The 57671-nt window shown below is 73.9% G+C and carries 13 protein-coding genes and 1 pseudogene (1 of these 14 running past the window's edge); 6 read left to right on the top strand and 8 right to left on the bottom strand.

The window, feature by feature from the left end; translation table 11 throughout:
- The 4 genes and pseudogenes from ACSNOG_RS04640 to ACSNOG_RS04625 form a co-directional block, all read right to left on the bottom strand.
- Window positions 1–8949: part of a type I polyketide synthase coding region (locus ACSNOG_RS04640; protein ID WP_436751219.1), annotated on the bottom strand (this coding region is incomplete at its 3' end). 7462 nt of the annotated region lie to the left of the window's left edge; the window shows 8949 of its 16411 annotated nt.
- 35 nt (window positions 8950–8984) lie between these two features.
- A pseudogene (locus ACSNOG_RS04635) lies at window positions 8985–14504 on the bottom strand (SDR family NAD(P)-dependent oxidoreductase); the annotation flags it as partial.
- A gap of 60 nt (window positions 14505–14564) precedes the next feature.
- Window positions 14565–25484, bottom strand: a complete 10920-nt coding sequence (locus tag ACSNOG_RS04630) for an SDR family NAD(P)-dependent oxidoreductase (protein WP_436751218.1) — start codon at window positions 25482–25484, stop codon at window positions 14565–14567.
- Between the two features lie 78 nt (window positions 25485–25562).
- On the bottom strand, window positions 25563–48974 hold the full coding sequence (locus tag ACSNOG_RS04625) for a type I polyketide synthase (protein ID WP_436751217.1): 23412 nt from the start codon (window positions 48972–48974) through the stop codon (window positions 25563–25565).
- 394 nt (window positions 48975–49368) lie between these two features.
- Here ACSNOG_RS04625 and ACSNOG_RS04620 point away from each other — a divergent pair, with 394 nt between their 5' ends.
- From ACSNOG_RS04620 to ACSNOG_RS04610, 3 genes are all read left to right on the top strand, one after another.
- Window positions 49369–50469 carry a cytochrome P450 gene (locus tag ACSNOG_RS04620; RefSeq protein ID WP_436751216.1) on the top strand — a complete coding sequence of 367 codons (1101 nt, stop codon included), beginning with the start codon at window positions 49369–49371 and terminating at the stop codon, window positions 50467–50469.
- 13 nt (window positions 50470–50482) lie between these two features.
- Window positions 50483–50674 (top strand): ferredoxin, encoded by a 192-nt coding sequence (locus ACSNOG_RS04615; RefSeq protein ID WP_436751215.1) that lies wholly within the window; start codon window positions 50483–50485, stop codon window positions 50672–50674.
- 124 nt (window positions 50675–50798) lie between these two features.
- Window positions 50799–51326 (top strand): hypothetical protein, encoded by a 528-nt coding sequence (locus ACSNOG_RS04610; RefSeq protein WP_436751214.1) that lies wholly within the window; start codon window positions 50799–50801, stop codon window positions 51324–51326.
- A 27-nt stretch (window positions 51327–51353) separates the two neighbouring features.
- On the opposite strand, the gene ACSNOG_RS04605 is transcribed toward ACSNOG_RS04610, so the two are convergent.
- From ACSNOG_RS04605 to ACSNOG_RS04595, 3 genes are all read right to left on the bottom strand, one after another.
- Window positions 51354–52637, bottom strand: a complete 1284-nt coding sequence (locus ACSNOG_RS04605) for an NAD(P)/FAD-dependent oxidoreductase (protein ID WP_436751213.1) — start codon at window positions 52635–52637, stop codon at window positions 51354–51356.
- A gap of 43 nt (window positions 52638–52680) precedes the next feature.
- Window positions 52681–53988 (bottom strand): xylan 1,4-beta-xylosidase, encoded by a 1308-nt coding sequence (locus ACSNOG_RS04600; RefSeq protein ID WP_436751212.1) that lies wholly within the window; start codon window positions 53986–53988, stop codon window positions 52681–52683.
- Window positions 53989–54105: 117 nt separating this feature from the next.
- Window positions 54106–54825: a TetR/AcrR family transcriptional regulator gene (locus tag ACSNOG_RS04595; RefSeq protein WP_436751211.1), complete on the bottom strand. Its 720-nt coding sequence runs from the start codon at window positions 54823–54825 to the stop codon at window positions 54106–54108.
- Window positions 54826–54883: 58 nt separating this feature from the next.
- On the opposite strand from ACSNOG_RS04595, the gene ACSNOG_RS04590 reads away from it, so the two are divergent.
- Both ACSNOG_RS04590 and ACSNOG_RS04585 read left to right on the top strand, forming a co-directional pair.
- Window positions 54884–55747 carry an SDR family NAD(P)-dependent oxidoreductase gene (locus tag ACSNOG_RS04590; protein ID WP_436751210.1) on the top strand — a complete coding sequence of 288 codons (864 nt, stop codon included), beginning with the start codon at window positions 54884–54886 and terminating at the stop codon, window positions 55745–55747.
- Between the two features lie 229 nt (window positions 55748–55976).
- Complete coding sequence (locus ACSNOG_RS04585; RefSeq protein ID WP_436751209.1) at window positions 55977–56447, top strand: hemerythrin domain-containing protein; 471 nt, start codon at window positions 55977–55979, stop codon at window positions 56445–56447.
- Between the two features lie 53 nt (window positions 56448–56500).
- Here the strand turns inward: ACSNOG_RS04585 and ACSNOG_RS04580 are convergent, their stop codons facing one another.
- Window positions 56501–56872: a DoxX family protein gene (locus tag ACSNOG_RS04580; RefSeq protein ID WP_436751208.1), complete on the bottom strand. Its 372-nt coding sequence runs from the start codon at window positions 56870–56872 to the stop codon at window positions 56501–56503.
- A 6-nt stretch (window positions 56873–56878) separates the two neighbouring features.
- On the opposite strand from ACSNOG_RS04580, the gene ACSNOG_RS04575 reads away from it, so the two are divergent.
- On the top strand, window positions 56879–57671 hold a 793-nt coding region (locus tag ACSNOG_RS04575), incomplete at its 3' end, for a helix-turn-helix domain-containing protein (protein WP_436751207.1).

Genomic DNA, 57671 nt, shown 5'->3' with positions numbered 1-57671 from the left:
GCCGTCGTGGCCGAGCACGGCGGCCGCGTGCGTGCGGACGAGGTCCACCAGCGTACGGTCCTGCTCGCCGGCCGGCAGTCCGGCCAGCTTCGCCGCGAGCGCGTTGCCGGCCTCGGCACCGCCGGAGGCCGGGGCCTCCAGGGCGCGGCGTGCCTCGGGCACGTCGGAGAGCAGCGCGCTGGGGCGGGCGACGGTGAACGGGCCGATGAACCGCTCCCACTCGAAGTCCGCGACGGTCAGGGTGGTCTCACCGTCCGCGAGCGCCTGCTGGAGCGCGGAGATCGCGAGGGCGGGCCGCATGGGCGGCAGTCCGCGACGGCGCAGCATCTCCTCTCCGTCGCCGACGCCGGCCATGCCGCCCTCGGCCCAGCCGCCCCAGGAGACGGCAAGCGCGGTGCGTCCGCGGGCCCGGCGGTGCTCGGCGAGGGCGTCCAGGTAGGCGTTGGCCGCCGCGTAGGCGCCCTGCCCGGCGCCGCCCCAGATGCCGGCGCCCGAGGAGAACAGGATGAACGCGTCGAGCTCCTGACCGGCCAGCAGGTCGTCCAGGTGTGCGGCACCCGCCGCCTTGGCCGCCAGCGTGCCGGCGAAGGCGGCCGGCCCGGAGTCCTCGATCATGGCGTGGTCGCCCACGCCGGCGGCGTGGACGACGGCGTTGACGGGGTGCTCGGCCAGCAGCGCCCGCAGGGCGTCGCGGTCGGCCGCGTCACAGGCGACGACGGTCGCGGTCGCGCCGAGTTCCTCCAGTTCCGCGACGAGTTCGGCGGCGCCGGGCGCCGCGGGGCCGCGCCGGCCGGTCAGCACCAGGTGCTCGGCGCCCGCGCCGGCGAGCCAGCGGGCGACGTGGCCGCCCAGCGCACCGGTACCACCGGTGATCAGCACCGTGCCGCGCGGCGACCACCCCTGGGCGGCCTCGGTGGCGCGGCCGGCCCGGACGAGCCGGCGGCCGAAGACGCCCGAGGCGCGGACCGCCACCTGGTCCTCGGCCGCCTGGCCGAGGACGGAGGCCATACGGGCCGCGGTGCGGGCGTCCAGCAGCTCGGGGAGGTCGAGCAGGCCTCCCCAGCGCTGCGGGTACTCCAGCGCCGCCGCCCGGCCGAAGCCCCACACCTGCGACTGCAGCGGCCGGTCCACGCGGTCGGAGCGGCCGGTGGCCACCGCGCCGCGCGTGGCGCACCACAGCGGCGCGTCGATGCCCGCGTCGCCGAGCGCCTGCACCAGGCACAGCGTCGCGGCGAGACCGTGCGACAGGCCGGGGTGCGCGGCCGAGTCGTTCTCGTCCTCGGCGAGCAGCGACAGCACGCCGGCCACCGGACCGGCTGCGGCCAGCTCGCGGGCCAGGGCCACGCGATCGGTGCCGGGCCCGGCGACGAGCGTCACCGGCTCCGGGCCGCGCTCGGCGAGCGCAGTACGGACCGAGGCGGTCCACTCGCTGTCCCCGGCCGTGACGAGCAGCCAAGCGCCGGATGCGGTCGGCTCCGGGAGCGTGCCGAGCGGCTTCCAGGTGACGCGGTAGCGCCAGCCGTCGACCACGGACTGCTCGCGGCGCTGACGGCGCCACGCGGACAGCCGGGGCAGGATCGCGCTCAGCGAGGCGTCCGCGCCGACGCCCAGGGCCGTGGCGAGGGACTCGGCGTCCTCCCGCTCCACGGTGTCCCAGAATCCGGAGTCCGCCGCCTCGTCGGCCGGGTGGCCGGTGGCAGCGGCCGGGTCCGCCTCGTCCCCCTCCAGCCAGAAGCGCTCGCGCTGGAAGGCGTAGGTGGGCAGCGGGACGCGGTGAGCACCGGGGAAGAGCGCCTGCCAGTTTGGGGAGACGCCGTGCACGTGCAGTTCCGCGAGGGCGGCGGTGACGGCCTGCTGCTCGGGGCGGTCGGCGCGCAGGACGGGCACGGCGGCCACGTCGTCCGCGCAGGACTGCGCCAGGGCGCTCAGGACGCCGCCGGGGCCGATCTCGACGAAGGTCGTCACACCCAGGTCGCCGAGGGTGCGGATGCCGTCGGCGAAGCGGACGGCCTCGCGGACGTGCCGGACCCAGTACTCCGGGGTGTACGGCTCGGCGAGACGGCCGGTCAGGTTGGAGACCACGGGGAGCTGCGGCTCGTTGAACGTCAGGCCGCGGACGACCTGCGCGAACTCCTCCAGCATCGGGTCCATCAGCGGCGAGTGGAAGGCATGGCTGACCTTCAAGCGGGACGTCTTACGGCCCTGCTGCTCGAACACCTCGGCGATCGCCGTGACCGCGTCCTCCACGCCGGAGATCACCACGGACCGCGGGCCGTTGACCGCCGCGATGCCGACCCCGTCGGCCAGGTGCGGCAGCACCTCGTCCTCGGTCGCCTGGACCGCCACCATCGCACCGCCGCCGGGCAGCGCCTGCATCAGCGCCGCACGCGCCGACACCAGCTTCGCCGCGTCGTCGAGCGACAGCACACCCGCCACGTGCGCGGCCGCGATCTCGCCCACGGAGTGACCGGCCACGTAGTCGGGACGGATCCCCCAGGACGCGAGGAGGCGGAACAGCGCCACCTCGACGGCGAAGAGCGCGGGCTGCGTCGACCCGGTCCGGTGCAGTTCCTCCGTGTCGACGTCGACGGGCGCGTCCAGGCGCGCGCACACCTCGTCGTACGCATCGGCGAAGACGGGGAACGCCGCGTACAGCTCCCGCCCCATGCCGAGACGCTGCGAGCCCTGACCCGAGAACAGGAATCCGAGCTTGCCCTCGGACCGGGCGCGCCCCAGCGTCACGTTCGCCGCCGGCTCACCGGCCGCGAGCGCGGCGAGTGCCTGCCGGAACTCGTCCGGGCCCTGCGCCAGGAGCACCGCACGGTCCTCGAACGTCTCGCGGGAGGCCAGGGAGAGGCCGACGTCCGAGGCCGTCCAGCCGTCCGTCGCGTCGAGGTGGGCGGCCAGGCGGGCCGCTTGGGCGCGCAGCGCCGCCTCGCCCTTGCCGGAGAGCACCCACGGCACGACGGCGCCGGAGTCGGGGGTAGGGGCCGGCTCGGCTACTGCGGGGGCTTGTTCGATGATGGTGTGGGCGTTGGTGCCGCTGACGCCGAACGACGAGATCGCGGCGCGGCGCGGACGGTCCGACTCCGGCCAGTCGACGGCCTCGGTCAGCAGCCGCACCTCACCCGCGGACCAGTCCACGTGCGGCGTCGGCTCGTCCGCGTGCAGCGTCCGCGGCAGCACACCGTGCCGCATCGCCATGACCATCTTGATGATGCCGGCCACGCCCGCGGCGGCCTGCGTGTGGCCGATGTTGGACTTCAGCGAGCCCAGCCACAGCGGCCGGTCCCCCGCGCGGTCCTGACCGTACGTCGCGAGCAGCGCCTGCGCCTCGATCGGGTCGCCCAGCGTCGTGCCCGTGCCGTGCGCCTCCACCGCGTCGACGTCGGCCGGCGCGAGGCCGGCCGAGGTCAGCGCCTGCCGGATCACGCGCTGCTGCGCCGGGCCGTTCGGGGCGGTCAGACCGTTGGACGCACCGTCCTGGTTGACGGCGCTGCCGCGCACCACCGCGAGGACCTGGTGGCCGTTGCGTACGGCGTCGGACAGGCGCTCGACGAGCACCACGCCCACGCCCTCTGACCAGCCGGTGCCGTCCGCGTCCGCGCCGAACGCCCTGCAGCGGCCGTCGGGCGACAGGCCGCGCTGGCGGCTGAACTCCACGAAGACGTTGGGGCTGGCCATGACCGTCACACCGCCGGCCAGGGCCATGGTGCACTCGCCGCTGCGCAGCGACTGGACGGCCAGGTGGAGGGCGACGAGCGACGACGAGCAGGCCGTGTCGATGGTGACGGCCGGTCCTTCGAGGCCGAAGGTGTAGGCCACCCGGCCGGAGACGACGCTGGAGGCGCCGCCGACGAGCCGGTGTCCTTCCACGCCTTCCGGCGTCCGGCGCACATCGGCTCCGTAGCCCTGGTAGGCCATGCCGACGAAGACGCCGGTCCGGCTGCCGCGCAGCTGGGCGGGGGTGATCCCGGCCCGTTCGAAGGCCTCCCACGAGGTTTCCAGCAGCAGCCGCTGCTGCGGGTCCATGGCCAGCGCCTCGCGCGGCGAGATCCCGAAGAAGCCGGCGTCGAATGCGGTGGCGTCGTAGAGGAAGCCGCCGTCGCGGGCGTAGGTGGTGCCGGGCCGGTCGGGGTCGGGGTCGTAGAGGGCGTCGACGTCCCAGCCGCGGTCGGCCGGGAATTCCGAGATGGCGTCGCCGCCGGACGCCACGAGGTCCCACAGGGCCTCGGGCGAGTCGACGCCGCCGGGCAGGTGGCAGCTCATCGCCACGATCGCGATGGGCTCGTCGTCGGCGGCGGGCGCGTGCTGCTGCTCGTGCGGCGCGTCGGCCCGGGAGCCGAGCAGCTCGTCCTGGAGGAAGCGGGCGAGGGCCCTGGAGTTGGGGTGGTCGAAGACGAGGGTGGGAGGCAGGGCGAGGCCGGTCGCCGCGTTGACCTTGTTGCGGAGTTCGACGGCGGTCAGGGAGTCGAAGCCGAGGTCCTTGAACGCCCGGTCGGGCTCGACCTCTGCGGCCGAGGAGTGGCCCAGGACGGCCGCGACGTGGGCGCGGACGAGGTCGATCAGGGTCTCCGTGCGCCGGGCCTCGGGGAGTGCGGCGAGCCGGGCGGCCAGGGGTGCGGCGCCCGTGGCGGCGTCGGCCGCCGGTGCGGCCGTCCCGGCGCGGCGCACCTCGGGCAGCTCGGACAGCAGGGCGCTCGGGCGGCCGAGGGTGAACGGTCCGATGAACCGCTCCCAGTCGATGTCGGCCACGACGGCCGCGGTGTCGTCGCAGTCGAGGGCGCGCTGGACCGCGGTCACCGCGAGGGCCGCGGGCAGGGTGACGACGCCGCGGCGGCGCAGGTGCTCCTCGTCGGCGTCGGTGACCATGCCGCCGTCGGCCCAGGGGCCCCAGGCGATCGCGGTGGCGGTCAGGCCCTTCGCCCTGCGCCGGGCGGCGAGACCGTCGAGGAAGGCGTTGGCGGCGGCGTAGGCGGTCTGCATGCCGCTGCCCCACACGCCGGCGATCGAGGAGAAGAGGACGAAGGCGTCCAGCTCCCGGTCGCCCAGCAGTTCGTCCAGGTGTGCGGCGCCGCGGGCCTTCGCCGCGAGCGTGCGGGCGAAGTCGGCCGGGGTCAGCTCGTCGAAGGCGCCGAACTGCTCCGCGCCCGCGGCGTGGAAGACGGAGGTGACGGGGTGCTCGGCCAGCAGCGCCGCCACGGCGTCGCGGTCGGCGACGTCGCAGGCGGCGAGGGTGACGCGTGCTCCCAGCTCCTCCAGTTCGGCCCGGAGTCCGGCCGCGCCGGGCGCGTCGGCGCCGCGGCGGCCCGCGAGCACCAGGTGCTCGGCGCCCGCACCGGCGAGCCAGCGGGCCACGTGCCCGCCCAGCGCACCCGTACCACCCGTGACCAGCACGGTGCCACGGGCCGTCCAAGGCCGGCCGGCGCCGCTGCGGGCGTGGGTGAGCCGGGCGGTGAACACGCCGGAGGCGCGGACGGCGACCTGGTCCTCCGCGGCGCCGGCGCTCTGGTTCAGCACGGCGGCGATACGGCCTGCGGCGCGCTCGTCGAGCGCCGTGGGCAGGTCGATCAGGCCGCCCCAGCGCCGCGCGTGCTCCAGGGCCAGGGCGCGGCCGAGGCCCCACAGCTGGTGCTGCACCGCGCTCAGGGGCGCGTCGTCCGAGCGGCCGGTGGCCACGGCGCCGCTGGTGGCGCACCACAGCGGTGCCTCGATGCCCGCGTCGCCCAGCGCCTGGGCCAGGGTCACGGTTCGTGCGAGGCCCCGAGAGAGCTCCGGGTGCTCCGGTGAGGTGCTCTCGTCGGTCGCGAGCAGCGACAGGATGCCGTCGACGGGGCCGTTTTCGGCCGCGGCCCGGGTCAGGTCACCGGCCAGGGACTCGCGGTCGGCGTCCGCGCCGACGGTCAGCGGGATCAGGTGTGCGCCGCGTCCGGCGAGGGCCGATCGGACCGTCTCGGCCCACTCGTCGCCCTCGGGCGCGGCGAACAGCCAGGTGGTGCCGGAGAGGTCGCCGGCCGACAGGCCGGTCAGCGGCTGCCAGGTCAGCCGGTAGCGCCAGCCGTCGACGACGGACTGCTCACGCCGCTGCCGCCGCCAGGCGGACAGCTTCGGGACCACGACGTCCAGTTCCTCGGCGCTCAGCCCCAGGGTGGCGGCGAGGGACTGGGCGTCCTCGCGCTCCACGCTCGCCCAGAACTCGGCGTCGACCGCGTCGGCCGCGTCCACGACGGCCGCCTCGGCCTCGGGGGCGTCGAGCCAGTAGCGCTGCTGCTGGAAGGCGTACGTGGGCAGATCGACGCGCCGGGCGCCGGGGAACAGCGCCCGCCAGTCCGGGGAGACGCCGTGGACGTGCAGTTCGGCGAGCGCGCTGACGACGGCCTGCGGCTCGGGGCGGCCGGCGCGCAGCAGCGGGACGGTGACGGCCTCGTCCAGGCAGCCCTGCGTCATACCGCTCAGGACACCGCCGGGGCCGATCTCCACGAACGTGGTGACGCCCAGCTCGTGGAGGGTGCGGATGCCGTCGGCGAAGCGGACGGCTTCGCGGACGTGCCGGACCCAGTACTCGGGCGTGTAGGGCTCGGCCAGGCGGCCGGTGAGGTTGGAGACGACCGGGATCCGCGGCTCGCCGAAGGTGAGACCGCGAACGACGTCGGCGAAGTCCTCCAGCATCGGGTCCATCAGCGGCGAGTGGAACGCGTGGCTGACCTTCAGGCGGGACGTCTTCCGGCCCTGCTGGGCGAAGACCTCGGCGATCGCGGTGACCGCGTCCTGCACGCCGGAGATCACCACGGACCGCGGGCCGTTGACCGCCGCGATGCCGACCCCGTCGGCCAGGTGCGGCAGCACCTCGTCCTCGGTCGCCTGGACCGCCACCATCGCACCGCCGCCGGGCAGCGCCTGCATCAGCGCCGCACGCGCCGACACCAGCTTCGCCGCGTCCTCGAGGGAGAGCACGCCCGCCACATGAGCGGCCGCGATCTCGCCCACCGAGTGACCCGCCACGTAGTCCGGCCGCACACCCCAGGACTCCAGGAGCCGGAACAGCGCCACCTCGATGGCGAAGAGCGCCGGCTGGGTGCACCCGGTCCGGTCGAGCTGCTCCGCGTCGGCGTCGAGCGTGACGTCGAGGTGGGCGCGTATCTCGTCGTAGGCGGCGGCGAAGGCCGGGAAGGCGGCGTAGAGTTCGCGCCCCATGCCGGCCCGCTGCGAGCCCTGGCCGGAGAACAGGAACCCGGTCCTGTCCGTGAGGCGGGTGCCGCTGCGGACCACGGCCGCGGACGGGGTGCCCGATGCCAGGGCCCGTACGCCTTCGGTGAGTTCCTCCAGGCTCTCACCGACGACGGCCGCCCGCCGGTCCCAGGCGGAGCGCGTCGTGGCGAGGGAGAAGCCGACGTCGGCGGGCGACCGGCCGGGGCCGCTCTCCAGGAAGGAGAGCAGGCGCTCGGCCTGGGCCCGCAGCGCCGCGTCGCTCTTGGCCGAGAGCACCCACGGCAGCACTCCGGCGGCGGGGGCTGCGGCGGGCTCGCCGGCAGGCCGAGCTTGCTGTGCGGGCTCCTCGTCGAGGGCCGGGGCCTGCTCGATGATCGTGTGGGCGTTGGTGCCGCTGACGCCGAAGGACGACACGGCTGCCCGGCGCGGGTGGTCCGACTCGGGCCACCGGACGGCCTCGGTCAGCAGCCTGACGCCGCCGGCCGACCAGTCGACCTGGGTGGTCGGCTCGTCGACGTGCAGCGTCTGCGGCAGCACGCCGTTGCGGATGGCCATCACCATCTTGATCACACCGGCGACGCCGGAAGCCGCCTGCGTGTGACCGATGTTGGACTTGACGGACCCCAGCCACAGCGGCTGGTCCCCGGAGTGCTCCTGGCCGTAGGTGGCAAGGAGCGCGTCGGCCTCGATCGGGTCGCCGAGCGTGGTGGCCGTGCCGTGCGCCTCGACGGCGTCGATCTGGGACGCGGTCAGCCGCGCGTTCTCCAGCGCCTGCTGGATCACGCGCACCTGCGACGGGCCGTTGGGGGCCGTGAGGCCGTTCGAGGCGCCGTCCTGGTTGACGGCGCTGCCGCGGATGACGGCGAGGACGTCGTGGCCGAGCCGACGGGCGTCCGACAGCCGCTCCAGCAGGAGCACGCCGACACCTTCGGACATGCCCGTGCCGTCGGCGGTCGAGGAGAACGCGCGGCAGCGGCCGTCGGGCGACAGGCCGCGCTGCGCGCTGAACGCGATGAACGTGTTCGGCGTGGCCATCACGGTCACGCCGCCGGCCAGGGCGAGCGAGCACTCGCCCCGGCGCAGCGCCTGTGCGGCCAGGTGGAGGGCCACGAGCGAGGAGGAGCAGGCCGTGTCGACGGTGACGGCGGGGCCTTCGAGGCCGAGGGCGTACGAGATGCGGCCGGAGACCACGGCGGCGGTGTTCGCGGTGACGAGGTGGGCCTCGATGTCGCCGTCGCCCTCCCGCTGGAGGTAGGCGTGGTCCTGGCCGTTGGTGCCGACGAACACCCCGGCCCGGGTGCCGCGTGCGGTGGCGGGGTCGATGCCCGCGCGTTCGAAGGCCTCCCAGGAGGTCTGCAGGAGCAGCCGCTGCTGGGGGTCCATGACCAGGGCTTCGCGGGGGGAGATCCCGAAGAACGCGGGGTCGAACTCGGCGGCGTCGTGGAGGAAGCCGCCCTCGCGGACGTACGTGCGGCCCGTCCGCGCGGGGTCGGGGTCGTAGATCGCGTCCAGGTCCCAGCCGCGGTCCTCGGGGAACCCGGTCACGCCGTCGCCGCCGGTGGAGACCAGCTGCCACAGGTCCTCGGGGGAGCCGACCCCGCCGGGGTAGCGGCAGGCCATTCCCACGATGGCGATGGGCTCGGTGTCCTTCGCCTCCAGCTCACCCAGCTGCCTGCGGGTGTGGCGCAGGTCCACCATCACGCGCTTGAGGTAATCCCTGAGCTTGTCGTCGTTCGACATTGTTTTACGTCCTCGGTAGCAGTGCGTGAGAAGAGTCAGAGAGACCCGAGCTCTTGGTCGATGAGGTCGAACATCTCGTCGTCGGTGGCGGCGTCGATCCGGTCCAGGTCGAGGTCGAAGTCGCGGTCGGTGCCGGGTGCGGCGCCGGCACCGGCAGTGTTCGCGGCGGCGTCCTGCTGGGTGTCGGTCCACTTCCACAGGAGCGCCTTGAGCCGGGAGGTGACCTTGTCCCGGACGGCGTCCTCGGGAGCGAGCGCGGCCAGCAGGGCCTCGAGCCGGTCGAGTTCGCCGAGCACCGGCGGGGTCTCGGCGGCGAGGTCTGCGACCAGTTCCTTGTGCAGGAGACGGGCGATCGCGACCGGGTTGGGGTGGTCGAAGACGAGGGTGGGCTTGAGCCGGAGCCCCGTCGCGGCCTTGAGCCGGTTGCGGAGCTCCACGGCGGTCAGGGAGTCGAAGCCGATGTCCCGGAAGGCCGTGGTGGGCTCGATGCGGGCCGCGGTGGCATGGCCGAGGGCGGCGGCGGCCTGGTTGCGCACCAGGTCCAGGAGCGCCTTCTCCCGGTCGGCCTCCGGCATCCCGGCGAGGCGGCGGGCCAGGGCGGTGGTCCCGGCGGTCGCGGCCTCCTCCGCCGCGGGGCCCGTGTCGCCCACGAGGCCGCGGAAGACCGCCGGGAGCAGGCCGGAGCCGGAGCGGGCCGCGGAGCGAAGTGCCGGAACGTCCAGCCGGACCGGCACGGTCACCGGCCGGTCCACGGCGAGCGCGGCGTCGAACAGCGCCAGGCCTTCCGCGGAGGTGAGGGGTACGACGCCGGAGCGGCCCATCCGGGTGCGGTCGGCGTCGGTGATCCGGTCGCCCATGCCGCCGTTCTCCGTCCACAGGCCCCACGCCAGTGAGGTGCCGGGCAGGCCCGCGGCCCGGCGTTGCCGCGCGAGCCCGTCCAGGAAGGAGTTGGCCGCCGCGTAGCTCGCCGCGCCGGCGTTGCCCAGGATTCCGGCCAGGGAGGAGAAGAGCACGAACGCGGAGAGGTCCAGGTCCTTGGTCAGCTCGTGCAGGTGCAGCGCGCCGTCGGCCTTGGGCCGCAGCACGGTCTCCAGGCGCTCCGGGGTCAGCGCGGTGATCACGCCGTCGTCCAGGGCCGCGGCCGCGTGCACCACGGCCACGAGGGGGTGTGCGGCCGGGACCGAGGCCAGGAGATCCGCGAGGGCGTCCCGGTCCGCGATGTCGCAGGCGGCCACGTCGACGTGCGCGCCCAGCTCGGACAGGGCGGCGACGAGTCCGGCGACGCCGTCGGCGGCGGGGCCGCGGCGGCTGACGAGCAGCAGCCTGCGCGCGCCGCGTTCGGCGACGAGGTGGCGCGCGAGTGACAGTCCCAGGCCACCGGTCGCGCCGGTGAGCAGCACGGTGCCCTCGGGGTCCCACGCGTGATCGGCGATTTCCGCGGGCGGGGCGACCCGGGCGAGGCGCGGCAGGAACAATTTGCCGCCGCGCACGGCGGCCTGCGGCTCGTCGCCGAGAGCGGCGAGCGCGGCCAGGGCGGGGGCCGGGACGTCGTCCGTGACCGAGTCGTCCACGTCGAGGAGCAGCAGGCGGTCCGGGTGCTCGGCCTGCGCCGACTTCACCAGGCCGGCCACCGCGGCGTGCGCGAGGTCCGGCGCCGGGCCGTCCACGTCGACGGCTCCGCGCGTCATCACCACGAGCCGCGCGTCGGAGAACCGCTCGTCGGCGACCCACTCCTGAACGGCCGACAGCACGCCGGCCAGCAACGCGCGCGTCGCCGAGGCGGCGTCACCCTCGCTCGGGGCGCAGGGCAGGAGGACGTGGGCGGGCGGGGCCGCACCGTCGTCGACGGCCTTACGGAGCGCGTCGACGCCGGCGTAGGGGCCGTCGCCGCCGAGGACCACCCACTCGGCCTCGGGAGCGGACGCGGGGGCGGGGGCGGGGGCGGGAGCGGTGTGCTCGACCCAATTCACCTCGAACATCCAGTCCTGGTGCGCCACGCGCGAGGCCAGCACCTGTTGCGGGGACATCGTCCGCGTCCGCACGGACGCCACCGAGGCGACGGGAGCACCGTCGGCGCCGGCCAGTTCGACCGCCACGGCGTCGCCGCCGTCGGCGGCGGGCCGGACTCTTATGCGCACGGCGCCCGCACCCGGGGAGTGCACGGACGTGCCGCTCCAGGCGTAGGGCACGAGCAGTGCGCCGGGATCGCCGGTGCGGTCGAGCGCCAGGGTGTCGAGGACGGCGTCCAGCAGCACGGGGTGGAGGCCGTAGCGGTCCGCCTTGTCGCGCTCTGCGGGAGGCAGCGCAGCCTCGGCGTACAGCTCGTCCCCGGCGCGCCAGGCGGCGGACAGGCCCGGGTGCCCCTGGACGTCCAGTTGCTCGGCTCCCGCGGGGGGCCAGAGGACCATGTCGAATGCGGCGGCCGGGGCGTTCCGGGTGAGTTCTCCGGTGACGTGGCAGACCCACGGCTCGTCGGCGCCGCCGACGGCGGCCCGGCTGAAGACCCGCACCGACCGCCGGTCGGTGTCGTCGCCCGCGCCGACCTGCACCTGGATGCGGACAGCGCCCTGTTCCGCCGGCACCAGCGGGGCGTCCACGTCAAGCCGCTCCAGCTGCGGGAACCCGGCCTGCCGGCCCGCATACAGCGCGAGCTCCACGAACGCGGCGACCGGGAGCACCGGCACACCGCCCACCGTGCGCTCCGCGATCCAGGGCATGTCGGCCGCGGACAACCGCCCGGTGAACAGTACGTCCGGCGCCCCGGCGGTCTCCACCACCGCGCCGAGCAGGGGGTGGCCGGAGGAGTCCAGGCCCGCCGAGGAGACGTCGAGCGCGGCCGTGCCTTCGAGCCAGAAGCGCTCGCGCTGGAAGGCGTACGTGGGCAGGTCGACGCGGTGGGCGCCGGGGAACAGGGCCTGCCAGTCCGGGGAGACGCCGTGGGTGTGGAGCTGTCCGAGGGCGAGGGTGATGGCCTGCGGCTCGGGGCGGTCGGCGCGGAGGACAGGGACAGTGACGACGGCGTCGTCGTCCAGGCAGCCCTGGGTGAGGGCGCTCAGCACGCCGCCGGGGCCGATCTCCACGAACGTCGTGACACCCAGGTCGCTGAGGGTCTGCACGCCGTCGGCGAAACGGACCGCCTCGCGGACGTGGCGGACCCAGTACTCGGGTGTGTAAGGCTCGGCCAGGCGACCGGTGAGGTTGGACACCACCGGGATGCGCGGCTCGCTGAAGGACAGGCCCCGGACGACGTCGGCGAAGTCGTCCAGCATCGGGTCCATCAGGGGCGAGTGGAACGCGTGGCTGACCTTCAGACGGGACGTCTTACGGCCCTGTCCGGCGAAGACGTCGGCGATCGCGGTGACCGCGTCCTCGGCACCGGAGATCACGACGGACTGCGGACCGTTGACCGCCGCGATACCGACCCCGTCGGTCAGGTGCGGCAGCACCTCCTCCTCCGTCGCCTGAACCGCCACCATCGCCCCACCGGCCGGCAACGCCTGCATCAGCGCGGCACGGGCGGACACCAGCTTCGCCGCGTCGGCGAGCGACACCGCACCCGCCACATGAGCAGCCGCGATCTCACCGACCGAGTGACCCGCCACGTAATCCGGCCGCACACCCCACGACTCCAGCAGCCGGAACAGCGCCACCTCGACCGCGAACAGCGCGGGCTGCGTCGACCCCGTCCGATGAAGCGTTTCGGCATCGACGTCCACCGGCGCATCCAGCTCTGCGCACACCTCGTCGTAGGCCGCGGCAAAGGCGGGGTAGGCCTCGTACAGTTCACGCCCCATGCCCAGCCGCTGCGAGCCCTGGCCGGAGAACAGGAAGGCGAGCTTGCCCCCGGCGGCGTCGGCACGGCCCGTCACGACGTGGGCGGCGGGCTCGCCCGCTGCGAGCGCCGTCAGTGCCGCGCGCAGCCCTTCGGCGTCGGCGCCGATCAGCGCGGCACGGTGCTCCAGCGCCGACCGGGTGGTCGCCAGCGAGAACGCCACGTCGGCCGGTGACGCGGCCGCGAGGTCCGCGGACGACAGCAGCCGCCGGGCCTGCTCGCGCAGCGCCTCCCCCGTCTTCCCGGAGAGCACCCACGGCACGACCGGGGTCCGCAGCCGCGGCATCTCCTCCGCCGCGGCTGCTCCCCCGGCCTCCTCGCCGGCGGCGTCCTCCGCCTCCGGCTCTGTCGCCTGCTCGATGATGACGTGGGCGTTGGTGCCGCTGATCCCGAACGAGGAGACCCCGGCCCGGCGCGGGTGGTCCGTCTCCGGCCACGCGGCGCTCTCCGTCAGCAGCTCGACCGAGCCCGCCGACCAGTCGACCTGCGGGGTCGGCCGGTCCACGTGCAGGGTCCGCGGCAGCGTGCCGTGCTGCATCGCCAGCACCATCTTCATCACGCCGGCGACACCTGCCGCGGCCTGCGTGTGGCCGATGTTCGACTTCAGCGAGCCGATCAGGAGCGGCCGTTCGCGGTCCTGCCCGTAGGTGGCCAGCAGTGCCTGCGCCTCGATCGGGTCGCCGAGGTTCGTGCCCGTGCCGTGGGCTTCGACGGCGTCGATCTCGTCGGCGGACAGCCCGCCGCCGGCCAGCGCTTCGAGGATCACGCGCTGCTGGGAAGGGCCGTTGGGGGCGGTCAGGCCGTTGGACGCGCCGTCCTGGTTGACCGCGCTGCCGCGGACGACCGCAAGCACCCGGTGGCCGAGGCGCCGGGCGTCGCGCAGGCGTTCCACGAGCAGCAGCCCGGCGCCTTCGGACCACGACGCGCCGTCCGCGGCCGCCGCGAAGGACTTGCAGCGGCCGTCGGGGGCGAGCCCGCGCTGGCGGCTGAACTCGACGAACGCGCTCGGGCCCGCCATGACCGTCACCCCGCCGGCGAGCGCCATGGAGCACTCGCCGTTGCGCAGCGCCTGTGCAGCGAGGTGCAGGGCGACGAGCGACGACGAGCACGCCGTGTCGACGGTGACCGCGGGGCCTTCGAAGCCGAAGGTGTAGGCGATGCGCCCGGAGGCGACGCTGCCGGAGTTGCCGGTGCTGAGCAGCCCTTCGACGCCCTCGGGCAGGACGCCGGGCGTGAAGCCGTAGTCGTGGTACATCAGGCCGGCGAAGACCCCGGTGCGGCTGCCCTTGAGGGTGGCCGGGTCGATGCCCGCGTGCTCGAAGGCCTCCCAGGCGGTCTCCAGCAGCAGCCGCTGCTGCGGGTCCATGGCCAGCGCCTCGCGCGGCGAGATCCCGAAGAAGTCCGCGTCGAAGTCCGCCGCGTCGTGCAGGAAGCCGCCCTGCCGGGTGTAGACCTTGCCGGGCCGCTCGGGGTCGGGGTCGTAGAGCGCGTCGACGTCCCAGCCGCGGTCCTCGGGGAAGTACGAGATCGCGTCGCCCCCGTCGGCCAGCAGCCGCCACAGCTCCTCGGGGGAGGTGACGCCGCCGGGGAACCGGCAGCTCATCCCCACGATCGCGATCGGCTCCTGGTCGCGGGCCTCCAGCTCGCGCACGCGCCGCCGGGCCTGTCGCAGGTCGGTGGTGGCCCGCTTGAGGTAGTCCCGGAGCTTGTCTTCGTTCATCATCGGTGTTGCCCGCCCCTTTTGGCTTGGCCTGCGCAGTTCAGGAGATGCCGGATTCGTCGTTCAGGAGATGCCGAGCTCGTCGTCGAGGAGCTCGTACAGCTCCTCGTCGCTCGCCGAGCTGAGGTCGTCGTCCTCGGCTCCGCCGGCGCCTCCCGGGTCGGCCGGCTCGTTCCCGTTCCAGCGGGCGAGCAGCGCCTGGAGACGCATATTGATCTTGGTTCGGGTGACGTTGTCGACGCCGTCCGCTCCGGCGCCGTCGAGGGCGGCGGCGAGGCGGTCGAGCTCGTCGAACACCGGCTCCGTCCCGCCCGTGCCGCCGGGGAGGTCCTTCAGCACCCGCTGCGCGAGCGCGGCGGGCGTCGGGTGGTCGAAGACCAGCGTCGCGGGGAGCCGCAGCCCGGTGGCCCTGTTCATCCGGTTGCGGAGCTCGACCGCGGTGAGCGAGTCGAAGCCCAGGTCGCCGAAGGCCTGGTCGGGCCGGACGGACTTGCCCGAGCCGTGGCCGAGGACGGCGGCGACCTCGGACCGGACCAGGTCCAGCACCGCCTCTTCGCGCTCGCTCTCGGGCAGGCCCGCGATCCGCTGCGCCGGCGGTACGGAGCCCGCCGCGGCCGCGCGCCGCGGCCGGACGCCGACGAGCGTCCTCAGCAGCGGCGGCACCGGGGCGGTCGCGTTCCGCAGGGCGGCGACGTCCAGCCGTGCCGCCACCACCACCGGCTCCCCCAGGGCCGGCGCGGCGTCGAAGAGCTCCAGGCCCTCCTCGTCGGACAGCGGCAGCACACCGCCGCGGGCGAGCCGGGTCCGGTCGGCGCCGCCGAGGTCCTCGGTCATGGCGCCGGTCCGCTGCCACAGGCCCCACGGCAGCGACACCGCGGGAAGTCCCTGCGCACGGCGGTGCCTCGCAAAAGCGTCCAGGAAGGCGTTGGCCGCGGCGTAGTTGGCCTGGCCGGGGGTGCCGAGGGTGCCCGCGAGCGAGGAGAAGAGGACGAACGCCGACACGTCGCCCGTCAGCTCGTGCAGGTTCAGCACCGCGTCGGCCTTGGGGCGCAGCACCGTGTCCAGGCGCTCCGGGGTGAGCGAGCCGATCACGCCGTCGTCGAGGGCGCCGGCCGTGTGCACCACGGCCGTCACCCGCGTGCCGTCCAGTGCTGCGGCGAGGGCGTCGCGGTCGGCGACGTCGCAGGCGGCCCAGTGCACCTCGGCACCGGCGGCCTCCAGCTCCGCCCCGAGCTCCGCCGCGCCGTCGGCTTCGGCGCCGCGCCGGCTCATCAGCAGCAGGCTGCGGACGCCGTGCCCGGTGACGAGGTGCCGGGCGACGAGTCCGCCCAGGGCGCCGGACGCGCCGGTCACGAGCACCGTCCCCGTCCCGAAGTCCGCGGTGGCCTGCGGGGCGTCGGCGGCGGCCCTGGCGAGCCGGGGCAGCAGGAGCGTGTCGCCGCGCAGGGCGGCCTGCGGCTCTCCGGAGGCGACGAGCTGCTGTACGGCCGCCGCGGCCTGCTGCCGGTCGGTGTCCGCGCCGGTGTCGAGGAGGACGATGCGGTCCGGGTTCTCCGACTGCGCCGAGCGCACCAGGCCCCATACAGCCGCCTGTGCCAGGTCGTCGTGTGCCGCGTCGTTGTATGCCGTGTTGTTGTGTGCCGCGTCGTCGCCGGCGGCGACCGCGCCGCGGGTCACGAGCACGAGGCGGGCGGCCCGGTCCTCGGACAGCCACCACTGCACCAGCCCGAGCACCTCGGCCAGGACCTCCCGGACCCGCTCGGCGTCGGCACCCGGCCCGGCCGGGCACGGCACCACGACGGCATCCACGTCCGCCTCGGTGCCGGTCTCCGTCTCGGGGGCGCTGCGGAGGGAGGCGATGTCGTCGTAGGCGCGCACGGCCGTGCCGTTCGCCTCGGACGGCCCGGCGAGCGGCGCCCACTCCACGGTGAACAGGGAGTCCCGTGCGCTCATGCGGAGCTGGTCGGCCGACACCGGGCGCAGCGTGAGCGACTCCACCGAGACGACGGGCCGTCCCGTGCCGTCGGCGGCCTCCAGCCGTACCGCGTCCCCGCCGGCCTGCGAGAGCCGTACGCGCAGGCCGGCCGCTCCGGTGCCGTGCAGCGTGACGCGGGACCATGCGAAGGGCAGCAGGGGCCCGTCAGCCGCCGGGACCAGCCCGCCCGCGCCCAGCGCGTGCAGGGCGGAGTCGAGCAGGGCCGGGTGCACGCCGAAGGACTCCGCGTCCGCGTGTGCTGCGCCGGGGACGGCCAGTTCGGCGTAGACCGCGTCGGTGCCGCGCCAGACGGCGCGCAGCCCCTGGAAGAGCGGGCCGTAGCTCAGGCCGAGCTGCGCCAGCCGGTCGTAGAAGCCGTCCAGGTCCACGGGCTGCGCGCCGGCCGGGGGCCAGCTGCTCAGGTCGGTGCCGGCGGGGGCTCCGCCGGTGGCGAGGGCGCCGGTGGCGTTGCGGATCCAGGGGCCTTCCCCGGCGCGCGAGTGCACGCTCAGCGGGCGGCGGCCGGCGTCGTCGTGGGCACCCACGTGGACCTGGACCTGGACGCCGCCGTTTTCGGGCAGCACCAGCGGTGCCTGCAGGGTGAGTTCCTCGACCAGGTCGCAGCCGGTCTCGGCCGCGGCGTGGGCGGCCAGTTCCACGAAGGCCGTGCCCGGCAGCAGCACCGTACCCAGCACCGCGTGGTCGGCCAGCCAGGGCCGGGTCTGCAGGGACAGGAGCCCGGTCAGCAGGTGACCGCCGTCGCCGGGCAGTTCCACCGCCGCGCCCAGGAACGGGTGGTCGGCGCAGTCCAGTCCGGCCGCCCGTATGTCCCCGGCCGGCGCGCCGCCCTCCAGCCAGTACCGCTCGTGCTGGAACGCGTACGTCGGCAGGTCGACGCGGCGCGCGCCCGGCAGGACGGCGTCCCAGTCGACGGCGACGCCGTGCACATGGGCCTGTGCCAGCGACAGCAGCAGCCGGTGCCGGCCGCCTTCGCCGCGGCGCAGCGTCGGTACGGCCACGGCCACGGCCTCGGCGGCCTCGATGGCGTCCTGGATGCCCGCCAGCTGCACGGGGTGCGGGCTGACCTCGACGAACACATCGTGCCCGTCGGCCAGGGCGGACCGGATCGCGGCGTGGAAACGCACCGTCTGCCGCATGTTGCGGTACCAGTAGCCGGAGCCGAGCTCGGCCGCCTCCAGCTTCTCGCCCGTCACCGTGGAGTAGAACGGCACGGCGCCGGGGAGCGGGCCGATGCCCGCGAATCCCTCGTCGGCCTGCGCCTGGACCCGCTCGATCTGCGGTGAGTGCGCGGCGTAGTCGACGGCGACCTTGCGGGCCTGGATGCCCTCCTTCTCGCAGTGGGCGAGGAGTTCGTCCAGGGCGTCGGTGTCGCCGGAGACCACGACGGTCCCGGGTCCGTTCACGGCGCCGATGCCGAGGCGGCCGGCCCACCGAACGATCAGTTCCTGCGCTTCCTCGTCCGGGAGCGTGACCGAGGCCATGCCGCCGAGGCCCTGGAGCTCGCGCACCGCGAGGCTGCGCTGCGCGACGATGCGCGCGCCGTCCTCCAGGGAGACCGCTGCGGCGATCACCGCCGCGGCCACCTCGCCCTGGGAGTGGCCGACGACGGCGTCAGGGGTCACGCCGAACGAGCGCCACACCTCGGCCAGCGCGATCGTCATCGCCCACAGGACGGGCTGCAGCACGTCGACCCGGTCCTGCTCGACGTCGGACGTGCCGCGCAGCACCGCGGTCAGCGACCAGTCCACGTGCGGCGCGAGGGCGCGCTCGCAGGCCTCGATCCGGTCGCGGAAGACCGTGGAGGTCTCCAGCAGTTCGGCGGCCATGCCCACCCACTGCGAGCCCTGTCCGGGGAAGACGAAGACGGTCTTGCCGGTGGTGCGTGCGGCGCCGGTCACCACGCCGGGCGGTGTGGAGCCGCCGGCGACGGCGGCCAGTTGCTGCCGGAGCGCCGCGGGGGTGTCCGCGACCACCACGGCGCGGTGTTCGAAGGCCGCTCTGGTCGTGGCCAGGGAGTACGCCGTGTCGGCGGCCGGTGCGGTCTCGCCGTGGGGGTCGTCCAGGAAGGAGGCGAGGCGGGCGGCCTGCGCGCGCAGCGCTGCTTCGGTCCGGCCGGAGAGCACCCACGGCACGGCCGCGCCCGCGTCAGGAGTGGACGGCGACTGGGCGGTCCCGGCGGCTGCGGGGGCCTGTTCGATGATGGTGTGGGCGTTGGTGCCGCTGACGCCGAAGGACGAGATCGCGGCGCGGCGCGGGCGCTCCGACTCGGGCCACGGCGTGGGCTCGGTCAGCAGCCGGACGTCACCGGACGACCAGTCCACGTGCGGTGTCGGCTCGTCGACGTGGAGGGTCTGCGGGAGCACACCGTGCTGCATCGCCATGACCATCTTGATCACGCCGGCGACACCCGCGGCGGCCTGCGTGTGGCCGATGTTGGACTTCAGCGAGCCCAGCCACAGCGGCCGGTCCTCCCCCGGCCGCTCCTGCCCGTACGTCGCCAGCAGCGCCTGAGCCTCGATCGGGTCGCCCAGCTTCGTACCCGTACCGTGCGCCTCCACCGCGTCCACGTCGGCCGGCCCCAGACCGGCAGAGGCCAGAGCCTGGCGGATCACCCGCTGCTGCGCCGGACCGTTCGGTGCCGTCAGACCGTTGGACGCGCCGTCCTGGTTCACCGCGCTGCCCCGTACCACCGCCAGCACCTGGTGCCCGTGACGCCGGGCGTCGCTGAGCCGCTCCACCAGCAGCAGACCGACACCCTCGCCCCAGCCGGTGCCGTCGGCACCACCCGCGAACGCCTTGCAACGGCCGTCGGGCGACAGGCCACGCTGCCTGCTGAACTCCACGAAGACCGTCGGGCTCGCCATGACGGTGACACCGCCGGCCAGGGCCATGGTGCACTCGCCGTTACGGAGGGCCTGGACGGCCAGGTGCAGGGCGACGAGCGACGACGAGCACGCGGTGTCGATGGTGACGGCGGGCCCTTCGAGGCCGAAGGCGTAGGACACGCGCCCGGAGGCGACGCTGCCGGAGCCTCCGGTGGTGAGCAGTCCCTCGACGCCCTCGGGCAGTTCGCGCGGGCCCTGGCCGTAGTCGTGGTACATCAGGCCGGTGAAGACACCGGTCCGGCTGCCCCGGACCGTCGCCGGGTCGATCCCGGCGCGCTCGAAGGCCTCCCAGGCGGTCTCCAGCAGCAGCCGCTGCTGCGGGTCCATCGCGAGGGCCTCACGGGGGCTGATGCCGAAGAAGCCGGCGTCGAACTCGGCCGCCTCGTGCAGGAAGCCGCCGTCGCGCGCGTAGGTCGTGCCGAGGCGTTCGGGGTCGGGGTCGTAGAGCCCGTCGACGTCCCAGCCGCGGTTGTCGGGGAACCGGGAGATGGCGTCCCGGCCGGAGGCCACCAGCCGCCACAGGTCCTCCGGCGAGCGCACCCCGCCCGGCAGGCGGCAGCTCATGCCGACGATGGCGATCGGCTCGTCCTCGGCAGCGGCCGTGGTCCGCCGGGCGACGGTCGCCGTGGCCGCAGGGGCGTCGGCTCCGAGCAGTTCGGTGCCGATGTGCCGGGCCAGGGCAGCAGGGTTGGGGTGGTCGAAGACGAGGGTGGCGGGCAGGCGCAGACCGGTGGCCGTGGACAGCCGGTTGCGCAGCTCCACGGCCGTCAGCGAGTCGAAGCCCAGGTCCTGGAAGGCGTGCGCGGGCCGGACGGCCCGGGGCGAGGAGTGCCCGAGCACGGCGGCGACCTCGGAGCGGACCAGGTCCAGGACGGCTTCGTCACGCTCGTCCGGGGCCAGCCCGGCGAGCCGGGCGGCCAGGGATCCGGCGGCGGTGGCGCCGGCCGTCTGCGCGGTGCCGCGCGTGGTGGCGCGGGCGAGTCCGCGCAGCAGTGCCGGTACGGTTCCGGCGGCCCGGTTCCGCAGGGCGGCGGTGTCGAGGCGGACCGGTACGAGCACGGGCTCGTCCGAGGCGAGCGCCGCGTCGAACAGCCGCAGGCCGTCCTCGGTGGACAGCGGCAGGACGCCGGAGCGCGCCATCCGCGACCTGCCCGCCTCGTCGAGGGCGTCGGCCATGGCACCTTCCTGCTCCCACAGGCCCCAGGCCAGTGAGATCGTGGGCCGGCCCCGGTCGCGGCGGTGCCGGGCGAAGGCGTCGAGGAAGGCGTTGGCCGCGGCGTAGTTGCCCTGGCCGGGGTTGCCGAAGGCGCCCGCGGCGGAGGAGAACAGCACGAACGCCGTGTCGTCGCCGGTGAGCTCGTGCAGGTTGAGCACGGCGTCGGCCTTGGGCTTCAGGACGGCGTCCACGCGCTCGGGGGTCAGCGCGGCGATCACGCCGTCGTCGAGCACGCCGGCCGTGTGGACGACGGAGTCGACCGGAGTCGCGGCCAGCAGCTGGGCGACGGCGTCGCGGTCGGCGAGGTCGCAGGCGGCCCACGTCGCCTCGGCGCCGAGCGCGGCGAGTTCGGCTTGCAGGTCGGCGGCGCCCGGGGCTCCCGCGCCGCGGCGGCTGACGAGCAGCAGGCGCCGCACGCCGTGCCGGGTGACGAGGTGCCGGGCGAGGGTTCCGCCGAGCGCGCCCGAGGCGCCGGTGAGCAGCACGGTGCCGAGGCCGCCCGGGGCGGCGCCCAGCCCCGGGGCAGTGCCCCGGGTGAAGGCGGAGACGGCACCCTCGCCAGGGGCGGAGGCCGTACCCTCGGCCGGGCCGGAAGTGGTGTCCTCGGCGAGGCCGGAGGCGGCGTCCTCCGTTGCCGGAGAGGTGACGCCTTCGGTAGCCGGAGACGCCGGGCCCTCCCCCGCCGGAGAGGCGACGCACTGCGCGGTCTGCGACGCATGGCTCTCCCCTGCCGGGGACGCCGGGCTTTCCGTCGCGTCGGACGCGGCGCGGACCAGCCGCGGTGCGCTTGTCTCGCCGTCGCGGACGACGACGTGCGGCTCGCCGGAGTGCAGAACACCGGGTACGAGCCCGGAAACGTCCGCCGGGCTGTCGGTTTCGAGGAGCACGATCCGGCCGGGGTTCTCCGCCTGGGCCGAGCGCACCAGGCCACCCGCGGCGGCGTGGGCGAGGTCGCCGTAGCGCGCCACGAGCACGAGGCGCGGCGTCCGGTCCTCGGCGAACCACCGCTGGATCAGCCGCAGTACGTCGGCGGTGACCGCGCGGACCCGCTCGGCCTCGGGCACCCCGTCCGGGCCGTCGGGGCAGACGACCACGACCGCGTCCGGCTGCGCGGGTGCGTCAGCGTCGGGCAGTGCGGCGGTGTCCACGGCGTACGCGACGGTCGTGCCGTCCGTGTCGTCGGACGGCAGGGTCAGCGGCGCCTGCTCGATCGCGAACATCGCGTCGCCGGAGCTCTTGCGGAGCTGCTCGGCCGACACCGCGCGCAGCGTCAGCGACTCCACGGAGGCGACCGGTTCGCCGGCGGCGTCGGCCACGAGCAGGGACACCGTGTCCGTTCCGGCCGGCGACAGCCTCACGCGGACGGCGGACGCGCCCGTGGCGCGCACCGCCACCCCGGACCAGGCGAACGGCAGGAGCGGCCCGTCCGCTGCACCCACGGCACCCGTGCCGATCGCGTGCAGCGCCGCGTCGAGCAGCGCCGGGTGCAGGAGGAAGGAGCCGGTGTCCGTGCCCTCGGGGAGGGCCACCTCTGCGAAGACCTCCCCGCCCGCGCGCCAGGCGCCGCGCAGTCCGCGGAACGCCGGGCCGTAGGCCAGGCCGAGGCCGGCCAACCGGTCGTAGAAGCCGTCGAGGCCGATCGGCTCGGCGCCCGCCGGCGGCCACGCCGCGAGCGTCCGGCCGGCTGCCGGGGCGGGTGCCTCTTCGGTGACGAAGCCGGTCGCGTGCCGCACCCACGGCAGGTCGGCGTCGTCCTCGGGGCGCGAGTGCACGGTCAGCGGCCTGCGCCCGGTGCCGTCGGCCGCACCCACCCACACCTGGACGGCGACGCCGCCCCGCTCGGGCAGTACCAGGGGCGCTTCGAGGGTGAGGTCGTCCAGGAGTGCGCAGCCGGCTTCGTCGGCGGCGCGCACGGCCAGTTCGACGAACGCGGTGCCCGGCAGCAGCACGCTTCCGAGGACGGCGTGGTCGCTCAGCCACGGGTGGGTGCGCAGGGACAGCCGGCCGGTCAGCAGCCGTTCGTCGCCACCGGCCAGGGAGACGGCGGCGCCCAGCAGCGGATGCTCGGCGGACCCCAGACCGGCCGCGCGCACGTCGCCGGGAGCGGCCGGTGAGGCGTCGAGCCAGTAGCGGTCGCGCTGGAAGGCGTAGGTGGGCAGGCCGACGCGGCGGGCGCCGGGGAAGAAGGCGTGCCAGTCCGGGGAGACGCCGTGCGCGTGCAGTTCGGAGACGGCGGCAACGAGCGCGGCCCGCTCGGGACGGTCGGCGCGGAGGACGGGAACGGTGATGACGTCGTCGTCCAGGCAGCCCTGGGCGAGGGCGCTCAGCACGCCGCCGGGGCCGATCTCCACGAACGTCGTGACACCCGACTCGTGCAGCGCATGCACGCCGTCGGCGAAGCGCACGGCCTCGCGGACGTGGCGGACCCAGTACTGCGGCGTGTACGGCTCCGCCAGGCGGCCGGTGACGTTGGAGACGACGGGGAGCTGCGGTTTGTCGAAGGTCAGCCCGCGCACGACCTGCGCGAACTCCTCCAGCATGGGGTCCATGAGAGGCGAGTGGAAGGCGTGGCTGACCTTCAGGCGGGAGGTCTTGCGGCCCTGCCGCTCGAAGGCTTCGGCGATGGCGGTGACCGCGTCCTCAACGCCGGAGACCACGACGGACCGAGGTCCGTTGATCGCCGCGATACCGGCCCGATCGGTGAGGTGCGGCAGGACCTCGTCCTCGGCGGCCTGGACGGCGACCATCGCGCCGCCGGCGGGCAGCGCCTGCATCAGCGCGGCACGGGCAGAGACCAACTTCGCCGCGTCCTGCAGGGACAGCACCCCGGCCACATGAGCGGCCGCGATCTCGCCCACGGAGTGACCCGCCACGTAATCCGGCCGGATGCCCCACGATGCGAGGAGACGGAACAGGGCCACCTCGACGGCGAAGAGGGCGGGCTGGGCGGTGCCCGTGCGGTGCAGTTCCTCCGAGTCGACGTCGAACGCGGCGCCGAGGTGCGCGCGGACCTCGTCGTACGCGGCGGCGAACACCGGGTAGGACGCGTACAGTTCGCGCCCCATGCCCAGGCGCTGCGAGCCCTGCCCGGAGAAGAGGAAGGCGACGCGCCCACCGGTGCCGGAGTGGCCGCGTGCCACGCCCGGGGCCGGGGCGCCGGAGGCCACGGCGCGCAGCCCCTCGGCGAGCTCCGCCGGGGTCTCGCCCTGCACCACGGCGCGGTGCTCCAGGGCCGTGCGTGTCGTGGCGAGCGAGAAGGCCACGTCCAGCGGGGAGACATCGCCGTCGTCCGTCCGGGACAGCAGGCGTTCGGCCTGGGCGCGCAGGGCCTCTTCGGTCTTGCCGGAGATCACCCACGGCACGGGCCCGCCCTCGGCCGGGCGTGCGGCCTCGGCGACGACGGCCCGGGGGCCTTCCGCGCCTCCCGCGCCTTCGGTGCCTCCCGCGCCTTCCTCCGGAGTCTCCGGGGCGGCCTCCGCGTCCTGGACGAACGCTTCGGCGGACGGGGCTTCCTCGATGATCGTGTGCGCGTTGGTGCCGCTGATGCCGAAGGAGGAGATGCCGGCCCGGCGGGGCTGGTCCGACGCCGGCCAGGGCGTGGTCTCGGTCAGCAGCCGTACGGCGCCCGCCGACCAGTCGACGTGCGGGGACGGCGCGTCGACGTGCAGCGTGCGCGGCAGTTCGCCGTGGCGCATGGCCATGACCATCTTGATGATGCCGGCCACACCGGCCGCGGCCTGGGTGTGGCCGATGTTGGACTTGATCGAGCCGAGCCACAGCGGCTTGTCGTCGGTACGACCCTGCCCGTACGTCGCGAGCAGCGCCTGTGCCTCGATCGGGTCGCCGAGCCGCGTGCCCGTGCCGTGCGCCTCCACCGCATCGACCTGAGAGGTGGTCAGCTGGGCGGCGGTCAGGGCCTGGCGGATCACCCGCTGCTGGGAGGGGCCGTTGGGGGCGGTCAGGCCGTTGGAGGCGCCGTCCTGGTTGACGGCGGAACCCCGTACGACGGCGAGGATCTCGTGTCCGTTGCGGCGGGCGTCGGAGAGGCGCTCCACGAGCAGCAGGCCGACGCCCTCGCCCCAGCCGGTGCCGTCGGCGCCGGCGGCGAACGCCTTGCAGCGGCCGTCGGGCGCCAGTCCGCGCTGGCGGCTGAAGCCGACGAAGGTGGCGGGGCCGACCATCGCGGTGACGCCGCCCGCGACGGCGAGCGAGCACTCGCCGTTGCGCAGCGACTGGACGGCCAGGTGCAGGGCGACCAGCGACGACGAGCACGCCGTGTCGACCGTGACGGCCGGGCCTTCGAGTCCGAACGTGTACGCCACCCGGCCGGAGGCGACACTGCCCGAGGTGCCCGTGCCCAGGTAGCCCTCCAGGTCTTCGGGGGCGTTCTGCAAGGTGGCGAGGAACTCGTGGTTCATCACGCCGGCGAACACGCCGGTCCTGCTCCCCGCCAGCGAGGCGGCGTCGATGCCGGCCCGTTCGAAGAGCTCCCAGGACGCCTCCAGCAGCAGCCGCTGCTGGGGGTCCATGGCGAGCGCCTCGCGGGGCGAGATCCCGAAGAGGCCGGCGTCGAACCGCGCCAGGTCGCGCAGGAACGCGCCTTCGCGGGCGTAGCTGGTCCCGCGGGCCTCCGGGTCCGGGTCGTAGAGCGCCTCCAGATCCCAGCCGCGGTCGGCCGGGAACTCCGAGACGGCGTCCCGGCCGCCGGCGACCAGCTCCCACAGGTCCTCGGGCGAGTCGACCCCTCCGGGGTAGCGGCAGCTCATCCCGATGATGGCCACCGGCTCCCCGGCGGCGTCCTCGTAGTCACGAAGGCGCCGCCGGGTCTCCTGGAGATCTGCGGTGACTCGCTTCAGGAAATAGCGGAGCTTGTCCTCGTTCGCCACCGAAATCGTCCCTCACCCTTGCGAAGACTTACCGGAATTCGGCAAGGGGTCACTGGGGACGCACCGGAACCGGAACGGTCAGGAGATCCCGAATTCCTTGCCGAGCAGATCGAATACTTCGTCGTCCGTGGCCGATTCCAGATCGCTGCCCTGTCCAGGGCCTTCCGTCACCGGCGCCTTGCCGGAATCACCGGCAATCGCCAATACGGCCTGGAGCTTTGACAGGATCCGGTCGCGAGCTTCACTCTCCGACAACTTCGTGACCAATTCTTGTTCGACCCTGTCCAGGTCGGCAAGTAGGGAATCCACTAGGGCCGGTTCGGCCGCCCCCACCGTTTCCGTGAGCACGTGGTGGGCGAGGAGAGCGGGTGTCGGGTAGTCGAAGACCAGGGTCGCGGGGAGCCGCAGCCCGGTGGCCTTGTTCAGCCGGTTGCGCAGTTCCACGGCCGTGAGGGAGTCGAACCCCAGGTCCTGGAAGGCGTGTTCCGGCCGGACCGCGTGGGCCGACGCGTGGCCCAGGACCGCGGCCACCTCCGCCCGGACCAAGTCCTCGACCGCCTTGTCCCGCTCGGCTTCCGGCAGCCCCTCCAGGCGGTCGGCCAGCGATGACACCACGGAGGGCGCGGCAGCACCCTGCGCGGTCCTCCGGGCCGCGGCCGGCACGAGGGCGCGCAGCACCGCCGGCGTTTCACCGGCACGCAGGGCACCGGTGTCGATGCGGACCGGGGCGAGCACCGCCTCGTCCGACGCCAGCGCCGCGTCGAACAGCCTCAGCCCCTCCTCCGGCGGCAGCGGCAGCACGCCGCTGCGCGCCATCCGCGCCCGGTCGGCCTCGGCAAGGCCGTCCGTCATCGCGCCGGACTGCTCCCACACGCCCCACGCCAGCGAAAGGGCGGGCAGGCCCTCGCGGCGGCGGTACGAAGCGAACGCGTCGAGGAAGGAATTCGCCGCCGCGTAGCTCGCCTGGCCGGCGCTGCCGACCAGACCGGCGACGGAGGAGAACACCACGAAGGCGGCCGGGCCCATGTCCCGGGTGCAGTCGTGCAGATTCAGCACGGCGTCCACCTTGGGCCGGAAGACCTCCCTCATCCTTTCCGGCGTGACCGAGGCGAACACCCCGTCGTCGAGAACACCCGCGGTGTGCACGACGGCCGACAGCGGATGACCGCCGAGCCCGGCCAGCATTCCGCGGACCGCGTCCCGGTCCGCCACGTCGCAGGCCGCCCAGGTGACCTCGGCGCCCCACGCGGCCAGCTCGGCCTCCAGCTCCGCCGCACCGGGGGCCTCCGCGCCCCGGCGGCTGGCCAGCAGGAGCCTGCGCACCTTGTGCTCGGACACCAGGTGCCGGGCGACGAGCGCACCCAGCGAGCCGGAGGCGCCGGTCACGAGGACCGTGCCGTCGGAGAGGTCGGGCAGGTCGGTGGCGGAGTCGGGCGTGCCGGCGACAGCTCCGGTGGCCTTCGTCAGGCGCGGGACGAGCACGTCCTCGCCGCGCACCGCGAACTGCGGCTCACCGGAAGCGACCGCGGCGGGCAGCACGCGAAGCGCGTCCTCCGTGTCCTCGGCCTCCACCAGCACGATCCGGCCCGGGTTCTCCGACTGCGCGGACCGCACGAGCCCCCACACCGCGGCATGCGCCAGGTCGCCGGGACGGGTCACCAGCGCCAGCCGCGCCGGGCGGTCCTCCGCCAGCCACCACTGCACCAGCGCCAGGACCTCACTCGCGACGCCGTGCACCTGCTCGGCGCTGGGCGTTCCGGTGGCTTCCGGGCACGGCACGACCGCGACGTCGGGCAGAACCGCTTCGGTGGACAGAGTGGATGGGGCGGACAGAGCGAACAGAGCGGACAGGTCCGCGTAAGCCCGTACGTCGAGCCCGGCGGCAGCCTCGGGCAGGGCCAGCGGCTGCCATGCGAGGCCGAACAGCGAGTCGTCGGCGCCCCTGCCGGAACCGCCGGCCCCGAGCAGCTGCTCCCGCGACACCGGCCGCAGCGACAGCGAACCGACCGTGGCCACCGGGCCGCCCGCGGCGTCGGCCACGGTCAGCGACACCGCGTCGGTGCCCGTCCGCACGACCTTGACCCGCAGCGCCGTCGCCCCGGCAGCCCGGACGTTCACCCCGGACCAGGCGAAGGGCAGCAGCGGCCCGTCGCCGACGGGGACGAGCCCGCCCGCGCCGATCGCGTGGAGCGCCGAGTCCAGCAGCGCCGGATGCAGCGCGAACGCGCCCGCCTCCGCTTCCGTGCCCTCGGGCAGAGCGACCTCGGCGAAGACGTCGTCCCCGCCGCGCCACACCGACCGCAGGCCCCGGAAGACCGGACCGTACTCCAGGCCCAGTGCGGCCAGGCCTTCGTAGAACGCCGTCAGGTCGACGGCCTCCGCACCCGCCGGCGGCCACGCACCGATGTCCGCAACGGGCGGCGCCTCTGCCGAGGACAGCACACCGGTCGCGTGCCGCACCCACGGCGCGTCGTCCGACGCGTCGTCCGGCCGCGAGTGCACACTCAGCGCCCGCCTGCCCGGCTCTTCTTCCTCGGCACCGACCCACACCTGCACGGCCACACCGCCGCGCTCCGGGACGATCAGCGGTGCTTCCAGCGTCAGGTCCTCGATCTGCGCGCAACCGGCCTCGTCGCCCGCGCGCACCGCCAGTTCCACGAGCGCGGTGCCCGGCAGCAGCACGCTGCCCATGACCGTGTGGTCGGCGAGCCAGGGGTGGGTCTTGAGCGAGAGCCGCCCGGTGACCAGGTACCCCCCGGCGCCCGGCAGCGCGACCGCCGCACCCGCCAACGGGTGCTCGGCCGCACCGAGGCCGAGCCCGGTGGCAGCGGCACTGCCGGTGAACTCCTCGGGCGCGTCGAGCCAGAAGCGCTCGTACTGGAAGGCGTACGTGGGCAGGTCGACACGGCGAGCGCCGGGGAACAGCGCCTGCCAGTCCGGAGAGACGCCGTGCACGTGCAGTTCGGCCAGCGCGGTGACGACGGCCTGCGCCTCGGGGCGGTCGGCCCGTACGACCGGGACCGTCACCGCGCCGTCGTCCAGGCAGCCCTGGGTGAGGGCGCTGAGCACGCCGCCGGGGCCGATCTCCACGAAGGTGGTGACCCCCAGGTCGTGGAGGGTACGGACGCCGTCGGCGAAGCGGACCGCTTCACGGACGTGCCGGACCCAGTACTCGGCCGTGTACGGCTCGGCCAGGCGGCCGGTGAGGGTAGAAACCACCGGGATCCTCGGCTCATTGAAGGTCAGGCCGCTGACGGCCTCGGCGAAGTCCTCCAGCATCGGGTCCATCAGGGGCGAGTGAAAGGCGTGGCTGACCTTCAGGCGGGACGTCTTACGACCCTGTTGCTCGAACACCTCGGCGATCGCGGTGACCGCGTCCTCAACGCCGGAGACCACGACGGACCGAGGTCCGTTGATCGCCGCAATGCCGGCCTGCTCGGTGAGATGCGGCAGGACTTCCTCCTCGGTCGCCTGGATCGCGACCATCGCACCACCGGCGGGCAGCGCCTGCATCAGCCCGGCACGGGCGGAGACCAGCCTCGCCGCGTCCGGCAGCGACAGCACCCCGGCCACATGAGCGGCCGCGATCTCGCCCACCGAGTGACCCGCCACGTAATCCGGCCGGACACCCCACGATGCGAGGAGGCGGAACAGCGCGACCTCGAGGGCGAAGAGCGCGGGCTGCGTCGCCCCGGTCCGGTTCAGCTCCTCCGAGTCGACGTCGACGGGCGCGTCCAGAAGCGCGCACACCTCGTCGTACGCGGCGGCGAACACGGGGTAGGCCGCGTAGAGCTCACGCCCCATGCCGATCCGCTGCGAACCCTGGCCCGAGAACAAGAACCCGGCCTTGCCCCCGGAGCCCGGCTCGCCCGCGACGACCCGGGCGGACGGCGACCCTTCGGCCAGCGCACGCAGTCCCGCCAGGAGTTCCTCCCGGTTCTCCCCCACTACTGCTGCTCGGTGCTCCATCGCCGAGCGCGTGGTGGCGAGCGAGAAGCCGACATCGGCCGGCTGCAGATCCGTGGCCGCGTCCGCGAGGGAGAGCAGGCGTTCCGCCTGGTCCCGCAGCGCCGCCTCGCTCTTCGCCGACAGCACCCACGGCACCCACGGCACCACCGCATCCGGTACCGGAGCCGGGGACTGCTCAGCGGTGGAGGACGTGGAGGGCGCCTGCTCGACGATCACGTGGGCGTTGGTGCCGCTGATGCCGAAGGACGACACCGCTGCGCGGCGCGGCAGGTCGCTCTCGGGCCACTCCACCGCCTCGGTCAGCAACCGCACCGCGCCCGCCGACCAGTCCACGTGCGGCGTCGGCTCGTCCACGTGCAGCGTCCGCGGAAGCACGCCGTGGCGCATGGCCATGACCATCTTGATGACGCCGCCGACGCCCGCAGCCGCCTGCGAGTGACCGATGTTGGACTTCAGCGACCCCAGCCACAGCGGCCGGTCCCCGGCACGTTCCTGGCCGTACGTGGCCAGCAGCGCCTGCGCCTCGATCGGGTCGCCCAGCTTCGTGCCCGTGCCGTGCGCCTCCACCGCGTCGACCTGGTCCGAGGACAGGCCCGCGTTCGCCAGTGCCTGCCGGATCACCCGCTGCTGCGACGGACCGTTCGGCGCCGTCAGACCGTTCGAGGCGCCGTCCTGGTTCACCGCGGTGCCGCGGACGACCGCCAGCACCTGGTGACCGTTCCGGCGGGCGTCGGACAGCCGCTCCACCAGCAGCATGCCCGCACCCTCGGCCCAGCCCGTACCGTCCGCACCCGCGGCGAACGCCTTGCACCGGCCGTCCGCCGACAGACCGCGCTGACGGCTGAACTCCACGAACGTGGAGGGGGTCGCCATGACGGTGACGCCGCCGACGAGGGCCATCGAGCACTCGCCGGTGCGCAGCGCCTGGGTCGCCAGGTGCAGGGCCACGAGCGAGGACGAGCACGCCGTGTCGACGGTGACCGCCGGGCCTTCGAGGCCGAAGGTGTACGAGACGCGGCCGGAGGCGATGCTGCCCGCACTGCCGCTGCCCAGGTAGGCGTCCATGCCCTCCGGGGCAGTCTTCACCCGCCCGCCGTAGTCGTGGTACATCACGCCGGCGAACACGCCGGTCCGGCTGCCCCGCACAGTGGCCGGGTCGATGCCGGCCCGCTCGAACGCCTCCCACGACGTCTCCAGCAGCAACCGCTGCTGCGGGTCCATCGCCAGTGCCTCGCGCGGCGAGATCCCGAAGAAGGCCGGGTCGAAGTCGGCCGCCTCGTGGAGGAAGCCGCCATGGCGCACGGAGGACTTGCCGGAGCGGTCGGGGTCGGGGTCGTAGAGGTTCTCGACGTCCCAGCCGCGGTCCTCGGGGAAGCCGGAGATCGCGTCGCCGCCGGACGCGACGAGGCGCCACAGGTCTTCGGGCGACCGCACATCACCGGGGAACCGGCACGCCATGCCCACGATCGCGATCGGCTCGTCCGTCCCCGCGACCGCGGCGACGGCGGTCTCGGACCGCTCCTGGACGCCCAGCGTCTCGGCCAGTACGAAGCGGGCGAGTGCGACGGGCGTCGGGTGGTCGAAGACCATGGTCGCGGGGAGCCGCAGCCCGGTCGCCGTGTTCAGGCGGTTGCGCAGTTCCACCGAGGTGAGCGAGTCGAAGCCGGCGTCCTGGAAGGCGTGGTCCGGCTGGACGGCCCGGACCGACGCGTGGCCGAGTACGGCGGCGACCTCGGTTCGTACCAGGTCCAGCACCGCCTGCTCGCGCTCGGCCTGCGGCAGACCGGCCAGGCGCTGCCCCAGCGCGCCCTTCGGTGTGGCGTTCTGCGCCGTGCGCCGCGCGGTGGCCCGTACGGGGCGCAGTCCTCGCAGGACCGGAGGCACCGTGCCGTGCAGCCCGCTCAGGTCCAGCCGCAGCGGGGCGACGGTCGCCCGGCCCAGAGCCAGTGCCGCGTCGAAGAGCCGCAGTCCCTCCTCGACGGCTATCGGGGCCAGGCCCACGCGCTTGAGGCGGATGAGGTCGGCCTGGTCGAGCCGGTCGGCCATGCCGCTGCCCTGCTCCCACAGGCCCCACGCGAGTGAGATCGCGGGGAGGCCCTGGGCGCGGCGGGCTTCGGCGAAGGCGTCGAGGAAGGTGTTCGCCGCCGCGTAGTTGCCCTGTCCGGCGCTGCCCAGGATTCCGGACACCGAGGAGAAGACGACGAACGCCGACAGGTCGCTCGTCAGCGTCAGCTCGTGGAGGTTCAGCACGGCGCCGGCCTTCGGGCGCAGCACCGCGTCCATGCGCTCCGGCGTCAGCGCGGCGATCACGCCGTCGTCGAGGACGCCGGCCGTGTGCACGACGGCCGTCACCGGCGTACCGGACAGCACGTCGGCGAGGGCGTCCCGGTCGGCCGCGTCGCAGGCCGCCCAGCGCACCTCGGCGCCCTGCGCGGCCAGCTCGGCCTCCAGCTCGACCGCGCCGGGGGCGTCCGCGCCCCGCCGGCTGAGCAGCAGCAGGCTGCGCACGCCGTGGGCGGCGACCAGGTGCCGGGCGACGAGCCCGCCCAGCGCACCGGACGCGCCGGTCAGCAGGACGGGGCCGGTGCCGAAGGCCGGCGTGCCGTTGGCGGCCCCGCCGGCGTCCCCGGTGACCTTCGTCAGGCGCGGCACGAGGACGTCCTCACCGCGCACCGCGAACTGCGGCTCACCGGAAGCGACCGCGGCGGGCAGCACGCGAAGTGCTTCCTCGGTGTCCTCGGCCTCCACCAGCACGATCCGGTCCGGGTTCTCCGACTGCGCGGAGCGTACGAGACCCTGGACCGCGGCATGCGCCAGGTCGCCGGGGCGCGTCACCAGGGCCAGACGCCCCGGGCGGTCCTCCGCCAGCCACCACTGCACCAGCGCCAGTGCGGCGTGGGTGACTTCGCGGACACGGGCGGCGACGTCGTCGCCGGTCCCTGCCGGGCACGGCACGACTACGACGTCCGATGTCCCTTCCGACTCCCGCAGCGCGTCGAAGTCCGCGAAGGACTCGATCACCAGCGCGTCGGAGGAGGAAGCAGAAGAGGCGGCGGAGGGCAGCGCGAGCGGCGTCCACTCCAGCCCGAACAGCGGGCTGCTGTCACCGGCACCGCGCAGTTGCTCCGCCGGCACGGTCCGCAGCGACAGCGACTCGACCGAGGCCACCGGTTCACCTGCGACGTCGGCCACGGCCAGCGTCATCGAACCGTCGGCCGTCCGCGACAGCTTCACCCGCACCATAGCCGCGCCGGTGGCGTGAACGGCGACACCGGACCACGCGAACGGCAGAGCAGGGCCGTCGTCCAGCGAGACCAGCCCGCCCGCGGCCAGGGCGTGCAGGGCGGCGTCCAGCAGCGCCGGGTGAAGGGCGAACACGCCCGCCTCCGCTTCCGTGCCCTCGGGCAGAGCGACCTCGGCGAAGACGTCGTCCCCGCCGCGCCACACCGACCGCAGGCCCTGGAAGACCGGACCGTAGTCCAGGCCCGAGGCGGCCATGTCTTCGTAGAACGTGGTCAGGTCGACGGCCTCCGCGCCCGCGGGCGGCCACGCACCGAAGTCCGCGGCGGGCGGTGCTTCTCCCGAGGACAGCACGCCCGTCGCGTGCCGTACCCAGGTGGCGTCCTCGACGCGCGAATGCACGCTCAGCTGCCGCCGGCCCGACTCGTCCTCGGGGCCTACCGCCACCTGAAGGGTGACGCCGCCGCGCTCGGGCACGACCAGGGGAAGTTCCAGGGTGAGGTCTTCGACCCCTCCGCAGCCGGCCTCGTCGCCCGCCCGGACCGCCAGGTCCACGAACGCGGTGCCGGGCAGCAGAACGGTCCCGTTCACGGCGTGGTCGGCAAGCCACGGGTGGGAGTCGAGGGAGAGCAGCCCGGTGAGCAGGACCCCGTCACTGTCGGCCGTCGCGATCGCGGCGCCGAGCAGCGGGTGGTCGGTCGCCCCCAGACCCGCGGCCCGGACGTCACCGGACGCGCGGGGTACGTCAAGCCAGTAGCGCTCGCGCTGGAAGGCGTACGTGGGCAGGTCGATGCGGCGAGCGCCGGGGAACAGCGCCTGCCAGTCCGGGGAGACACCGTGGGTGTGCAGCCGGCCGACGGCGGTGATGACGGCGTACGGCTCGGGGTGGTCGGCGCGCAGGGTGGGGACGGTGACGACGGCGTCGTCCTCCAGGCAGTCCTGAGCGAGGGCGCTCAGGACACCGCCCGGGCCGACCTCCACGAACGTCGTCACGCCCAGCTCGTGCAGGCTCCGCACGCCGTCCGCGAAACGGACCGCCTCACGGACGTGACGCACCCAGTACTCGGGGGTGTAGGGCTCGGCCAGGCGACCGGTGAGGTTGGACACCACCGGAATCCGCGGCTCGCCGAACGCCAGGCCGCCGACGACCTCCGCGAAGTCGGCCAGCATCGGATCCATCAACGGCGAGTGGAACGCATGGCTGACCTTCAGACGCGACGTCTTACGGCCCTGCTGGGCGAAGACCTCGGCGACCGCGGCGACCGCAGCCTCCGCACCCGAGACCACGACGGACCGCGGTCCGTTGATCGCCGCGATGCCGGCCTGCTCCGTCAGGTACGGCAGCACTTCGTCCTCGGTCGCCTGCACGGCCACCATCGCCCCGCCCGCGGGCAGCGCCTGCATCAGCGCAGCCCGCGCCGACACCAGCTTCGCCGCGTCCCGCAGCGACAACACGCCTGCCACATGAGCAGCCGCGATCTCACCGACCGAGTGACCGGCCACGTAATCCGGCCGCACACCCCACGACTCCAGCAGGCGGAACAGCGCCACCTCGACCGCGAAGAGGGCGGGCTGCGTCGACCCCGTCCGGTTCAGCTCCTCCGACTCCACATCGACCGGCGCGTCCAGCAGCGCGCACACCTCGTCATAAGCCGCAGCAAAGACGGGGTACGCCGCATACAGCTCACCTCCCATACCCAGCCGCTGCGAGCCCTGCCCCGAGAACAAGAACCCGACCTTGCCCCCGCTGACACCACTGACACCGCTGACAGGAGCAACGCCCGAGGCCAGCGCCTCCAGGCCCCGTCGGATCCCGGCGAGGTCCGCGCCCACGACCGCGGCACGGCGCTCCAGCACCGCACGCGAGGTCGCCAGCGAGAAACCCACGTCAGCAGGCCGGGCCTCGGCACCCTCCCCGTCCATGAAGGACAGCAGCCGCCCCGCCTGGTCCCGCAGCGCCGCCTCGCTCTTCGCCGACAGCACCCACGGCACCACCGCATCCGGTACCGGAGTCGGGGGCTTTTCGGCAGTGTCGGGCGCCTGCTCGACGATCACGTGCGCGTTCGTACCGCTCACGCCGAAGGAGGAGACCGCCGCCCGTCGTGGGGCGCCGTTCTCGGGCCATTCCACCGCCTCGGTCAGCAACCGCACCGCGCCCGCCGACCAGTCCACGTGCGGCGTCGGCTCGTCCACGTGCAGGGTCCGCGGGAGGACGCCGTGGCGCATCGCCATGACCATCTTGATGATGCCGCCGACACCCGCCGCGGCCTGGGCGTGGCCGATGTTGGACTTCAGCGAACCCAGCCACAGCGGCCGGCCCTCGGGCCGCTCCTGCCCGTACGTGGCCAGCAGCGCCTGCGCCTCGATCGGGTCGCCGAGCCGCGTGCCCGTGCCGTGCGCCTCCACCGCGTCGACCTGGTCCGACGACACACCGGCGTTCGCCAGCGCCTGCCGGATCACCCGCTGCTGCGACGGACCGTTCGGCGCCGTCAGACCGTTCGAAGCACCATCCTGGTTCACCGCAGTGCCACGCACCACCGCCAGCACCTGGTGACCGTTCCGGCGGGCATCGGAGAGCCGCTCGACCAGCAGCATGCCCGCGCCCTCGGCCCAGCCCGTACCGTCCGCACCCGCGGCGAACGCCTTGCACCGGCCGTCCGCCGACAGACCGCGCTGACGGCTGAACTCCACGAACACGGACGGGCTCGCCATCACCGTGACGCCGCCGACCAGCGCCATCGAGCACTCACCGCTGCGCAGTGCCTGTGTCGCCAGGTGCAGGGCCACCAGAGACGACGAGCAAGCCGTGTCGACCGTGACCGCCGGGCCCTCCAGGCCGAACGTGTACGAGACGCGGCCCGAAGCGACGCTGCCCGCACTGCCGTTGACGAGGTAGCCCTCCAGTCCGGCCGGCGAGGTGTGCACGCGCCCGCCGTAGTCGTGGTACATCACTCCCGCGAACACGCCGGTCCGGCTGCCCCGCACGGTGGCCGGATCGATGCCGGCCCGCTCGAACGCCTCCCACGACGTCTCCAGCAGCAACCGCTGCTGCGGGTCCATCGCCAGTGCCTCGCGCGGCGAGATCCCGAAGAACTCGGCGTCGAACTCGGCCGCCTCGTGGAGGAAACCGCCCTCCCGGGTGTAGCTGGTGCCCCACTGGTCGGGGTCGGGGTCGTAGAGCTTCTCGACGTCCCAGCCGCGGTCCTCGGGGAAGCCCGATACCGCGTCGCGGCCGGTGAACACCAGCTGCCACAAGTCTTCGGGCGATTGCACGCCGCCGGGGTAGCGGCAGGCCATGCCCACGATCGCGATCGGCTCGTCCGCCGTGCCGCCGGCCGTCGGGACGGTCGCCGGGACCGCTGCCGCCGCCTCGCCGGGGCCCGCGGCCTCGGCGGTGAGGAAGCGGGCGAGGGCGAGGGGGTTCGGGTAGTCGAAGATCAGCGTGGCGGGCAGGCGCATGCCGACGGCCGCATTGAGCCGGTTGCGCAGTTCGACGGCGGTCAGCGAATCGAAGCCGATGTCCTGGAACGAGTCGTCGGCGCCCACCGACCGGGCGCCGCCGTGACCGAGCACGGCGGCGACCTCGGTACGCACCAGGTCCAGCACCGCCTGCTCGCGCTCGGCCTCCGGCAGACCGGCCAGCCGCTGCCCCAGCGACCCCTTCGGGGCCGCCTGCGCCGCGCGCCGCACCGGCGCCACCCGGACCAGACCCCGCAGGACCGGCGGTACGGGCTGCCCCTGCCCGTCCCGGAAGGCGGTGGTGTCGAGCCGGATCGGGGCGACGGCCGCCCGCCCGGTGGCCAGGGACACGTCGAACATCCGCAGGCCTTCCGCCGGCGGGATCGCGGCGAGGCCCATGCGCTTGATGCGCGTGAGATCGGTGTGGTCGAGGCTGCCGGTCATGGCGCTGTCGCTGTCCTGCGCCCACAGGCCCCACGCCAGCGACGTGGCGGGCAGGCCCTGGGCCCGGCGGTGCTCGGCGAGGGCGTCGAGGAAGGTGTTGGCGGCCGCGTAGTTGCCCTGGCCGGGCGTGCCCAGCGTGCCCGCCACCGAGGAGAAGAGCACGAACGCGGACAGGTCGCCGCACAGCTCGCCGGCCAGTTCGTGCAGGTTCAGCGCGGCGTCCACCTTGGGCCGGAACACGCCGTCCAGCCGCTCGGGGGTCAGCGAGCCGACGATGCCGTCGTCCAGGACACCGGCGGTGTGGACGATCGCGGACAGGCTCCGCCCGTCCAGGAGGTCGCGGACGGCGTCGCGGTCGGCCACGTCGCAGGCTGCCCAGGTGACCTCGGCACCCTGCAGGGTCAGTTCGGCGGCGAGCTCGGCCGCACCGGGCGCGCCCCCGCCGCGGCGGCTGACGAGCAGCAGGCTGCGCACACCGTGCTCGGCGACCAGGTGCCGGGCGAACAGTCCGCCCAGCCCGCCCGACGCGCCGGTCAGCAGGACGGTGCCGGAACCGAGGGCGGGGAGCTCCGGATCCGCCGCGTCCGGCGCGGCGATGCGGACGAGCCTCGGTACGCGGACCTCGTCCGCGCGCACCTCGGCCTGCGGCTCGCCGGAGGCGATCAGGCCGGGCAGCACCCCGACGAGGCTGTCATCAACATCGGCATCGGCATCGGCATCGGCATCGGCATCGGCAACAATCTCGACCAGCACGATGCGGTCGGGGTTCTCGCTCTGCGCCGAGCGCACCAGGCCGCGGACCGCCGACTGGGCCAGGTCTCCCGTACGCAGCACCAGCACCAGGCGCGCCGGCCGTTCCTCGGCCAGCCACCACTGCAGCAGACCCAGTACGGCATGGGTGATCTCGCGGACCCGGGCGGCGGTGTCCGCGTCGGTCCCGGCCGGGCAGGGCACGACCACGGCGTCGGCGTCGGAGGCCGCCGACGAACCGGCGGCCCGCAGGGCGGCGAGATCTTCGTACGTCTTGATCCTCAGGCCGTCGGGCGCGGACGGGAGGCCGGCCGGCGTCCACTCCAGGCCGAAGACCGCGTTGTCGCTTCCGGAACCGGCGCGCAGCTGGTCGGCGGGGACCGGGCGCAGCGTGAGCGAGTCGACCTGTGCGACCGGCTCGCCGGTGCCGTCGGCCAGCACCAGCGACACGGCGGACGTACCGGTGCCGGTGCCAGTCCCGGTGCCGGTGCCGGCACGCGAGACCTTCACGCGGAGACCGGACGCCCCGGCGGCCGTCAGGCGCACGCCGCTCCAGGCGAAGGGCAGCAGTCCGTTGCCCGTCCCGGCCTCGGGCTCGACCGCGCCCAGCCAGACGGTGTGCAGGGCCGCGTCGAACAGCGCGGGGTGCAGGCCGTACGCCCCCGCCTCCGTCCGCTCCCCGCCGGGCAGTTCCACCTCGGCGAAGAAGTCGTCCCCGCTGCGCCACGCGGCACGGAGGCCCTGGAAGACAGGGCCGTAGTCGAGGGCCATCTCCGCGAGCCGGTCGTAGAACCCGGCGACGTCGAGGGGTTCCGCGCCGACGGGAGGCCACGCGGCGAGCGAGCCGTCCACCGGCCCTCCCGTGGCGACGGTCAGCGAGCCGGAGGCGTGCCGGACCCACGCCCGCCCGGACTCGTCCTCGTGGGCGTACGCGTCCTCGTCGTCGCTGCGCGAGTGCACGGTCAGTGGCCTGCGGCCCGAGCCGTCGTCGGCACCGACCCGCACCTGCAGGGCGACGCCACCGCGCGCGGGAACGAGCAGCGGGGTCTCCAGCGTCAGTTCTTCCAGCAGGTCGCAGCCCACGGCGTCGGCAGCCATGATCGCCAGCTCGACGAACGCCGTCCCGGGCAGGAGGGCGACGCCGCTGACGGCGTGATCCGCCAGCCACGGGTGCGTGTGTGCCGACAGCCGCCCGGTGAGCAGGTGCCCGTCGCCGTCGGCCAGCGGCACGGCGGCGCCGAGCAGCGGGTGACCGGCTTCGCCCTGGCCCACCGCGCGCATGTCACCGGCGGAGGCGGGGGCGTCGAGCCAGTAGCGCTCGCGCTGGAAGGCGTACGTCGGCAGACCGATGCGCCGGGCGCCGGGGAAGAAGGCGTGCCAGTCCACCTCGACGCCGCTGACGTGCAGTTGGGCGTACGCGGTGGTGATGGCCTGCGGCTCGGGGCGGTCGGCGCGGAGAACGGGGACGGTGACGACGGCGTCGTCGTCCAGGCAGCCCTGGGTGAGGGCGCTCAGCACGCCGCCGGGGCCGATCTCCACGAACGTGGTCACGCCCAGCTCGTGCAGGCTCTGCACGCCGTCGGCGAAACGGACCGCCTCGCGGACGTGGCGGACCCAGTACTCGGGGGTGTAGGGCTCGGCCAGGCGACCGGTCAGGTTGGACACCACCGGGATCCGCGGCTCATGGAAGGTCAGGCCGCGGACGACCTCACCGAACTCCTCCAGCATGGGGTCCATCAACGGCGAGTGGAACGCGTGGCTGACCTTCAACCGGGACGTCTTGCGGCCCTGCTGCCTGAAGACCTCGGCGATCTCCAGCACGGCGCCCTCAGCACCGGAAACCACCACGGACTGCGGCCCGTTGATCGCCGCAATGCCTGCGTGCTCGGTCAGGTGCGGCAGAACTTCGTCCTCGGTGGCCTGAACCGCCACCATCGCTCCACCGGCCGGCAGCGCCTGCATCAGCGCGGCACGCGCCGACACCAGCTTCGCCGCATCCCGCAGCGACAGCACACCCGCCACATGAGCAGCCGCGATCTCGCCGACCGAGTGACCCGCCACGTAATCCGGCCGCACACCCCACGACTCCAGCAACCGGAACAGCGCCACCTCGACCGCGAACAACGCGGGCTGCGTCGACCCCGTCCGGTTCAGCTCCTCCGACTCCACATCGACATCGACCGGCGCGTCCAGCAGGGCGCACACCTCGTCGTAGGCCGCGGCGAAAACAGGGTACGCGGCGTACAGCTCGCGCCCCATCCCCAGCCGCTGCGACCCCTGTCCCGAGAACAGGAACCCGACCTTGTCCGCCGAGTGCGCGCGCCCGGTGACGACGTTCGCCGGCGCTTCGCCGGCGGCAAGGGCCTCCAGCCCCGCCCGCAGCTCGGCCGCGTCGGTGCCGATCACCGCGGCCCGGTGCTCCAGTGCCGAGCGCGTCGTGGCCGACGAGAATCCGGCATCGGCGGGCGGGACGTCGTCGGCCGCGAAGGCCAGCAGGCGCTCCGCCTGCGCCCGCAGCCCCGCCTCGCTCTTCGCCGACAGCACCCACGGCACGGGCACCGGGCGGTGTTCCCGGGCGGCCGGCTCGGCCTCGGCCTCAGCAGGCGCCTCTTCGAGGATCGTGTGGGCGTTGGTGCCGCCGATGCCGAAGGACGACACCGCGGCCCGGCGGGGTCCGGAGGTGCCGGGCCAGTCCACCGGCTCTGTCAGCAGCCGCACGGCGCCCGCCGACCAGTCGACGTGCGCGGTGGGCTCGTCCACGTGCAGGGTCTGCGGCAGCACGCCGTGGCGCATCGCCATAACCATCTTGATCACGCCGGCCACGCCCGCGGCGGCCTGCGTGTGGCCGATGTTGGACTTGACCGAGCCCAGCCACACCGGCCGGTCGTCGGAGTGTTCCCGGCCGTACGTGGCGAGGAGCGCCTGCGCCTCGATCGGGTCACCCAGCTTCGTCCCTGTGCCGTGGGCCTCGACCGCGTCCACGTCGGCCGGGGTGAGCCCGGCGGAGGCCAGGGCCTGCCGGATGACCCGCTGCTGCGAAGGACCGTTGGGGGCGGTCAGGCCGTTGGACGCGCCGTCCTGGTTCACGGCGCTGCCGCGCACCACCGCCAGCACCTGGTGGCCGAGGCCCTGAGCGTCGGACAACCGTTCCACCAGCAGCAGGCCGACGCCTTCGCCCCAGCCCGTGCCGTCCGCGCCGGCCGCGAAGGCCTTGCAGCGCCCGTCGGGCGACAGGCCGCGCTGGCGGCTGAACTCCACGAACAGGTCAGGGGTGGTCATGACGGTGACGCCGCCGACGAGGGCCATGGTGCACTCGCCGCTCCGCAGTGCCTGCGCGGCGAGGTGGAGGGCCACGAGCGACGACGAGCAGGCCGTGTCGACCGTGACCGCCGGGCCTTCGAGGCCGAACGTGTAGGAGATGCGGCCGGAGACGACCGACGCCGCCTTGCCGGTGAGCGCGTATCCCTCGATCTCCTCGGGGGCGTTGCGCAGGCCGTTGGCGTAGTCCTGGCCGTTGGTGCCGATGAAGACACCGGTGCGGCTGGCGCGGACGGACGCGGGGGCGATGCCGGCGCGCTCGAAGGCCTCCCACGCGGTCTCCAGCAGCAGCCGCTGCTGCGGGTCCATCGCCAGGGCCTCACGCGGCGAGATTCCGAAGAGGCCGGCGTCGAAGCGGTCCGCGCCGTCGATGAAGCCGCCCTCGCGCGCGTAGGTCCTGCCGGGCCGGTCGGGGTCGGGGTCGTAGAGCGAGTCGGTGTCCCAGCCGCGGTCGGCGGGGAAGCCGGTCACCGCGTCCCGGCCGGAGCGCAGCAGCTCCCACAGGTCTTCCGGCGACTGGACGCCGCCCGGGAAGCGGCAGCTCATGCTGACGATCGCGAGGGGCTCGTCGGTCGGGGCGGCGGCCGTCGCCCGCGCGGCGTCCGCCTCCGACCCGTGCCGGCCGAGGAGTTCCTCGCGCAGGTGGCGGGCGAGGGCGGTGGGCGTCGGGTGGTCGAAGACCAGGGTGGTGGGCAGCTTGAGGCCGGTGGCCGTAATGAGCCTGTGGCGCAGTTCGACGGCGGTGAGCGAGTCGAAGCCGGTCTCGCGGAATGTCCGGTCGGCGTCGAAGGCGCCCTTGCCCGCGTGGCCGAGCACCGTGGCGGCCTGCTCACGGACCAGGTCCAGCAGGGCACGCTCCTGCTCCCCCGGCGCTGCGCCCAGGAGGCGCTGGACCAGCGCCGACGCGGGCACCTCGGCGCTCCGCGCGGCCTGAGCGCGTGCTTCGAGGGCCTTACGGGCCTCCGGCACGCCCTGCAGCAGCGGGCAGGGGCGCGTGGCGGCGAAGGCCGGGACGAAGCGGTCCCAGTCCACGTCCGCGACGGTCACGGAGGTCTCGCCGTGGGTCAGCGCGCCGTGGAGCACGGAGATCGCGGGCCGGGCCGCGAGCGCCCGGACGCCGCGCCGCCGCAGGTGGTCGCCGGCGGCGCCGTCGGCCATGCCTCCGTCCGCCCAGGGCCCCCACGCGACGGCCAGCGCGGGCAGGCCCTGCGCCCGGCGCTGCTCGGCGAGGGCGTCGAGGAAGGCGTTCGCGGCGCCGTAGGCGCCCTGGCCGCCGTTGCCCCACACACCGGTCATCGACGAGAACAGGACGAACGCGTCGAGGTCCCGGCGGTCCCGGGTGAGCTCGTGCAGGTGGAGCGCGGCGTCCGCCTTGGGACGCAGCACGTGCTGCAGACGCTCGGGCGTGAGCGATGCGACCAGGCCGTCGTCGAGCACGCCTGCGGTGTGCACCACGGCGTTCACGGTGTGCTGGTCGAACAGTGCGGCGAGCGCGTCGCGGTCGGCCGCATCGCACGCGGCGACGGTGACCTGAACGCCCAGTTCCTCCAGCTCCGCCTTGAGTTCGGCGGCGCCGGGGGCCTCGGGGCCACGGCGGCTCGTGAGCAGCAGGTGTCCGGCCCCGGCGGTGGCCAGCCAACGGGCCACGTGCCCGCCGAGCGCACCCGTACCACCGGTCACGAGCACCGTGCCGCGCGGCGACCAGGGCGCGTCCACCGGTGCCGCGCTCTGCGGCGCGCGGACCAGACGGCGGCCCGACACGCCGGAGGCACGTACGGCGAGCTGGTCCTCGTCGGCCTGGGTCAACAGGCGGGCCAGCCGCTCCAGCGAGCGGGAGTCGAGTTCGGCGGGCAGGTCGACGAGCCCGCCCCAGCGCTGCGGCTGCTCCAGGGCGACCACCCGGCCCAGGCCCCAGATCCGGGCCGAGGCGGGGTCGGTGAGCGGGTCGGAGGCGCCGGTCGACACAGCGCCGGTGGTCAGGCACCACAGTGGGGCTTCGATTCCGGCGTCGCCGAGGGCCTGGACGAGCAGGACGAGCTGCTGGAGGGCGTCCGTCCCTGCGTCCGCTCCCGCCTCCGTCCCCGCCTCGACGCCTGCCGCGACCCCTGCCGCGACCCCTGCCGCGGCGAAAACGATGCCGTCGGCCTGCTCGTGCCCGGCGTCGGCCAGGGCCCGGGCCAGGGAGTCGCGATCGGCGTCCGCGTCCACGACGAACGGTACGAGCTCCACGCCGAGTTCCGTGAGCCCGGCGTGGATCGCCGCGGTCCATGCGGTCTCCTGGGAAACCACGTAGATCCAGGTCCCCGCCGGTAGGACGCCCCCGGCGTCGCCGAGCGGCTGCCAGGTGACCCGGTAGCGCCGGCCGTCGGCGGCGGACTGCTCGCGCCGCTGCCGGCGCCAGGCGGACAGCTTCGGCGCGACCACGTCCAACGCGTCGGGGGCCAGCCCCAAGAGCGCACCGAGGGAGGCACGGTCCTCGCTCTCGACGGAGTCCCAGAACTCGGCGTCCACCGTCTCCGGCGCACCGGCGAGCGCCGCCTGAGGCGCATCGAGCCAGTAGCGCTCGCGCTGGAAGGCGTACGTGGGCAGGTCGATGCGGCGAGCGCCGGGGAACAGCGCCTGCCAGTCCGGGGAGACACCGTGGGTGTGCAGCCGGCCGACGGCGGTGATGACGGCGTACGGCTCGGGCCGGTCGGCACGGAGCGCGGGGACGGTGACGACGGCGTCGTCCTCCAGGCAGCCCTGGGTGAGGGCGCTCAGGACACCGCCGGGGCCGATCTCCACGAAGGTGGTCACGCCCAGCTCGTGCAGGCTCCGCACGCCGTCCGCGAAACGGACCGCCTCACGGACATGACGCACCCAGTACTCGGGCGTGTACGGCTCCGCCAGGCGACCGGTGAGGTTGGACACCACCGGAATCCGCGGCTCGCCGAACGCCAGGCCGCCGACGACCTCCGCGAAGTCCTCCAGCATCGGGTCCATCAACGGCGAGTGGAAGGCATGGCTGACCTTCAGACGCGACGTCTTACGGCCCTGCTGTGTGAAGACCTCGGCGATCTCCAGCACGGCGCTCTCAACGCCCGAGACCACGACGGACTGCGGACCGTTGATCGCAGCAATGCCGACCCCGTCGGTCAGGTGCGGCAGCACCTCCTCCTCCGTCGCCTGAACCGCCACCATCGCCCCGCCCGCGGGCAGCGCCTGCATCAGCGCAGCCCGCGCCGACACCAGCTTCGCCGCATCCCGCAGCGACAGCACACCCGCCACATGAGCAGCCGCGATCTCACCGACCGAGTGACCGGCCACGTAGTCCGGTCGCACGCCCCACGACTCCAGCAGCCGGAACAGCGCCACCTCGACGGCGAACAACGCGGGCTGGGTGCACCCTGTCTGGTGAAGCGTTTCGGCATCAACATCGACCGGCGCGTCCAGTTCCGCGCACACTTCGTCGTAGGCCGCGGCGAAAACGGGGTACGACGCGTACAGCTCGCGCCCCATACCCAGCCGCTGCGAACCCTGGCCCGAGAACAAGAACCCGACCTTGCCCCCGACGGCACCGCCCGCCGATGCAGCACCCGAGGCCACCGCCTCCAGCCCCTGCCGGAGCTCCGCCAGGTCCTCCCCCACGACCACCGCGCGGCGCTCCAGCACCGCACGCGACGTCGCCAGCGAGAACCCCACGTCCGCCGGACGCACCCCTGCGGCCTCGGCGCCTTCGGCGTCCAGGAACGCCAGCAGGCGTTCCGCCTGGTCCTGCAGCGCCGCGTCGCTCTTCGCCGACAGCACCCACGGAACGGGTCCCGTCACGGCCGCCTCGGAGGCAGGTTCGTCGCTCGTCACGGCCTGCTCGACGATGACGTGCGCGTTCGTGCCGCTGATGCCGAACGAGGAGACCGCGGCCCGCCGCGGTGCGTCGCCTGCGGGCCACTCCACCGCGTCGGTCAGCAGCCGTACGCCGCTCTCCGCCCAGTCGACGTGCGGCGTCGGCTCGTCCGCGTGCAGGGTCTGCGGCAGCACGCCGTGCTGCATCGCCATGACCATCTTGATCACGCCGGCCACACCGGCCGCGGCCTGCGTGTGGCCGATGTTCGACTTCAGCGAGCCCAGCCACAGGGGACGGTCGCCGTCCCGTTCCCGGCCGTAGGCGGCGATGAGGGCTTCCGCCTCGATCGGGTCGCCGAGCCGCGTGCCCGTGCCGTGCGCCTCCACCGCGTCGACGTCGGCGGGTGCGAGTCCGGCGGAGGCCAGGGCCTGCCGGATGACGCGCTGCTGCGAGGGGCCGTTCGGAGCCGTGAGCCCGTTGGAGGCGCCGTCCTGGTTCACGGCGCTGCCGCGCACGACCGCGAGCACCCGGTGCCCGTTGCGCTCGGCGTCGCTGAGCCGTTCGACCAGCAGCATGCCGACGCCTTCGGCCCAGCCGGTGCCGTCCGCGCCGGCGGCGAAGGCCTTGCACCGGCCGTCGGCCGAGAGCCCGCGCTGGCGGCTGAACTCCACGAACATGCCGGGCGTGGACATCACGGTCACGCCGCCGGCCAGGGCCATCGTGCACTCGCCGCTCCGCAGCGACTGAATGGCCAGGTGCAGGGCGACCAGGGACGACGAGCAGGCCGTGTCCACCGTCACGGCGGGTCCTTCGAGGCCGAAGGAGTAGGCCACGCGGCCGGAGGCGACGCTGGTCGTCGTGCCGGTCAGCAGGTAGCCGTCGATGCCGTCGACGGGCTCGTGCAGCCGGGGGCCGTAGTCCTGTGCCGTGGCGCCGATGAACACGCCCGCCCGGCTGCCGCGCAGCGTGGCCGGGTCGATGCCGGCGCGCTCGAACGCCTCCCAGGCGGTCTCCAGGACCAGCCGCTGCTGCGGGTCGATGGCCGTGGCCTCGCGGGGGCTGATGCCGAAGAAGCCGGCGTCGAACCCGGCCGCCTCGTGCAGGAAGCCGCCGTGCCGCGTCGAGGACTTGCCGGGTGTGCCGGGCTCCGGGTCGTAGAGCGCTTCGACGTCCCAGCCGCGGTCCGCCGGGAAGCCGGTGATGGCGTCGCCGCCGGAGGCGACCAGCCGCCACAGGTCTTCGGGCGAGTGCACCCCGCCGGGCAGGCGGCAGCTCATGGCCACGATGGCGATGGGCTCGTCGGGGTCGGCCACCGTTGCGGCCTCGGAGACCGCCGCGCCCTCGCCCAGGGACTCCGCGCCGAGGTGGCGGGCGAGTGCGGCGGGGGTGGGGTGGTCGAACAGCAGGCCGCTGGGCAGGCGCAGTCCGGTGGCCTCGCCGAGCCGGTTGCGCAGTTCCACCGAGCTGAGCGAGTCGAAGCCGAGGTCCTTGAACGTCCACTCGGTCTCGACCTGGCGGGCTTCGGAGTGCCCGAGGACGGCGGCGACGTGGGCGCGGACGAGGTCGGCCACGGCTTCGTCGCGTTCGGCCTCGGGCAGTCCGGCGAGCCGCTCGCCCAGGATCCCGGCGGGCGCGCTCGCGTTCCCGGCGGTCTCGTCCGGCTGCGGGGCGGCAGGGGCCCGGGTGGTGCCGGCGGCCGGGGAGGCGGTGGCGCCGTCCAGCCAGTACCGCTGCCGCTCGAACGCGTAGGTGGGGAGCGCGACTTTACGACGTACGCCTCGGCCTCCGAACAGGGCCGTCCAGTCCGGCTCCAGGCCGTGGACGTGCAGCGAGGCGACCGCCTCCAGCAGGGCCCGGGCCTCGGGGCGGCGGGCGCGCAGGGCGGACACGAACAGGGCGTCGGCGTCGCCGCTCGTGCCGGCGCCGGCGCGGGCCATGGAGGTGAGGACGCCGCCGGGGCCGAGCTCCAGGTACGTACGGACGCCGTGCTCGTCGAGGCGGGCGACACCGTCGGCGAAGCGGACCGCGTCGCGGACGTGGCCGACCCAGTACGCGGCCGAGCACCCTTCGTACTCCGCGGGCTCCTCGGACAGCCGGCCCGTCACGTTGGACACGATCGGGATGCGCGGCGCGTGGAAGGTCAGCCCGTCGGCAACGCGGCCGAACTCCGCCAGCATGGGTTCCATGTGCGGGGAGTGGAAGGCGTGGCTGACCCGCAACCGGCTGGTCTTGCGGCCGAGACCGGAGAAGGCGTCGGCGATCTCGGTGACGAGGTCCTCGTCGCCGGAGACGACGACGGAGTCCGGGCCGTTCAGCGCGGCGATGCTCGCGCGGTCGGTGCGGTCGCCTATACGGGCGCGGACCTCGTCTTCCGTCCCCTGGACCGCGATCATGGCGCCGCCGGTGGGCAGTTCCTGCATCAGGCGGCCGCGCGCGGCGACCAGCGCGCAGGCGTCGGCGAGCGTGAGGACGCCCGCAACGTGCGCGGCGGCGAGTTCGCCGACGGAGTGGCCCATCAGCACGTCGGGGGTGATGCCCCAGCTCTCCAGCAGCCGGAACAGACCGACCTCTACGGCGAACAGCGCGGTCTGCGTGTACAGGGTGCGGTCGAGTTCGGCTGCTGCCTCGGTGCCTTCGGGGGCGAACATGACCTCGCGCAGCGGCCGCGGCAGGCGGGCGTCGAGGTGCGCGCACACCTCGTCGAGCGCAGTGGCGAACTCCGGGAAGGCCTCCGCCAGTTCGCGGCCCATGCCGGCGCGCTGGCTGCCCTGGCCGGAGAAGAGGAAGGCGAGCTTGCCGCGCGGGCCGGTGCGGCCGGTGGTCAGTGCGGCGCCGACGCCGCCGGTGGACAGTTCGCGCAGGGCGCGCAGGAAGTCGTCGCGGTCCTCGCCCACGACGACGGCCCGGTGCTCGAAGGCGGTGCGCCCGGTGGCCAGCGACCAGCCGACGTCGGGCAGGGCGAGGTCCGGGTGCGCCTCGGCGTGCGCGAGCAGGGCGGCGGCCTGGGCGCGCAGCCCGGAGGCGGTCTTGGCGGACAGCGGCCACGGAGTCGGGGCCGTCGCCGTCCCCGCATCCGCATCCGCGCCCGCGCCCGCCACCTCCGCCTGCGCCTCCGCAGCCGCGTGGTGTTCCTCCAGCACGACGTGGCAGTTGGTGCCGCCCATGCCGAACGAGCTGACTCCGGCGAGGAGCGGGCGGCCGTCCCGGTCCTCCCACGCGGCGTGCTCGGTCTGCACCCGGAGGTTCAGCCGTGTGAGCGGGATCGCCGGGTTCGGGGTCTCGAAGTTGAGGCTCGCGGGCAGTTCGCGCCGGCTGAGCGACAGTGCGGCCTTCAGGAGGCCGGTGATGCCTGCGGCGCCTTCCAGGTGGCCGACGTTGGTCTTGGCCGAGCCGACGTGCAGGGGCCGGTCGGATGCGCGTCCGGCGCCGAGCACGGCGCCGAGGGCGGCCGCCTCGACGGGGTCGCCGACCTTGGTGCCCGTGCCGTGCAGTTCCACGTAGCCGACGCGGGCGGGGTCGACGCCGGCCCGCTCGTAGGCGAGCCGGAGCACCTGTTCCTGCCCGGACTGCAGGGGGACGGTCAGGCCGTCGCCGCCGCCGTCGTTGTTGACCGCGCTGCCGCGGATCACGCAGTAGACCGGGTCACCGTCCGCAACAGCCCGGGCCAGTGGCTTGAGGACGACGATGCCGCCGCCTTCGCCGCGGACGTAGCCGTTCGCGCGGGCGTCGAAGGTGAAGCAGCGGCCGTCCGGGGACAGGCCCCCGAACTTGGCGGCGCCCAGGGTGCTCTCGGGGACGATGTTGAGGTTCACGCCGCCCGCGAGGGCGATCGTCGATTCGCCCTTGCGGAGGCTCTCGCAGGCCAGGTGGACCGAGACGAGGGAGGAGGACTGGCCGGAGTCGACGGTCAGGCTGGGGCCGTTCAGGCCGAGGAAGTACGAGACCCGGTTGGCGATGATGCTGCGGTGCAGGCCGGTGACGGTGTGCGGGGAGATGGCCGTGAGCCCGGAGTGGTGGTGCAGGGTCGCGTAGTCGTCCCAGATGGCGCCGACGAAGACTCCGGTCCGGGTGGAGCGCAGCGTCGCGGCGCGCACGTGCGCGTCCTCCAGCGCTTCCCAGGCCAGTTCCAGGACGAGTCGCTGCTGCGGGTCCATGGCCGCGGCCTCCTTGGGCGAGAGCCCGAAGAACGCCGCGTCGAAGTGGCCGATGCCGTCGAGGAATCCGCCCTTGCGGATGTCGGTCCTGCCCGGTGCCGCCGGGTCGGCGTCGGCCACGGCGGCGCCGTCCCAGCGGTCCCGGGGGACGTCGGTGATCGCGTCCGTGCCCTCGCTGAGCATCCGCCAGAAGGCGGCCGGATCAGCGGCCCCCGGCAGCCGGCAGGCCAGGCCGATGACGGCAATTCCATCGGCTGATTCGGCCGGATCAGCCGGAGCAGCCGAGACCGAACCGGCCCGATTCCCCGTCCCGTTGAGCTCGGACTCGACCATATTGCGCTCCACCCACCCACACAGAGAACGAAAAGGCACCGCACACACGGCGGCGTGACCCCAGTCTCGGCCCTGTGACGGGTTTCCGGATCGGTACAGGATCAGGTCTAGGGGAATCCCAAACGACGCTGCATGCGTGCCGCCGCGAACCCGTCATCAGCATCTGATGGGCATGACTAAGGAGAACCCTAGGGGAAGTTGTGGGAGGGTCATCGGCCGTATAGCCTTTGCCCTTTTTCCTCCGGCGAAAAGGTTTCATCGCACCATGACGCATTCAAGAGAATCCGTCGGCCCCGACGGGAATCGCTTAGTACGCTCCTTCCCGACGGCACGGCCGACGGGCTGTCCTTTCGATCCGCCGGCCCCTTTCGCGGAAGCACGCGCGGAATGCCCGGTGACCCCGCTGCAATACCCCGACGGGCACGTGGGCCGGCTCGTCACGGGACTGCAGAGCGCACGGGCCGTACTGGGCGACACGCGATTCAGCTCGCTGCCGGCCGGGAAGCGTTCTCCGGTCAAGGTGCCCGGCTCCGAGCTGAGCACCGACGCCCTGCCCGCGGGCATGTTCGTCAACATGGACCCGCCCGACCACACCCGCTACCGCCGGCTGCTGAGCAAGCACTTCACCATCCGGCGGGTGAGGGAGCTCCGGCCCCGCATCCAGGAGATGACGGACCGCCTGCTGGATGCGATGGAGGACAGCGGCAGGCCCGTCGACCTGGTCGAGGCCTTCGCCAAGCCGCTTCCCACGCTGGTCACGTCGGAACTGCTCGGCCTGCCGGAAGAGGACCGCGCGGAGTTCGGGCGCCACGTCGACGTGCTCTTCAGCCTCTCCAGCAGCGGCGAGGAGATGCAGCAGTCGATGATGCTCCTGGGCGGCATGCTGCACGCCCTGATCGGCAACGCGCGCAAGGACCCGGGCCCGGACATCCTCGGCCGGCTGACCGTCGAGACCGACCTGAGCGACGAAGAGCTGCTCGGCATCACGATCGTCCTGCTCATCGCCGGGCTGGAGACCACCACCAACATGCTGGCGCTGGGCACGTACGCCCTGCTGCGCCACCCCGAGCAGCTGGCGGCCCTGCGCGCCGACTGGTCCTTGATGGACGGCGCCGTGGAAGAGCTGCTGCGCTACCTCAGCGTGGTGCAGATCGGGCCGATCCGGGTCGCCGCCGAGGACTTCACGTTCGAGGGGCAGTCCCTGCGCAAGGGCGAGGTCGTCACGGTGTCGCTGCCCGCCGCCAACCGTGACCCGCTCGGGTTCGACGACCCCGACGTCCTCGACATCCGCCGCGGCGTGACCCGCCACCTCGCCTTCGGCAGCGGACCCCACCAGTGCATGGGTCACCACCTGGCCCGCCTGGAGCTCTCCATCGGCTACGAGTCCCTGCTGCGTCGCTTCCCCCGGCTGGAGCTCGCCGTTCCGGCGAGCGAGATCGGCACCCGGGAGATGATGGTGACGTACGGCGTCCTGGGGCTCCCGGTGCGCTGGTGAGGAGGCTGCCGTCATGAGGATCGAGATCGAAAGGGACCTGTGCTGCGGCGCGGGAACCTGTGTGCTCCTCGCCCCGGACGTCTTCGACCAGAACGACGAGGACGGCACGGTGATCCTGCTCGACGCCACTCCGGGCGCCGAACAGCGGGCGGCGGTGCAGGAGGCCGCCGAACAGTGCCCGACGGCGGTCATCACCATCACCTGACAACGGCGTCCGGGCGAGGCCGCCCGCCCCGGACGCTCCGGCCCGGGCGCCGGAGCAGCACCGGGCCGGGGCCCGCCACGGCCCGGCTACCGCTTGCACAGCTTCATCGGCCATACTGCCCGCCGTGGAACACCGCATAGGCCAGAACACCCCGCCCGTACACGCCGCCGGAACCGATCCGGCGTTCGTCCCCGGTCTGACCCCGCCGCGGGCCGCCGAGGCACAGGAGCCTGCGCCGGTGCCGGCGGACGCCGTACCGGACGCCGTCACCGCTTCGGAACCGAAGGCGGAAACGGAAGCGGAAACGGGGGCGGCCACGGAAGCGGAAGCGGCTGTCGCCGAGAAGGAACCGCGGCCGGTGGCCGACGGCCCGGTGTTCGAGGTGTCCGACCGACGCGGCTCGATCACCGTCGACAGCACCGGCGTCACACTCCGGCTGGACGACGAGACGGCCGAGTTCGACTGGTCGGAGATCGGCGCGGTGGAGACGAGCACCCCCCGGTTCGGCCGCCGATTCACCGTCAGCGTGCACACCAGCCGTCGCACCTACCACGTCCACATCGAGGCGCCCAAGCGGAGCCTTCTCCAGCAGTGGGCGACCGAGCTGGACACCGTGCTCGACTCCTATTTCGAAGACGCCGACCCCAGCTGACCGGCAGTCACCGGCCGAGGGAGCCGGTCACGACCCCGTGGGTGGCTGGTGCAGGGACGGCGCAGCCGCCCCGCGGTGCTTGATGTTGACGGCGGAAGCTTTGGCCAGTGTGAGGGGGTTCAAGAACTGCAGCGGGCTGATCAGCCGGGATGCAAACAGATGCATGTGCCGCGCCACTGATTCGTCACGCGCCGCCGCCGAGAACATCAGCCGCTCCAAGGGATTGAACGGCCGGGACTTGGCGAAGTCGGCGGCCAGGTACTGGTGACCGCGCAGCCGGCGCCGGTGTCTGCGTGCGTAGGCCGCGAGCGATCTGTTGAGGTCACCCCGACCGATCGCGGCCGGGGCCACCGCCTCGGCCAGCCATTGCGCGGATTGCAGGGCCCAGCCGCATCCCACTCCCCACAAGGGGTCCCCGGTCAGGGCGGCGTCGCCGATGAGGGCCACGCCCAGTGCGGTCGGCGTGCGGCTGTGAAACGGGTAGTCGACCGTGCCTATGATCTTCGTGATGCGCTCGGCGGAGTCGATGGGCGGCGCCTCGGGCAGAGCCCGGACGTAGGCGAAGAAGCTGCCCTCCAGGTCTTCCCGGAAGGCCGGCAACCGTTTCTTGTCCGGGAGGACCGCGATGACCGTCACCCCGTCGTCGTTGGGAAACGCGTACGCCATGTCGGGCTCGAGGAACCAGGTGTGACCGACCCCGCCGCGCAGCGGAAGGCCGCGGAAGTGGGCGAGATAGCCGAAGCGCGCGTTCTCGTACGTCCGAGCAGGTACCCCGGCGGACTTCGCCACGGCCGAGTCCTTGCCGTCGGCGCCGACCACCAGGCGGGCGCGGATTTCGCGCTCGCCCTGTGGTGTCGCCGCACGCACCCCTGAGGTCCGGCCGGCTTGCGGGACCAGCCCGGTCACACGGTGACCGAGGAGCAGATCGACGCCAGGGGTCTTAGCCGCACGGGACCTGATCAGCGGGTCGAGGGTGCTGCGCCGGATGTTGTATCCGTACGGCAGCTCGGGGCCTGCCGGCGCTGCCCGCGGCTCGATCCATCCCCAGCGGGTGTACCAGCGGGCCACATTGCGGACGGCTCCCGCCTTCTCCAGGGCGGGGAGCAGGCCGAGTTCGTCCAGTACCGGGTAGGCGTCGGCCTGGAGGGAATGGGTGCACAGCACCTTGTACGCTTCCGGGTCCGAGCGGCGTTCCAGCAGTGCGACGCGGACACCGCGTCGAGCCAGCAGGATCGCCGCGGCGCTGCCGGCGAGACCGGCTCCGCCGATGACGACGTCGTAGTCGTATCCCGCGCTCCCAGGCCTGGTCATGTGCTGATCTCTCCCTCAGGTGCACGAAGCGTTCGAAGCGTTGTCAGGGGTTGCGGACCGTGTGATGTCCGATCCGGCCGTCCAGCCAGCGCACCTCGTACGGGCCGAGGGACACGGACTGCCCGTCCACTCGGGCCGCCACCGGCCGGCACTCGGTGTTGACGACGAGGACGGCCGCGTCGTCGGCGAGCACCCGGAGCCGGGCGCCCGGCTCCGCGATGGCCTCGACCGGACGGAAGGCGGTGCCCGGGGGGAATGCGTGGGCGAAGCGGGTGAGCAGCCGGGCCATGGGAAGTTCACGGCCGCCGTCGCGCAGGTGGGTGCTGCGCCACAGGCACCCCGGGCAGTCGTCCCCGGTCCGCTGCGGATTCCAGTAGAAGGCGGCCGATGCGCCGCTCGCCGCCAGGTGCATCATTGCGGTGGCGTGCACGGCGGTGCGATGGTGCTCGCTCCAGCCGTCCCGGCCGCCCGGGCTGTCGTCCTCGGCGGGCGGCTCGACGTACCACTCGGCCCACCAGACGGGGAGCCCGGTGACGCTGCTCAGCCACCGGGTGACGTCGGCGAACTTCTCGGTGGCGGCGAACTCGTCGGGGATCGCCTCGTGGTCCTCGCGGGTGTAGCTCGCCCCGTCGACGACGACGAAGTCCGCGCCCGCCTTGTGCTCGTTCCAGTAGTGGATGACGTCGGCGGAGCGCTGATCCAACTCGCCCCAGGCGCCGCGGAGTTCGCGCGAGCAATCCTCCCGGTCCCCGGCGGGCGGGTCGTGGTCGGCCACTACGTACGGGCCGCCGACCAGGTTGTCCGGGCTCTGCTTCTTCAGCTCGGCGTAGACGAGGTTGTACAGCTCGGTGTACCCCTCGTGGTTCCAGCGGCGCTTGTCCTCGTCGTAGAAGCCCTTCAGCTCGTTCCACACGAGGAAGTGCTTGATGTCCGGGTAGCGGCGGGTGATCTTGCCCGCGAGGCGGGCGAAGTCCTTGTAGTGCCGGCGGTCGGGGGCGGCTTCCAGCCGGGACCAGTCGGTACGTCCCCGTCGCCCGCCCTTCATCCAGTCGGGGGCGCCGCACAGGGTGAGGACGGTGGCGGCGCCGGTGCTTCGCATCAGGGCGACGCGCTCGTCGAGGGCTTGGAAGTCGTAGTGCCCGGGCGCCGGTTCGGGGTTCTCCGCGCCCCACCCCATGATGTGCTGGTTCTGCGGCAGGGGCCTTGCGGAGAGCAGGGAGCCTGCCTGGCGCGTGGCTTCCGGAGTACCGTGGTCCGCGCTGTGCTGAGTGTGAGTGAAGCCCCAGCCCGGCCGGGCAGCCGCCCGGCCACTGCCGGGCCTCATCAACCGTGCCGCGTCACGTCGCCCCACGACATCCAATGGTAGGCGCACAGGGGGGATTTCATCCCGTGCGTGTTTCTGTGGGCGGAGAAGCCGTCCGCATGGGCGCGCGGAGGCGCGGCGCTGCCGCTCGCCCCACCCACCGGCCTACGCGGCTTCGCCGCCGGCGCCGTAACCCCGAAGCATCGCGCTCAGGATGTCGCTCAGCCGGGGGGCGACGTCGACGACGGCGTGGGCGAGGTCCGGGTCCGACTCGTAGAGGCGGCGCAGTTCGGTTCCCGGGGCGGCCATCTGCCAGAGCGCTCCGGCCATCGCCGTGGCCGTGGCGACGACGTTGCCGGCCTGCTGGGGGCGCACGGCGGCCACTTGGCACAGCACCTCGCCCACGGCCGTGACCTCGGCGATGGCCGTCAGCTTGAAGGACCGGACGCTCTCCAGCGAGACGTTGCGCTCCAGGTTCATGGGCGTGTGGGCGAGCAGGTCACAGAACAGGGGACGGGCCACCAGCGACTCGGCGAGGATCCGGGCGACCGCGCACAGGTCGGGTTTCCGGTCCGCGCCGTTCACGGCATCCGCGGAGTCCCCGTCCCCCGCGCCGGGCGCCGCGCCGGCGAGCCGCTCGCGCACCGCCTGCGACCACTCCACCCATCCGGCGGCAGCCAGCCTGAGGAAGATCTCTTCCCGGGTCTCGAAGTAGCGGAGCATCGCCGACTTGTGCATGCCGACCTCCGCGGCGATGTCGGTCAAGGTGACCGACCGGATGCCGTTCGTCTCGGCCAGACGGGCCGCCGCGTCGAGGATCGCGGACTCGCGGGCGCGCTTCGCCTCGGGGCTCCGTGCGCGTGAGGGCCGGCTGCGGGTGGTCATGCGGGCATTCTAACGCAACCAGGTTGCACTATTAACGCAACCGCGTTTTGCTATTTCCATGGCACCCCAGACATGGTTCATCACCGGCTCGTCCCGCGGCTTCGGCCGCTCCCTCGTCGTCGCCGCCCTGGAGGCGGGCGACCGGGTCGTCGCCACTGCCCGCAAGCCGGAACAGCTCACTGACCTGGTCGAGCGGTTCGGCGACAGGGTCTTCCCGGTCGCGCTCGACGTGACCGACGCCGCCGCGGCCGCTGCCGCCCTCGACGCCGCCCGTGACCGCTTCGGCCGCATCGACGTGGTCGTCAACAACGCCGGCTACGCGAACGTCGCCCCGGTCGAGACGGCTCCGGAGGACGACTTCCGCCGCCAGTTCGAAACGAACTTCTGGGGCGTGTACAACGTCTCGAAGGCTGCGCTGCCCCTGTTGAAGGCGCAGGGCGGCGGCATCGTCGTCCAGTTCTCCTCCATCGGCGGCCGGGTGGGCGGCAGCGCCGGCCTGGGCTCCTACCAGGCGGCCAAGTTCGCCATCGACGGCCTCACCCGCGTGCTCGCCACCGAGACCGCGCCGTTCGGCATCCGTTACCTGGTCGTCGAGCCCAGCGGCTTCGCCACCGACTGGGCCGGCGCCTCCATGGACGTCCAGGACGTCCCGCCGGAGTACCGGGCGACCGTCGGCGCCTTCACCGACCGGGTCCGCGACAGCCGGACCGCCGGCGACCCCGACCGCGCCGCCGGGATCCTGGTACGGGTGGTCAAGCGCGACCACCTCCCCACCCATCTGCCCCTCGGCGCAGACGCGTCCAGGATGGCGCTCGACTACTCCAGGCAGCAGATCGCCGAGGCCGAGGCCTGGCAGGCCGTCTCCCTCTCCGCCGACTTCGGGGCGCAGTACCCCGTCGGGCTACCGGCGGACGCCGAGTAGGCCGGCCGCATCGCCCGGTTCGGGCCCGCCGTCCGTAGCCCACCACTAGGCCGTGGCGGCGTGCCGAGGGAATTTCGGTAGAGGTACCGGACCAGAATCGGCGTCGACGGTGGCAACGGCGCGAGGTAGTGTGCGGGCAGCGTCGCGTGCCGGTGGCAGACCGTGTCAGGCATGGAGGCGCCGAACCGAAGGAGGCCGGCGTTGCACTCGTCGCACCCTTCGTCCTCGCGTGACTGAGCGCGAGACGACCAGGCTCGTCGCCTGGAGCCAAGAACTCCGTCAGGTCCACCACCGACTCCGGGAAGCGCTGTCCGTGACGCGCGCCTCCCTGGCCGACGGCACCCCCGGCCAGGCGGCCACCCGTGAACTGCTGCTGTACTGCCACGGCTTCTGCACCGCTCTCGACGGCCACCACCGAGGTGAAGATCGCACCTTGTTCCCGGCCATCGCGGCTGCTCACCCGGAGCTGCGCCCGGTGCTGCGCTCGCTGGAGCAGGATCATTCGATGATCGCCCACCTGCTCGGCGGCCTGCGCACCGCGGTCGAACGGGCCGCACCGCCCGAAGAGCTCGATCACCACCTCGAAGGGATCGCCGCGCTCATGGAGAACCACTTCCGGTACGAGGAGAAGCAACTGCTCGCCGTACTCGAAACCCTCGAGCCGGCAGCCGCGCCGGGAGAGGTGCTGGGCCCGATATGACCTGGAACCGGACGGCGGGGGGCGGTGGAATCCGCGTCGGTCCGGGAGCGACGTCACGTGGCAGTCACTGCGACCGCGACCGACCAGCCGATGTAGAGGACGTTGACGGCCAGCCGGGCCACCGCACCGGCCGGTCGGTGCAGCCGGCCCGGCCGATCAGGACGGGCGCGGCACAAGGCATCCAGATGGGACGTCAAATACGTGCTGATCAACGCCGCGGCGGCCCACCCTCCGACCGTCCGGCCGCCAGGCGTCAGTATCAGCGCGCCCACGACGATCTCCGCCGCCCCACTGACAGCGACAAACGTTCCGGGCCGGCCGAGCCACGCCGGGACCAGGGCCCGGAAGTAGCCGGGGACCAGGAAGTGCGCGATCCCCACGGAAACCAGGAAGACCGCCAATGCGATGCCCGCGATAACGTCCATGCCGTGATGGTTGTCCCGGCCCACGCGTGGGCGCTTGAACAAAACGATCGCCGGCTCGTCTTCGCCTCCGGTCCCGGGGCGGCGATGTTCGCCGAGACCGGCGCGTTCACCGTCACCCGGCACCAGCACCCGGCGTGGAAGGTCGTCCTTCCGGTCGGCGGCCGCGCCCACGTCGGACCGGCCGCGGGCAGGCACGTGGCGGGAGCCGGGATGATCGTGCCCCCGCAGCTCGCCCACACATGCGCCTCGTCGTCGTCCTACATCGCTCTGTTTCTGGACCCCTGGACGCTGCGTCCCGCACCGGGCCCGACGCCTCTGGACAATGTTGCGGTGCGGCGGATCCTCGCCGCGCTGGGCCGCAGCCGCATCGACGGCGGCTTCGGCGACGGGCCCGACCTCGCCGCGGCGCGAGCCGAACTCATCGCGCTCACCGGTGCGGGGCAGCGCCCGCTCGATCCACGGACGGCCTACGCGCTCCGTGAGTGCACACGTACGGATCCCGGTGCCCGCATAGGTTCCCTCGCCGCCGAGGTCGGACTCTCACCGCCCCGGCTGCGCGCTCTCGTCCGCGCGTCCGTCGGAGTGCCGCTCGTGCAACTGCGGCAATGGGCACGGCTGCGCGCGGCCATCGCCGGCCTGCCCCGTGCCTCAGTGGCCGAAGCCGCAGCCACCGCGGGCTTCGCTGACCAGGCCCACCTGGCTCGCACGGCGCGCGCCCTCCTCGGGCGCACGCCCTCGTCCATGACGCCGTCTCAGCGGCAAGAGGCGCCCCGGGGGGGGGGGGGGGGGGGGGGGGGGG

It is taken from the genome of Streptomyces sp. URMC 124 (genome assembly GCF_051386455.1).
Classification (GTDB): domain Bacteria; phylum Actinomycetota; class Actinomycetes; order Streptomycetales; family Streptomycetaceae; genus Streptomyces.
Note: the sequence above shows the minus strand (reverse complement) of the source record. Positions and strands in the feature narration are given on the sequence as shown.

Bases quoted from the DNA above. Each gene is read 5' to 3' on its own strand.
- ACSNOG_RS04615 (WP_436751215.1), top strand. From the start codon at position 50,483: ATGAGGATCGAGATCGAAAGGGACCTGTGCTGCGGCGCGGGAACCTGT.
- ACSNOG_RS04625 (WP_436751217.1), bottom strand. From the start codon at position 48,974: ATGGTCGAGTCCGAGCTCAACGGGACGGGGAATCGGGCCGGTTCGGTC.
- ACSNOG_RS04605 (WP_436751213.1), bottom strand. From the start codon at position 52,637: ATGACCAGGCCTGGGAGCGCGGGATACGACTACGACGTCGTCATCGGC.
- ACSNOG_RS04595 (WP_436751211.1), bottom strand. From the start codon at position 54,825: ATGACCACCCGCAGCCGGCCCTCACGCGCACGGAGCCCCGAGGCGAAG.
- ACSNOG_RS04580 (WP_436751208.1), bottom strand. From the start codon at position 56,872: ATGGACGTTATCGCGGGCATCGCATTGGCGGTCTTCCTGGTTTCCGTG.
- ACSNOG_RS04590 (WP_436751210.1), top strand. From the start codon at position 54,884: ATGGCACCCCAGACATGGTTCATCACCGGCTCGTCCCGCGGCTTCGGC.